Annotated in this window: 53 protein-coding genes and 2 pseudogenes (1 of these 55 cut by a window edge); 17 read left to right on the forward strand and 38 right to left on the reverse strand. The window is 65.7% G+C overall.

Going from position 1 to position 55,647, the window contains the following annotated elements:
- Positions 1-152: 152 nt before the first annotated feature.
- Positions 153-926: pseudogene (locus ACTIIH_RS00255) on the reverse strand (GMC oxidoreductase); the annotation flags it as partial.
- Between ACTIIH_RS00255 and ACTIIH_RS00260 the strand changes: the two are divergent.
- The 3 genes from ACTIIH_RS00260 to ACTIIH_RS00270 all read left to right on the forward strand — a co-directional run bounded on the left by ACTIIH_RS00260 (position 877) and on the right by ACTIIH_RS00270 (position 2,777).
- A complete protein-coding gene (locus tag ACTIIH_RS00260) occupies positions 877-1,419 on the forward strand; it encodes an IclR family transcriptional regulator (protein ID WP_101596940.1) in 543 nt (180 codons plus the stop codon). The pseudogene ACTIIH_RS00255 and the gene ACTIIH_RS00260 overlap by 50 nt on opposite strands.
- A 160-nt stretch (positions 1,420-1,579) precedes the next feature.
- Complete coding sequence (locus ACTIIH_RS00265) at positions 1,580-2,365, forward strand: SDR family oxidoreductase (RefSeq protein WP_101596936.1); 786 nt, start codon at positions 1,580-1,582, stop codon at positions 2,363-2,365.
- 82 nt (positions 2,366-2,447) lie between these two features.
- Complete coding sequence (locus tag ACTIIH_RS00270; RefSeq protein WP_025777470.1) at positions 2,448-2,777, forward strand: putative quinol monooxygenase; 330 nt, start codon at positions 2,448-2,450, stop codon at positions 2,775-2,777.
- Positions 2,778-2,959: 182 nt separating this feature from the next.
- Here ACTIIH_RS00270 and ACTIIH_RS00275 read toward each other — a convergent pair whose 3' ends face one another.
- From ACTIIH_RS00275 to ACTIIH_RS00320, 10 genes are all read right to left on the reverse strand, one after another.
- On the reverse strand, positions 2,960-3,460 hold the full coding sequence (locus ACTIIH_RS00275) for an NADPH-dependent FMN reductase (protein ID WP_101596937.1): 501 nt from the start codon (positions 3,458-3,460) through the stop codon (positions 2,960-2,962).
- A 228-nt stretch (positions 3,461-3,688) separates the two neighbouring features.
- Complete coding sequence (locus tag ACTIIH_RS00280) at positions 3,689-4,630, reverse strand: hypothetical protein (RefSeq protein ID WP_145997963.1); 942 nt, start codon at positions 4,628-4,630, stop codon at positions 3,689-3,691.
- Between the two features lie 329 nt (positions 4,631-4,959).
- Positions 4,960-5,658, reverse strand: a complete 699-nt coding sequence (locus tag ACTIIH_RS00285; RefSeq protein ID WP_257944168.1) for a helix-turn-helix domain-containing protein — start codon at positions 5,656-5,658, stop codon at positions 4,960-4,962.
- 9 nt (positions 5,659-5,667) lie between these two features.
- Positions 5,668-7,182 (reverse strand): tripartite tricarboxylate transporter permease, encoded by a 1,515-nt coding sequence (locus ACTIIH_RS00290; protein ID WP_101555516.1) that lies wholly within the window; start codon positions 7,180-7,182, stop codon positions 5,668-5,670.
- A gap of 9 nt (positions 7,183-7,191) precedes the next feature.
- Positions 7,192-7,824 (reverse strand): tripartite tricarboxylate transporter TctB family protein, encoded by a 633-nt coding sequence (locus ACTIIH_RS00295; protein WP_441449968.1) that lies wholly within the window; start codon positions 7,822-7,824, stop codon positions 7,192-7,194.
- The gene (locus ACTIIH_RS00300) at positions 7,821-8,885 is read right to left on the reverse strand and encodes a Bug family tripartite tricarboxylate transporter substrate binding protein (protein WP_441449969.1); all 1,065 of its coding nucleotides are present in this window, start codon (positions 8,883-8,885) and stop codon (positions 7,821-7,823) included. Before ACTIIH_RS00300 ends, ACTIIH_RS00295 begins: the two co-directional genes overlap by 4 nt.
- Positions 8,886-8,954: 69 nt before the next feature.
- Complete coding sequence (locus tag ACTIIH_RS00305; protein ID WP_101555513.1) at positions 8,955-10,139, reverse strand: CaiB/BaiF CoA transferase family protein; 1,185 nt, start codon at positions 10,137-10,139, stop codon at positions 8,955-8,957.
- A 1-nt stretch (position 10,140) separates the two neighbouring features.
- Positions 10,141-11,088: a hydroxymethylglutaryl-CoA lyase gene (locus ACTIIH_RS00310; protein ID WP_101596276.1), complete on the reverse strand. Its 948-nt coding sequence runs from the start codon at positions 11,086-11,088 to the stop codon at positions 10,141-10,143.
- A gap of 156 nt (positions 11,089-11,244) precedes the next feature.
- Positions 11,245-11,499 (reverse strand): hypothetical protein, encoded by a 255-nt coding sequence (locus ACTIIH_RS00315; protein ID WP_101596277.1) that lies wholly within the window; start codon positions 11,497-11,499, stop codon positions 11,245-11,247.
- Positions 11,500-11,571: 72 nt separating this feature from the next.
- Entirely contained in the window at positions 11,572-12,852 is a 1,281-nt protein-coding gene (locus ACTIIH_RS00320; RefSeq protein ID WP_441449970.1) for a CaiB/BaiF CoA transferase family protein, read from the reverse strand.
- Between the two features lie 206 nt (positions 12,853-13,058).
- Between ACTIIH_RS00320 and ACTIIH_RS00325 the strand changes: the two genes are divergently transcribed.
- Together ACTIIH_RS00325 and ACTIIH_RS00330 are read left to right on the forward strand one after the other, a co-directional pair.
- Complete coding sequence (locus tag ACTIIH_RS00325; RefSeq protein WP_101555509.1) at positions 13,059-14,858, forward strand: hypothetical protein; 1,800 nt, start codon at positions 13,059-13,061, stop codon at positions 14,856-14,858.
- A 209-nt stretch (positions 14,859-15,067) separates the two neighbouring features.
- A complete protein-coding gene (locus ACTIIH_RS00330) occupies positions 15,068-15,265 on the forward strand; it encodes a hypothetical protein (protein WP_441449971.1) in 198 nt (65 codons plus the stop codon).
- 74 nt (positions 15,266-15,339) lie between these two features.
- Here the strand turns inward: ACTIIH_RS00330 and ACTIIH_RS00335 are convergent, their stop codons facing one another.
- From ACTIIH_RS00335 to ACTIIH_RS00345, 3 genes are all read right to left on the reverse strand, one after another.
- Positions 15,340-16,191 carry a fumarylacetoacetate hydrolase family protein gene (locus ACTIIH_RS00335; RefSeq protein ID WP_441449972.1) on the reverse strand — a complete coding sequence of 284 codons (852 nt, stop codon included), beginning with the start codon at positions 16,189-16,191 and terminating at the stop codon, positions 15,340-15,342.
- A gap of 133 nt (positions 16,192-16,324) precedes the next feature.
- Complete coding sequence (locus ACTIIH_RS00340; RefSeq protein WP_441449973.1) at positions 16,325-17,242, reverse strand: universal stress protein; 918 nt, start codon at positions 17,240-17,242, stop codon at positions 16,325-16,327.
- Complete coding sequence (locus ACTIIH_RS00345) at positions 17,239-18,699, reverse strand: APC family permease (RefSeq protein ID WP_441450040.1); 1,461 nt, start codon at positions 18,697-18,699, stop codon at positions 17,239-17,241. Before ACTIIH_RS00345 ends, ACTIIH_RS00340 begins: the two co-directional genes overlap by 4 nt.
- A gap of 320 nt (positions 18,700-19,019) precedes the next feature.
- On the opposite strand from ACTIIH_RS00345, the gene ACTIIH_RS00350 reads away from it, so the two are divergent.
- The gene (locus ACTIIH_RS00350; protein ID WP_441449974.1) at positions 19,020-19,475 is read left to right on the forward strand and encodes an ArsR/SmtB family transcription factor; all 456 of its coding nucleotides are present in this window, start codon (positions 19,020-19,022) and stop codon (positions 19,473-19,475) included.
- A gap of 1 nt (position 19,476) precedes the next feature.
- Positions 19,477-19,974, forward strand: a complete 498-nt coding sequence (locus ACTIIH_RS00355; RefSeq protein WP_441449975.1) for an SRPBCC family protein — start codon at positions 19,477-19,479, stop codon at positions 19,972-19,974.
- A 51-nt stretch (positions 19,975-20,025) separates the two neighbouring features.
- Here ACTIIH_RS00355 and ACTIIH_RS00360 read toward each other — a convergent pair whose 3' ends face one another.
- The 3 genes from ACTIIH_RS00360 to ACTIIH_RS00370 form a co-directional block, all read right to left on the reverse strand.
- A complete protein-coding gene (locus ACTIIH_RS00360) occupies positions 20,026-20,232 on the reverse strand; it encodes a hypothetical protein (RefSeq protein ID WP_441449976.1) in 207 nt (68 codons plus the stop codon).
- A 205-nt stretch (positions 20,233-20,437) separates the two neighbouring features.
- Entirely contained in the window at positions 20,438-21,118 is a 681-nt protein-coding gene (locus tag ACTIIH_RS00365) for a GntR family transcriptional regulator (RefSeq protein ID WP_441449977.1), read from the reverse strand.
- A 2-nt stretch (positions 21,119-21,120) separates the two neighbouring features.
- Complete coding sequence (locus ACTIIH_RS00370; RefSeq protein WP_441449978.1) at positions 21,121-22,926, reverse strand: gamma-glutamyltransferase family protein; 1,806 nt, start codon at positions 22,924-22,926, stop codon at positions 21,121-21,123.
- Between the two features lie 204 nt (positions 22,927-23,130).
- On the opposite strand from ACTIIH_RS00370, the gene ACTIIH_RS00375 reads away from it, so the two are divergent.
- Complete coding sequence (locus tag ACTIIH_RS00375; RefSeq protein ID WP_441449979.1) at positions 23,131-23,832, forward strand: YoaK family protein; 702 nt, start codon at positions 23,131-23,133, stop codon at positions 23,830-23,832.
- A gap of 63 nt (positions 23,833-23,895) precedes the next feature.
- A complete protein-coding gene (locus ACTIIH_RS00380; RefSeq protein WP_441449980.1) occupies positions 23,896-24,852 on the forward strand; it encodes a PCC domain-containing protein in 957 nt (318 codons plus the stop codon).
- Positions 24,853-24,956: 104 nt separating this feature from the next.
- Here ACTIIH_RS00380 and ACTIIH_RS00385 read toward each other — a convergent pair whose 3' ends face one another.
- From ACTIIH_RS00385 to ACTIIH_RS00430, 10 genes are all read right to left on the reverse strand, one after another.
- Positions 24,957-25,724 (reverse strand): SDR family NAD(P)-dependent oxidoreductase, encoded by a 768-nt coding sequence (locus tag ACTIIH_RS00385; protein ID WP_441449981.1) that lies wholly within the window; start codon positions 25,722-25,724, stop codon positions 24,957-24,959.
- Positions 25,725-25,817: 93 nt separating this feature from the next.
- Positions 25,818-27,326, reverse strand: coding sequence for a TRAP transporter large permease (locus tag ACTIIH_RS00390; RefSeq protein WP_441449982.1), 1,509 nt, complete (start codon positions 27,324-27,326; stop codon positions 25,818-25,820).
- A complete protein-coding gene (locus tag ACTIIH_RS00395) occupies positions 27,323-27,877 on the reverse strand; it encodes a TRAP transporter small permease (RefSeq protein WP_441449983.1) in 555 nt (184 codons plus the stop codon). Before ACTIIH_RS00395 ends, ACTIIH_RS00390 begins: the two co-directional genes overlap by 4 nt.
- A 1-nt stretch (position 27,878) precedes the next feature.
- On the reverse strand, positions 27,879-28,919 hold the full coding sequence (locus tag ACTIIH_RS00400) for a DctP family TRAP transporter solute-binding subunit (RefSeq protein ID WP_441449984.1): 1,041 nt from the start codon (positions 28,917-28,919) through the stop codon (positions 27,879-27,881).
- A 171-nt stretch (positions 28,920-29,090) separates the two neighbouring features.
- Positions 29,091-30,014 carry an SDR family NAD(P)-dependent oxidoreductase gene (locus tag ACTIIH_RS00405; protein WP_441449985.1) on the reverse strand — a complete coding sequence of 308 codons (924 nt, stop codon included), beginning with the start codon at positions 30,012-30,014 and terminating at the stop codon, positions 29,091-29,093.
- The gene (locus ACTIIH_RS00410; RefSeq protein ID WP_441449986.1) at positions 30,011-31,678 is read right to left on the reverse strand and encodes an AMP-binding protein; all 1,668 of its coding nucleotides are present in this window, start codon (positions 31,676-31,678) and stop codon (positions 30,011-30,013) included. The genes ACTIIH_RS00405 and ACTIIH_RS00410 overlap by 4 nt, the downstream gene beginning before the upstream one ends.
- Positions 31,678-32,841, reverse strand: coding sequence for a thiolase domain-containing protein (locus ACTIIH_RS00415; protein ID WP_441449987.1), 1,164 nt, complete (start codon positions 32,839-32,841; stop codon positions 31,678-31,680). The genes ACTIIH_RS00410 and ACTIIH_RS00415 overlap by 1 nt, the downstream gene beginning before the upstream one ends.
- A gap of 215 nt (positions 32,842-33,056) precedes the next feature.
- Positions 33,057-35,621, reverse strand: coding sequence for a GcvT family protein (locus ACTIIH_RS00420; protein WP_441449988.1), 2,565 nt, complete (start codon positions 35,619-35,621; stop codon positions 33,057-33,059).
- Between the two features lie 70 nt (positions 35,622-35,691).
- On the reverse strand, positions 35,692-37,206 hold the full coding sequence (locus ACTIIH_RS00425) for a 2Fe-2S iron-sulfur cluster-binding protein (protein WP_441449989.1): 1,515 nt from the start codon (positions 37,204-37,206) through the stop codon (positions 35,692-35,694).
- Entirely contained in the window at positions 37,203-38,501 is a 1,299-nt protein-coding gene (locus tag ACTIIH_RS00430; protein ID WP_441449990.1) for an aromatic ring-hydroxylating oxygenase subunit alpha, read from the reverse strand. The genes ACTIIH_RS00425 and ACTIIH_RS00430 overlap by 4 nt, the downstream gene beginning before the upstream one ends.
- Positions 38,502-38,684: 183 nt before the next feature.
- Between ACTIIH_RS00430 and ACTIIH_RS00435 the strand changes: the two genes are divergently transcribed.
- Entirely contained in the window at positions 38,685-39,617 is a 933-nt protein-coding gene (locus tag ACTIIH_RS00435; protein ID WP_441449991.1) for a LysR family transcriptional regulator, read from the forward strand.
- Positions 39,618-39,694: 77 nt separating this feature from the next.
- Here the strand turns inward: ACTIIH_RS00435 and ACTIIH_RS00440 are convergent, their stop codons facing one another.
- The gene (locus ACTIIH_RS00440) at positions 39,695-40,894 is read right to left on the reverse strand and encodes a M20 metallopeptidase family protein (protein ID WP_441449992.1); all 1,200 of its coding nucleotides are present in this window, start codon (positions 40,892-40,894) and stop codon (positions 39,695-39,697) included.
- A 159-nt stretch (positions 40,895-41,053) separates the two neighbouring features.
- Between ACTIIH_RS00440 and ACTIIH_RS00445 the strand changes: the two genes are divergently transcribed.
- A complete protein-coding gene (locus ACTIIH_RS00445; protein ID WP_441449993.1) occupies positions 41,054-41,611 on the forward strand; it encodes a dihydrofolate reductase family protein in 558 nt (185 codons plus the stop codon).
- Between the two features lie 44 nt (positions 41,612-41,655).
- On the opposite strand, the gene ACTIIH_RS00450 is transcribed toward ACTIIH_RS00445, so the two are convergent.
- Positions 41,656-42,012 carry a VOC family protein gene (locus tag ACTIIH_RS00450; RefSeq protein WP_441449994.1) on the reverse strand — a complete coding sequence of 119 codons (357 nt, stop codon included), beginning with the start codon at positions 42,010-42,012 and terminating at the stop codon, positions 41,656-41,658.
- A gap of 248 nt (positions 42,013-42,260) precedes the next feature.
- On the opposite strand from ACTIIH_RS00450, the gene ACTIIH_RS00455 reads away from it, so the two are divergent.
- From ACTIIH_RS00455 to ACTIIH_RS00475, 5 genes are all read left to right on the forward strand, one after another.
- Positions 42,261-43,037 (forward strand): SurA N-terminal domain-containing protein, encoded by a 777-nt coding sequence (locus ACTIIH_RS00455; RefSeq protein ID WP_441449995.1) that lies wholly within the window; start codon positions 42,261-42,263, stop codon positions 43,035-43,037.
- Between the two features lie 204 nt (positions 43,038-43,241).
- Positions 43,242-44,612 (forward strand): L-lactate MFS transporter, encoded by a 1,371-nt coding sequence (locus ACTIIH_RS00460; protein WP_441449996.1) that lies wholly within the window; start codon positions 43,242-43,244, stop codon positions 44,610-44,612.
- Between the two features lie 15 nt (positions 44,613-44,627).
- A complete protein-coding gene (locus ACTIIH_RS00465; protein ID WP_441449997.1) occupies positions 44,628-44,798 on the forward strand; it encodes a hypothetical protein in 171 nt (56 codons plus the stop codon).
- Between the two features lie 279 nt (positions 44,799-45,077).
- Positions 45,078-46,334, forward strand: a complete 1,257-nt coding sequence (locus tag ACTIIH_RS00470) for a S1C family serine protease (RefSeq protein ID WP_441449998.1) — start codon at positions 45,078-45,080, stop codon at positions 46,332-46,334.
- A gap of 45 nt (positions 46,335-46,379) precedes the next feature.
- A complete protein-coding gene (locus ACTIIH_RS00475) occupies positions 46,380-47,129 on the forward strand; it encodes a TVP38/TMEM64 family protein (RefSeq protein WP_441449999.1) in 750 nt (249 codons plus the stop codon).
- Here ACTIIH_RS00475 and ACTIIH_RS00480 read toward each other — a convergent pair.
- The 9 genes and pseudogenes from ACTIIH_RS00480 to paaA all read right to left on the reverse strand — a co-directional run bounded on the left by ACTIIH_RS00480 (position 47,126) and on the right by paaA (position 54,889).
- Positions 47,126-47,902, reverse strand: coding sequence for an enoyl-CoA hydratase/isomerase family protein (locus ACTIIH_RS00480; protein WP_441450000.1), 777 nt, complete (start codon positions 47,900-47,902; stop codon positions 47,126-47,128). The genes ACTIIH_RS00475 and ACTIIH_RS00480 overlap by 4 nt on opposite strands.
- Before the next feature lie 34 nt (positions 47,903-47,936).
- Positions 47,937-48,809: a 3-hydroxyacyl-CoA dehydrogenase family protein gene (locus ACTIIH_RS00485; protein WP_441450001.1), complete on the reverse strand. Its 873-nt coding sequence runs from the start codon at positions 48,807-48,809 to the stop codon at positions 47,937-47,939.
- Positions 48,806-49,611: pseudogene (locus tag ACTIIH_RS00490) on the reverse strand (enoyl-CoA hydratase/isomerase family protein). The gene ACTIIH_RS00485 and the pseudogene ACTIIH_RS00490 overlap by 4 nt, the downstream one beginning before the upstream one ends.
- Positions 49,608-50,771, reverse strand: coding sequence for a thiolase family protein (locus ACTIIH_RS00495; protein ID WP_441450002.1), 1,164 nt, complete (start codon positions 50,769-50,771; stop codon positions 49,608-49,610). The pseudogene ACTIIH_RS00490 and the gene ACTIIH_RS00495 overlap by 4 nt, the downstream one beginning before the upstream one ends.
- A gap of 91 nt (positions 50,772-50,862) precedes the next feature.
- Positions 50,863-51,981, reverse strand: a complete 1,119-nt coding sequence (paaE, locus tag ACTIIH_RS00500) for a 1,2-phenylacetyl-CoA epoxidase subunit PaaE (RefSeq protein ID WP_441450003.1) — start codon at positions 51,979-51,981, stop codon at positions 50,863-50,865.
- Positions 51,981-52,532 carry a 1,2-phenylacetyl-CoA epoxidase subunit PaaD gene (gene paaD, locus ACTIIH_RS00505; RefSeq protein ID WP_441450041.1) on the reverse strand — a complete coding sequence of 184 codons (552 nt, stop codon included), beginning with the start codon at positions 52,530-52,532 and terminating at the stop codon, positions 51,981-51,983. The genes paaE and paaD overlap by 1 nt, the downstream gene beginning before the upstream one ends.
- Before the next feature lie 5 nt (positions 52,533-52,537).
- Positions 52,538-53,518, reverse strand: coding sequence for a 1,2-phenylacetyl-CoA epoxidase subunit PaaC (paaC, locus tag ACTIIH_RS00510; RefSeq protein ID WP_441450004.1), 981 nt, complete (start codon positions 53,516-53,518; stop codon positions 52,538-52,540).
- Between the two features lie 13 nt (positions 53,519-53,531).
- A complete protein-coding gene (gene paaB, locus ACTIIH_RS00515) occupies positions 53,532-53,873 on the reverse strand; it encodes a 1,2-phenylacetyl-CoA epoxidase subunit PaaB (RefSeq protein ID WP_169250907.1) in 342 nt (113 codons plus the stop codon).
- Positions 53,870-54,889, reverse strand: coding sequence for a 1,2-phenylacetyl-CoA epoxidase subunit PaaA (gene paaA / locus ACTIIH_RS00520; protein WP_441450005.1), 1,020 nt, complete (start codon positions 54,887-54,889; stop codon positions 53,870-53,872). Before paaA ends, paaB begins: the two co-directional genes overlap by 4 nt.
- 548 nt (positions 54,890-55,437) lie before the next feature.
- On the opposite strand from paaA, the gene paaI reads away from it, so the two are divergent.
- Positions 55,438-55,647, forward strand: partial view of a hydroxyphenylacetyl-CoA thioesterase PaaI gene (gene paaI, locus ACTIIH_RS00525; protein ID WP_441450006.1) — the 5' end (the start) only. Its footprint extends 294 nt past the window's final position; 210 of the gene's 504 nt are visible here — the first part of the coding sequence; the start codon lies at positions 55,438-55,440; the stop codon falls past the right edge of the window.

Below are 55,647 nucleotides of genomic sequence, written 5' to 3' on the forward strand. Positions count from 1 at the left end.
TACGTGTGCCCTGGCGGAGTAGAGAACCGTGAAACGATTCTCTACCGCCACCTATTCGGCAACAGACTCCCTGGGCCAATCTGCTGTAGTTTCACCAAGCCGAGGCCGGCCGCGGAGTGGCAACCACCCAGACGATCAGCCGAAACCTAGCCTCAAACCTCCCCGGTCCGCAGCGCCTCGGCGATGTACTCGGCCTGCCGGATCGCCAGTGCCGCGATCGTCAGTGTCGGGTTCGCCGCGGCGCCGGTGGTGAACACCGATCCGTCGGAGATGAAGAGGTTCTTCACGTCGTGGGTCCGGCCCCACTTGTCGACGACCCCGTCTTCGGGACGTTCGCTCATCCGCGCCGTGCCGAGGTTGTGCGTCGACGGGTACGGCGGAGTGTGGTGGGACGTCTGCGCCCCGACCGCCTCGTAGACTCTCTGCCCTGCTGCGTAGGCATGTTCGCGCATCGCCAGATCATTGGTGTGATCGTCGTAGTGGACGTTGGGCACGGGCAGTCCGTTCGTGTCCTTGACCGTCGTATTCAGCGTCACCCGGTTGTTCTCCTGCGGCATGTCCTCACCGACGATCCACATTCCCGCGGTGTTGAGGTACCGGTCGAGCAGCGCCGCGAAGTCCGGTCCCCACCCGCCGGGTTCGACGAAGGAGGCCATGAATGCCGGGCCCAGCGAGATCGTCTCCATGTAGTAACCACCGGAGAATCCGCGGTCGGGATCATGGATCGACTCGTCGGCGATGACCCCGGCCATCGTCTCCCCGCGGTACATCCGAACGGGCTTGGCGAAGTGACCCCACACGGTGCCGGTCAGGTGGCGCATATAGTTCCGTCCCACATGGCCGGAGGAATTCGCCAACCCGTCGGGGAAGGACGGTGTGCCGGACAGCAGAAGCAACCTCGGCGTCTCGATCGAGTTGCCAGCAACTGCCGCCTATTTCGCGATCTATCGCGGTTCGGACATCATCCTCACCTACTGCTCCGACTGCGAGAAGCACCCGCGACTGCGGCCTCTGCGCTTCGGCTTCCACGAGGCGGCGCACGCCACCGCCTTCGGCAAGATCCTCCTGGCCGGAATGCCCGAACCTCAGCGCACCGACTACCTCGAGGCGCGGGGAATGCAGGTGCTGACTCCGCAGACGATGATCAGTCGGGAGGCTCTCGATCCCCATCTCGCCGAGGTGGCCACCCGCGGAATCGCCTGGGAGCACGAGAAGTTCCTGCCACGTCAGACCTGCGCGGCCGTGCCGGTGCGCAATGGCACGGGGATGCAGGTCGGGGCGATGGCGGTCAGCACTCCCTCATCGAAGATGACGGGACGGGCGAAGTTGGTCGAGTCGACCCTGCGAGAGCATGCGGGCCTGGCGTCGAGCTACCTGCGCGGCGGTTCGGTCACCGTCCCCGTCGCCGAATACCCGTGAGTCGAGCACGTTGGAGCCGCGCATTCCCCGCCGCCGAACACGCGTGAACACATGGGTGAACTGTCACTTTATCGCCATATGAGAAGAACCGTGTCTTACTGACTGCGATTGAGCTGAGAATGATCGTGCGCGCTCACAGTTGAGAACTCAAGGAGGAGAAATGGGCACGACCAACAGCGTCGCAGTGGTGACGGGGTCCGCACGGGGAATCGGACAGGGCATTGCGCAGAGGCTCGGAGCCGATGGCCATCATGTCATCGTCGCGGACCTGCCGAGCATGCAGGATGGGGTCAACGAGACCGTCACAATGATCGAAAGCGCAGGCGGGAAGGCCACCGGCGCCGAAGTGGACGTCACGGACGAGGATTCGCTGAGCCGCCTCGTCGAGGTGGCAGTCGACGCGGGAGGGAAACTCGACGTCTTCGTCGCAAACGCCGGAATCGCCCAGGTCGAACCCCTCATCGACTATTCGAAGGCGGATTTCGAGAAGATCGTCGACGTCAACCTCACCGGCGTCTTCCTGTCGTATCAGGCTGCGGCGAAGCAGATGATCGAGCAGGGCAACGGCGGCAAGATCATCGGCGCCGCCTCGATCGTCGCGTTCCGTCCCTTCGCGCTGTTCTCGCCGTATTCGGCGACGAAATGGGCGGTGCGCGGACTGACCCAGGGAGCTGCGATGGAGTGGGCCAAGCACGGCGTCACTGTCAACGCCTACGGTCCCGGCATCGTCGGCACCGCGATGTGGGATCTCATCGATGAGAAGCTCGCCGCCGAGGAAGGGCTGGCCAAGGGTGAGGCGATCAAGAAATATGCTGGTGACATCCTCATGGGCCGGGTGTCCGTGCCTGAGGACGTCGCGAACCTCGTGTCGTTCCTCGCCAGCGAGGACTCCGATTACATCACCGGACAGACCATGCTCGTCGACGGCGGAATGCAGTTCTCGTAACGTTGTCGCTGAGAGCAGAAACCGACACCGCCACACCCACATCTCCACCCGAGAGAACAACCACAGAGAGAAGGAAGAAGACATGATCTTCATCGTCGTAAAGTTCCCCGTCAAGCCCGAACTGGCCGACCAGTGGCCCGAGCTGACCCGCGAGTTCACTGAGGCGACCCGTGCCGAACCGGGCAACAAATGGTTCGAGTGGTCGCGCAGCCTCGATGACCCGAACGAGTACGTCCTCGTCGAAGCCTTCGACGACGATGCCGCGGAAGCGCATGTGAAGTCCGATCACTTCCAGGCCGCGACCGCCACGGGCGGGCCGATGCACTCCGCACTGACAGCGACCCCGAAGATCATCTCCCGTCAGATCGACGGCGACGATTGGGATGCGATGGGCGAGCTGCAGGTCGACTGATCCTCCACCGAGGCGGCCGTCCCGATCGGGACGACCTCATCCGCCGAGACAGCCGCGCGGGTCCGCTGATGCGTTCAGCGGACCCGCGCCAGGTTCTGGGCACCGGCAAACTTAACAGCTTGGTGAAACTGCAGCAGCTCGATGCAGGGACCAAGCTGGTGCAGCTTCACCAAGCTGAACGATCACTTCTGCGGCAGGTACACTTTCTGGCTCTCGACCCAGTCGTCGAGCACGGCCTCGCGATCCTCGAACTTCTCGGTCGGGAAAGCAAGCCCCTTCGTCGGCACACTGGCGCCGAGTTCGACGAGCAGCGGTCGCAGGGTCGTCTCCACCGCCAGGGTGTGCGCGGGGGAGCCGATCGTGAAGACCGGGATCGCGGTCAGCCCATGCAGACCGCCAGCGTCGTACCGGTCGAGAAAGGCTTTGAGCAGTCCGGTGTAGCTGGCCTTATAGGTCGGCGTGGCGATGACGGCGTAGTCGGCGGTGGCCAGACGCTCGGTGAGTGTGTTGAGGCGGTCGGACTTCCAGGAGAAGATCTGGTCGGTCACCTCGGCGAGTTCGATCGTTTCGTCGATCTCGGATCCGGTCACCTCGGCGATCTTGGCGGTGAGGTCTTCGGCAACTTGGCGGGTTCGCGAATTTGGGCTCGGGTTGCCGACGACGACGGCGATGCGTGTGGTCATATGGGGTCCTCTCCTCGAGTGTTCACCGGGTCATTGCGCCCAGACACCCACACTAGAAGCGGTCAGCCATTGCGAAAGCACTGCCGTTCATCTGGCGTCATCGCAGTGATGCTCGGGGTCGCACACGTGGTTCCCCGAATCAGCGGGAACAGATTGTCGTTTCGCGACTCGAAAATCTACATTCTGCTCCCGCAGAATCGGACCGATCCGGCTCCGACCGACCACCTGCTATCTGCCGCCACCGCCAGCTTTCTGCTCGAGGTGATACCGAATCTTCCGCTCAAGCTCCGCCCTGCTCATCTGGCTCGTCACCCTCAGCACCTCCCACCCCTCGTGCCGCAGAGCCTCGTCTCTGGCGATGTCACTTGTCCATTGTGATTTGGACAGCAGGTGGTGTTCACCTTCGTATTCGAGCGCCAACTTCACGTGGGGATAGCCCAAGTCCGGCTCGACTGTGCGGTTGAGCAGACGACAGTAGACCCGTGGATGGACCACAGGTTCCGGCAGTCCACGGCTCAGTGCCCACAGTCGAAGGTTCGTCTCCTGCGGCGAATCTACGTCTTCCCTGATCAGTGACAGTACTGAGTCGACCTGCGCTCGCTGCCTCAGGTAATTCCGCTGTGTGATCTTCGTCCTCAGGAACTCGAGGCTGCACAACGGCGGTCCGTGCCATCCGCCGACGATCGCATCACCGAGGGCAACGAGCTCGTCACGGGTCAGCTCGGCGCTGAGATCGAGGAAGACCCCGACCGGCGAATGCATCGGCAGCTCAAGCCAGTACCCGGCTTCCTCACGCGCGTGTCGGCGCACGGTCGTCCCCTTCCGCGCCACCTTTCTGCCCGGGTCGAAAGTGACCAGGTGCAGATGCTCATCGATGAGTCTGTGCGGCAGTGGCAAACCGAACAGTCGCGCGGCCGTGGCACCCCCTGCGACGATCCCGGGAACGACCATGGTCATCGCCCTGAGCCGAAGGCTCTCCTCCATCCACTTCTCATCGGCCCAGCTCGGAGTCGGGTGCTCGACACATCGCACCTCATCCCGGCGGATGCCCGCCGTGACGGCACTGAAACGCGGGTCATACCGCAGATGATGCCGGCTGATCCCCCGTTCCTCGGCCTCACTGGTTCTGAAGAGTGACGGATAGCTGCGTTGCTCGATGAGGAGGTCCATGACCAGTAGGAGAGTCGGATACGCTCCCGACCGCAAGGCACCCACTTCCACCCTGTGGACGCCGCTGACGTCTCCACAGGGCGCCGACACGCGAGTCCGGAGCCGTCCACAGCTCTTAGACGCACGAGTGACGCCACCTTCCCTTCCCGCCAGAACCGGGCCTTCAGGCAGATTCTTCAGGATTTCCCGGGAGAAGAATGCAGAGATTCCGAGCTGAAACCGACATTCTTCTCCCGCCGAAGCCCAGGCCCCCGCCGGAAATGCTTGCTCTACCCACAGGCATCAGCGCTTGAGTGGGCACTCGCACCCTCCGGCAGGAAGGAACAGCCCTACTCCCCCGCCTGCTTCCGCGCGCCGAGTGCCAGTCGGGCGATGTCGCGCAGCACTTCGAGCTCCTCACTGCCGTCGAGCACCGCCCGCAGCTCGACGGCGGCCCGGCTGAGCAGGGTGCGATAGGCGCCGGCGACGTTGTCCGGCTCCCGGGTCAGCGGGTAGGACACGCAGAGGGCGAACACGATCGCACCGACGGTGAAAGCCACACTCGCCGAGGCGGTCCCGGCCACCCGTGCCTGCTTCGTCGCGTAGAACTCCGCCGGATTCCCCGGACCGCACAGCGCCAGGGCCGCCGAGCCGCCGTCGACGAGCGGCAGCACCGCCCCGACTCCGCGCGAGACGCGCAGCTCGTGGTCGGCTTCGACATTGCGCACGCACACCCGATCCTCACCGACGCGGACCCACAGCTGCACGGACTCTCCGGTCATCGTCCGCAGATGGTCGAGCACCGAGTTCGTCGTGGCGATATTGCGCCGACCCGGGAACGGCCCCAACCGAAGCAGCCCGGACGAATCACGGACGATGAAATTGTGCTCCCGCAGGTCGTTCAGCAGCCGGTACGTCGTCGACTTCGAATAGCCGAGACGGCGACACACCTTTGCAGCAGTCATCGGCGAGTCCTGGAGGACGGCGAGGATGGCCGCACTGCGGTCGATGACACCGATCTCCGCCGGCGCCTGCTGAGAGCTCTTCATCCCCATTCCTCACGACACCGTCACATCGGCGAGCAGCTTCCGCCGGGACACCCACCACCGGAAGACGATCGGCCCCACGATGCCGAGCACCATGAGGATGATGATCGACAGCGACACCGGCCTGGTGACCAAGGGCGCGAACGTTCCGCCGGAGATCTGCAGCATGCGCCGGAAGTTGTCCTCGAGCAGCGGCACGAGCACAAGTGCGAGGATCGCCGGGGCCAAGGGGATCCCGCCCTTCTCCATGAGGTAACCGATGACTCCGAAGATGCCGAGCATCATCAGGCCGAACAGGCTGAATTCGATGGCGTAGGCACCGATGACCACGAGCACGAGGATCGCAGAGAAGAGGATCTCCTTCGGCATCTTCAACAGCTTCACGAAGACTCCGACCAGCGGCAGGTTGAGGATGATGAGCGCGATGTTGCCGATGTACATGCTGGCAATGATCGTCCAGATCAGACCGGTGTCGTCCCGGAAGATCAGCGGCCCGGGCTGCAGACCGTACATCGTGAACACGAAGAGCAGCAGCGCCGTCGTCGCCGAACCCGGGATGCCCAGGCTGAACAGCGGAATCATCGCACCGCCCACACCGGCGTTGTTGGCCGCCTCGGGACCGGCCACGCCTTCGATGGCGCCGTGACCGAATTCGTCCTTCCGCTTCGAGATCCGCTTCTCCATGATGTAGGACATGAACGAGGCCAGCGAGGGACCGACGCCGGGCAGGATGCCGATGATGAAACCGAGCACCGAACCGCGGGCCCACGGCCCGGTCGACCGCTGCCAGTCCTGCTTCGTCATCCACTTGTCTTCGCCGAAGCCCTGGATCTCGTCCTTGGCCCCGCGCCCGAGCGCGAGGTTCCGGATCGCCTCGGGGATGGCGAAGAGCGCCATCGCGAAGATCGTGAAGTCGATCCCGTCGGAGAGCAGATCGACGCCGAAGGTCTGCCGGGGCAGTCCGGTCTGGAAATCCAGCCCGATGAGGCCGACAGCCAGGCCGATGAAGATCGAGATGAGCGCCTTGGCCCGCGAACCCGCCGACATCGTCGACGCGAGCAGCAGGGCCGTGGCCATGAGCAGGAAGTATTCGGTGGCGCCGAAGACGTTCGCGAGTTTGACGAGCACGGGCGAGAGGAACGTCAGCCCGATGATCGCCAGGGTCCCGGCGAGGAACGACCCGATCGCCGCGGTCGCCAGCGCCGCCTTGCCGCGACCTCGGCGAGCCATCTCGTAGCCTTCGATCGCGGTCACCGCACTGGCGACCTCACCAGGGGTTTTGATGAGGGTCGCGGTGATCGAGCCGCCGTACATCGACCCGTAGTAGATTCCGCACAGCAGAATGAGACCGTGGACCGGTTCCATGCCGAAGGAGACCGGAATGAGGATCGCGATTGCGGAGATCGGTCCGATTCCCGGCAGCACTCCGACGACGGTGCCCAACAGCACGCCGAGGAGGGCGAAGGCGAGGCTGGCCGGCTCCACCGCCGAGGCGAAGCCGCCTCCCAGATCGATGAGAGTATCCATGTCCGCCCCCTAACCCAGAATCCCGACAGGCAGGTACACGGCGACTCCGTAGACGAACGCCGCGTAGACCAGGCCCGCGAAGACGACGGAGAAGATGAGATTGCGGATCCACTTCTCCGGCGAGTAGATGCTCGTCAGCCCCATGAGGAACGCCGCCGTGGACAGCAGGAAGCCGACGGGGATGAGAACGCCCAAATAGACGAAGAAGAGCGCGAACTGGAACACGACCTTGCGTACCTGCGGCTCCGGCGGAGCATCGAGGACGACCCCGCCGACCGCTTCGTCCGTACCGGCCGTCTCCAGGGACGACTCCCCCGCCGAGGCGGCGCTGCGGTCCGCGTCTCCGCTCACCGAGGCGGTCCCGCCGCCCGCGCCGGAGCCGGGCACGGACCCCGTACCCGCCCCAGCGGATCCCGCAGACCCGGGCCCCGCCTCGGCGAGGGTGTCCTTCCGGTGCCGGACGATGGCCTGCCCGGCGAGGAAGAGGCCGAGCACGACGAGCCCGATGCCGACGATGGCGGGGAAGGTGCGCGGGGTGACGATGTTCGCGGTCTCCTGGATGGAGAACGTCGCGATGTAGTAGACCGCGCCGATGACGGCGATGGCGCCGCCGGTGACGAGGTCGGTGCGGAAAGCGGTCATTTGCTGTTACCCAGGTCGGTTTCCTTCACGCCTTCTTCCACCGTCTTCGCAGCGTCGTCGACGTAGGCCTGAGCCTCGTCTCCGGTGTGGAATTCGGTGGCCCACTGGTTGTTCTTCACCGTCTCCTGCCAGGCGTCGGACTTGCTCACGTCTTCGAGTGCTGTGGCCCAGAAGTCCACGGCTTCCTGCGGCATTTCGGCGGGTCCGTAGACTCCGCGCCAGTTGCCCAAGGTCACGTCGTAGCCGGAGTCCTTCGCGGTGGGCACCTTGTCGAACGGGGCGGCGAGCGGCTTCTGCGCGAAGGTGACGAGCGGTTCGATGTCGCCGGATTCGATGACGGAGCGGAATTCGCTCATTCCGGCGATCGCGACCTTCGCGTCTCCGTTGAGCATGGCCGTGGTCTGTTCGCCGCCGCCGTCGTAGTTGACGAAGTTGATGTCGGCCGGGTCGATGCCGGCTTCCTTCGCGAACAGCGCGAACGGCAGAGTGTCGTCGCCGGCGGCCGCGACGGTGACCTTCTGCGGGTCGTCCTTGAGAGCCTTGACCAGGGCGTCGAGGTCCTTGAAGTCCCCGTCCTTCGGGGTCACGACCATGAAGTCCTCGACGTAGAGGGTGGCGATGAGGGTTGCGTCCTCGGGGCCGAACTTGCACAGCTTGCGCGCCTTCATCGTCTGGCTGGCCAGGGAGGTGATCGCGATCTGGTCGTCCTTGCCCTTCTCCTGCTGCATCATCGACGTCAGCCAGGAGCAGCCGGTGCCGCCGGGCTTGTTCTGCACGGGCAGCGGAGTGGAGACGATGTCCTCCTTCTGCAGCGCCTCGACGAGAGCGCGGGCCGTGGTGTCCCAGCCGGATCCGGGTTCGGCCGGAGCGGTGACCGAGACCGGCCCCGTCGGATAGTCCCCGCCTTCGCCCGGAGGCTGCGCCTTGTTCCCGCAGGCGGTGGCGACGAGGGCGACCGTGGCGAGCACGGCCCCGATCTTCGCCGCGCGCTTGCGCGTCTTCGCCTGTCCTGTCTTCGCCGAGGCGGCTGTCCGTGTCCGTGTGATCGTCGTTGATCGCATGAGCTGTTCCCCTTGTGTGTTCGGTTCTCGATATTTGGTGGTGTGCTGGTGGTGACTCTGACTGAGCTGTCAGTCCAGACGGTGCGTCTCGGGCTGGGGTCCGTCGACCGGTGGACCCGTCGGCACCGCCGGGCCGTCCCGATAGTGGCTGTTGTGGCGCCCCGGTTCCGGCACATCGCTGCGCAGTCCGAGCCGGTTCCCGTCGAAAGTCAGCGGCAGCAGCGGCACATCGACGCTCGCCCCCGTCGGCAGCCCTGTGTGGGCGAGCGCTCCGGAGGCGACGAGGTGCGGATCGTCGGTGAGGTCGGCGGGCGTGTTGACCGGGGCGACAGGGAGTCCGCGGCGCGTGCATTTCTCTTCGATCTCGGCCAGGCTCAGCTGGGACAGTGCCTGTTGGAGTTCTGAATGGATGCGGTCGCGTTGGTCGACTCGGCCCTGGTTGGTCAGCATGTCCGGGTCGGCGGCGAGTCCGGTCAGTCCGAATTCGTCGCAGAGGTCGCGCCATTGCCCATCGGAGACGGCGGCGACGAAGACCTGGTTGTCGTCGGCGTCGCGGAAGATGTCGTAGACGGCCCAGGTGGCCTGTCGGGTCGGCATCGGGCGGGGTGGTTCGCCGCTGATCTGGGACTGTGCCATGTGGGTGCCGACGAGGAACGCGTTGTTCTCGAACAGTGCGGAGTTGATGAGTTTTCCGCGGCCGGTGGTCTCGCGCACCCGCAGTGCCGACTGGATGCCGATGACGCCGAACATTCCGCCCATGATGTCGTTGACGCTGGCGCCGGCGCGCAGCGGCTGCCCCGGCGGGCCGGTCATATAGGCCAGTCCGCCGAGCATCTGCACGACCTCGTCGAGGGCGGCCCGGTTTCCGTAGGGGCCGGAGAGGAATCCCTTGAGGGAGCAGTAGATGAGTCCGGGGTTGCGGGCGGACAGCTCCTCGTATCCGAATCCGATCGATTCCATCTTTCCGACGCGGAAGTTCTCGAGCAGGACATCGGCGGAGTCGATGAGGTCGAGGACGCGGTCACGGTCGGCCGCCTCGGCGATATCGAGTTGGACGCTGTGTTTGTTGCGGTTGAACGCGGGGAACAGCCCGGATCCGGACCCGGGCAGGTAGCGGGTCTTGTCGCCGGCTCCGCGGGGTTCGACCTTGATGACCTCGGCGCCGAGGTCGGCCAGGATCATCCCGCAGCTCGGCCCCATGACCATATGGGAGAACTCGATGACGCGGATGCCTTCGAGCGGCAGCGGTTCCATCTCAACCCCTCGCCGAGGCGGCCGCGAACCGGTCGTCGAAGACCGCGGGGGTGGCGGGGATGTCCGACAGGCTCGAGGTCAGGTCGTGGCCGACGGCGGCGATGAGGGGGTCGCGCACCTCGGTGAGCGCTTCGACGTCGACGCCGGTGGCCACGCCTTCGCGGTGGAGGAGGTGGACGAGGTCGTCGGTGCCGATGTTGCCGGCAGCGCCCGGGGCGAAGGGGCAGCCGCCGAGTCCGCCCATGGCCGCGTCGAAGTTCGAAATCCCCAGGTCGAGGGCGGCGGCGACGTTGGCCATGCCGAAGTTGTAGGTGTCGTGGAGGTGGAGGTTGACGGATTTGCCCGGGAAGGCGGCGAGGACCGCCGAGGTGTTGCGGCGGACCAGCGATGGGCTGGCGTTGCCGATGGTGTCGGCCACCCCGATTCCGTGTGCTCCGGCGTCGACGAAGGGGCGGAGGACCTCGACGAGGTGGCCCGCCTCGGTGATGCCGTCGAAGGGGCAGATGAAGCTCACGGCGGTCGTGATGTCGAAGCGAAGTCCCTGGTCACGGGCGAAGACGGCGGCATCCATGAGGCGGTTGGACGCCTCGGCGATGGAGGCGTCGGAGTTCGCTTTCGAGTGTCCTTCGGAGGCCGAGAGCACGAGTTTGATGTTCTTGGCGCCTGCGTCGACGGCACGCTGGGCGCCCTTGAGGTTGAAGACGAGGGTATAGAACTCGACCCCGTCGGCCTCGTGCGGTGCCAGACGGCGCAGCAGTTCGTCGGTATCGGCCATCTGCGGGACCTTCTTCGGATTGACGAAGGAGCCGACCTCGATGTGCTTGAGTCCCGAGCCGATGAGCTTCTCGGCCAGGGCGACCTTGACGTCGGTGGGCACGATCGCCTTTTCGATCTGCAGCCCGTCGCGCAGAGTGGTGTCGAGGATGTCAACGGTTGTGGGCCGGATCATGGGACTCCTCTACGCATGTTCCCGAATAACGGGAAACGAATCGTCGCCGCGCTCCAGTGTGCGGCGTCATATTCGTTATACATGGCCCTCTGTGCGCGAAACAGAGTTTGTTCGGCATATGAGAGGGCAGTGGGAATTGCCTGTATTGAGTCCCGTTTATCGGGAAGCCTTAGTCTTCGGCCGGTATGTCTGGATCGCGTGACCTGCGTCGAGTTCACTGCGATCGACGAGTTCGAGGTCGACGACGTTGCTCAGTCCGGCGAAGAGGTAGGTGATGCGGCCGAAGATCAGTCCGTCGGCACGCTTGAGATTGTTCGCAAGGTGGCGGTGGAAGTCGCCGCTGATGACTCCCACGCGATGATCGCAGCATCCGTCGACGGTGACGTTGATCGAGTACCTCAGCTCGCCCATGGCATAAGAATAGACCTGGGGTGTCGCCGCGGGAAGAGGTCGTCGGAGACAGCCGTGGCACGGTCGTGGCGTTCAGTCCTCAGCGCCGTCCTGGTCTGGCTCCGGGGCTGCATTCTGCTCCGGTGCCAGCCCCAACCACGACAGCACTTCGTCGGTGTGCTCGCCGAGGTCAGGCCCGAGGTGATCGATGGGGACCGATTCTCCTCCGATGACCGGAGTGATTCCCGGGAACGCGACGTCCTCCAGGACCTCCTCGCCGGTGGACACGTCGAGGTTCTGGATCATGCCGCGGGCGGCGAGCTGCTCATCGGCGACGAGGTCTTCGGCCGTGTAGATGGGCCCAGCCGGAACGCCCACTTCCTCCAGAGACTTGACGACGTCCTCGACCGAGCGCTGCGCGCACCATGCGCCGATGGCTTCGTCGAGTTCGTCGCGCCGCTGCCAACGGCCGGCATTCGTCTGCAGGTCGGCATCCTCGGCGAGGTCGGGACGCTCGATGGCCGTCATCAGTCGGCCGAAGATTCCGTCCCCGTTTCCTGCGATGACCACGGATTTCCCACCGGCGCAGAGGTAGCCGTTCGAGGGCGCGATGCCTTCCATCCGTCCGCCGGTGCGGGTGCGGACCTCGCCGAATGCGGAGTAGTCGGGGACGAGGGATTCCATCACGGAGAACATCGCCTCATTCAGCGCGACGTCGACGGTCCGCTCCGACAGCGGACCCTTGCCTTCGAAGCCGTGCGCGGATCCGACGACCGCCTCGGCGGCTCCGGCGATCTTCTGTCGCTGTCGGTCGAAGAGCATCATCACGGCGCCGAACGCCGCCTGCATTCCGGCGATCGAATCCCCGATCGAGATGCCCACGCGCACCGGTGGGCGGTCCGGGTCGCCGACGAGTTCGCGGAAGCCGGAATATCCTTCGGCGACGGCGGCGAATCCGGGCCGGGACGACATCGGGCCGGTCTGGCCGAACGCGGAGATCCGCACGAATACGAGGTCGGGGTTGGCGGCTTCGAGCACATCGGGCCCGAGCCCCCACTTCTCGAGGGTGCCGGGGCGGAAGTTCTCGAGCAGGATGTCGCTGCGGCGGACGAGTTCGAGCACGGCCTCGCGGCCCTCGTCGCTGCGCAGGTCGAGCACGACGGACTTCTTATTCCGGTTGATCGTGCGGTAGAGCATCGAGGTGGTCCCGGCCTTGAGCCGCCAGTTGCGCAGTTCGTCGCCGGTGTCGGGGCGTTCGACCTTGATCACCTCGGCGCCGAAGTCCGCGAGCATCCGCCCGGCGGTGGGTGCGGCGATGTAATTGCCGAGTTCGAGGACTCGCACACCGGAAAGGGGAAGTCGGTGCGTGCTCATGACGATGCTCCTAGTTGTGCGTGGGTCGGTTCTCCCATGGTGCCAGGTACAGGGGCCACATTCCCGGATATCCGCATCCGGGAATCTCGAATGAGTGGCATCGCAGGCCGCTCAATGATCCCGTCGCTGTCGGCCAGGTCAGTACATAGTTGGCAGCCGGGCCAGGCCGCTGTCGACCAGAGCCGGTCCCCGGTAGCGTAGAGCCCATGACTCCGCCTCCCGGTCCATTCGATCCCTCGCACGCTGACGAGCCCGAGCTTCTCGACCTGCTCGACAATGCCACCCGCAGCGAGAGCCCGCTGATGCTGCTCGACATTGCGAGCAGCATGGTGGCCTCCTTCGACGACTCCGATCTCGATGACACCGACGCAGACGGCGCGGACCCGACGGAAATTCCACCGATTCGCGAACTCGCTCTGCAGATGCTCGAGGCCACACCGAAGGAGACCGAGCCGCTGGTGAGGATCTGGGCCCAGATGCTTGACGATGAGCTTTTCGGCCGTCGCATCGCGAAGATGCTTCCCACCCCGAGCACCAAGCGCCTGCCGGAATGGATCCGTCGCGCCGAGGAGATCAAACCCTTCCGTGCGGCCGCACTCATCTCGCCGGTGAAGATCGAGGAGACGATCCTGCTCGAGATCTCCACAGCCGGCCGATCGGTGACTCTGGCAGTGGGAGTGGACCGCAGCGGCTCACCGTATCTCGAAGATGCTTACCTCGCCGACGGCCCCCTGTCGAATATCGTCGAGTTCAGCCGAACAGAGCTCGAACTGCCCGTCGACGAGGTCACGCTCAGCCTCGCCGATGCCGGTGCCAGGCTGAGTGAGGCGTTCGAGATGAGCACGCACATGTTCCCGCCGATCGAGACCGAAAGCTGGCCGGGCACCCGGCCGCTGCTCGAATGGATGCTGCGGAAGCTTCCCGAAGGCGGCACCGGCTACGAGATCAGAACGTGGGAGCCGGAAGAGATCGAGGAACTCGTCGCGGACTTCCGCGCCTCGCCCTTCGCCGAAAGCCTGACCGAGGAGGAGATCGGTCATGCCCATCTGCTCTTCGAGTTCCAGTGCAACTACGGCAACAACGATCCGCTGAGATGGTCGGGCACTTTCGTCGAACGCCTCATGTGCGACCTCTACCCGCGCAAGGTGATGTCACCCGCAGACGATCTGCTCCTCATGCCCACCGCCCTGGCAGCGCTCGTCCGCTATGCCAACGATCGCAGCGGAGTCGATCCTGTCTTCACGGAGAACGCTCTTAACGCGATCGATGACAACCGGGAGGAATACACGGCTCAAGTACGCGGCGACCGGCCCGAAAGCACGAGTGCCCTCTTCGCGCGCCTGCTCACCGGAGTCGATGACGACACTCTGCCTCTGTCGGAGCCTGTGTCAGATCTCGGTGATGAGTTTGGTGGGGGATCGTTCTTCGGCGATCAGGCTTCGATGCTGGCCGAGATCTTCATCGGCAGCGGAGCCGAAGCGGTCGGCGGCATCGAGGCTCTGCAAGCACTGACCGATGAGCCGCTGCCCGGCGAAGGCCTCGACACTGCGGGCGTGGCCGACGACGTTGTCGACCGCCTCAACTCGTTTGTCCCGGAGATCCGTCGAATCGCGGACGAGGTGTTCGGAGAGCCGGAGCTCGCGACATCCGCGCTGCGATTCTTGGCGGAGATCGGACGAGGCGATCCCACAGTCTTCCGCCGCCGCCTCGCCGACCGCACTCTGCTCGCGGCACTGTTCTGGATCGTCGGAAAAACCAATAATCTCTTCTCCGCCCAGTGGAGCAGCGAAGGCGACGTGACAATCGGAAAACTCCAGCGCCACCTCGGCGTCTCGAGTTCACCGAAGCCGACTGCCGAGAAGATGCTGCATGCCGCCGGCCACGAGCTCTCCGACGTCGAGGTTATCCTCGGCGATCCGCGCTATCTCATCTCGCGCAGGCGGCGGCGCATCATCGCAAACCGGGACACGTACTGGGACGATCTTCCGGAGGACTGGGAGTACTGAGGGTCCCGGCACAAACGACCTCTTCATCCCGCGTCGCGAAGACATCAGAGCACTGGCCCTCGTGTGCTCGGTCCGGCTGAACAGCAATTGTGACTTGAGCGAACTTTTTGCAACTTTTCTCCAATTCCGTCGTCAGTCGAACTGCGGGTGCCGAAGACTGGCAGACGAGTCGCAGACAGCGATGATCGTCACCGAATGAGCAGTTGAACATGGAATCGAACGATTTCGCAGGCAACGACGACAGCGGTCAGAACGACTTCGGCAATCAGCAGCAGGGCGGCACCGAAGGCCAGCAGGGCGGTTTCGGCGACCAGGGCGGCCAGCAGGGTCAGCCAGGTCAGCAGGCTGACTTCGGCGTCGAGCAGGGGCGGATTCGACGAGAACCGCTGATCTCAGCCCTCACCTGATCCGGCGTCATCGTTGAGGCGCCGATCCGCAAACACAAGCGGCGCACCAAGCATCGGTGCGTCGCTTCGTGCATTCACTCCGTGACGGTCACGACCTGGCGGTGCCGGCCCAACCCCTCGAGCTCGAGTTCGACGACGTCCCCGTCGGCCAGATACGGGTATTTGCCCGACAGCGCGACTCCCTGCGGGGTGCCGGTGAGAATTACGTCTCCCGGCTCGAAGGCCATCGCCTGACTGAGCTGGAAGATGATCTCGCCGACGGAGAAGATGAGGTCACTCGTCGACGAATCCTGGCGAGCTTCGCCGTTCACCCAGCTGCGCAGCCGCAGGTCACCGGGGTCCACCTCGGCGGCGGGGCGGATCCACGGGCCGAGCGGTGTGAACCCGGGCAGATTCTTCCCCTTCGACCACTGACCCCCGGACTCCTCGAGCTGCAGCCGGCGTTCGGACAGATCGTTGCCGAGCACGTACCCGGCGACGTGATTGAGTCCTTCCTCCACCGAGGCGACCCTGAAGGCCCGTGATCCGATGACCACCCCGAGTTCGACCTCCCAATCGGCTTTCGTCGCATCCGGCGGCAGTTCGAGCGGGTCGTTGGGCCCGGCGGTGGTCGAGGGCATCTTGAAGAAGATGACGGGCCGCTCGGGAGGTTCGGCTCCGGCTTCACGAGCATGCGCGGCATAGTTCATGCCCACGCACACGATGGCAGAAGGTCTGGTCAGCGGAGCGCCGATGCGCATCTCTTCAGCACCATCGAGCGGATTGAGTTCCCCAGCGTCGAGCGCGCTTCGGACGCGTCCGATGCCGTCGGCGGCGAAGAAGTTCGGGTCGATGTCATCGAACAGTGGACGCAGCTCGAAGCAGACTCCCTCGTGACGGACTGCCGGAATCTCGTGCCCGATCGGTCCCAGTCGCAGCAGTTCCATACGGATCCTCTCTACTAGCTCCAGGCCACAACGTTGTGAGCTGCCGACAGGCTAGCGAGACTGCCAGCGTTGATTTGGAATTGCTCAAGCATTGGACACCCGCGGGCGTCGAAGCGCCCACCGAGTTCGACCGTCACACGGCCTGCTGGCGGATGTAATCGGCCTTCGCACGGCGGGGCACGACGACGATCGGCACCGGAGAGTTCTGCAGAATCCGCATCGCGTGGCTGCCCAGAGACACTCGCTTGAGCGCACCCAGCCCGGAGGATCCGAGCATCATCACTTCCGGATGCTTCCACTCGACAGCCCCGAGAGCCGCGGCCCAATCGGCGCCCGTTCCCACGACGACGTCCGTCTCACCAGGTTTGATGTGCAGCTGCTCGATCAAACACAGGATCTTGTCCGTGTCGCGCTGGACGGTCTTCGTCCACTCGTCGATGACGCGCGACTCCATATCGAAGGGCACGTTCGCCGAGGCGACCACGCGCGAACGCGGTGCGAACGAGGCAATGCGGAAGGCCACGTCCGACTCCGCCGAGACCATCGCCGCACCGAGAATGAGATCCGCCGAGGTGGACGACCCCGAATACGCGGCCGTGATCCGTTCCAGCCGCGCCCCCGCGGGCGCCTGGAATCCAGCCGGAGCCAGGGCCACCGGCAGCCGTGCACTGTGCAGCAGACCGTTCGACACCGACCCGAGCGCGATCTTGCCCGACTTCCCCTCTGCCGACGGGCCGACGACAAGTCGATAGGCATCGGTCCTCTCACACATCTCGAGCAGACCGCGCCGCGACGACCGAGCAGAGTGGAGGACGCATTCGGACTCGATATCGCTGGGAATGAGCGCACGCGCTTCGTCGAGGGCCGCCTCGGCGACGGTGCGGAATCTCTTCTCATACTGGCTCTCGAAGTGCACCGGTGCTATCGGGAACGCGGCGGAATCGACAGCGGTCGCGACGATCCGGCGCCGATAGGTCCGGGCGAGAACGATCCCGAGCTCGATGGCAGCGCTGTTGTCCTGACCTGGGGCAAGACCGACGACAATGCTCATTTGGATCCTCCTGTGGAGTCCGTTCCAGCGGAATCAGGATTGGTGAGCCCCGCCTCGGCGAGCTGTCTGCCGAGGACGGAGGACTTACGGCCGAAGATGAAGTACAAGCCCAGGATAAAGGCGGTCCAGATGACGAAGACGACGATCGTGATGACCTGCAGGCTCGAGATGATCCAGAAGCAGCCGATGATCGAGAGCACCGGCAGGATGGGATAGAACGGGACCTTGAAGCCGCGTTCGAGGTTGGGTTCGCGCACGCGGAGGATGATCACGGCCAGGGACACGACGACGAAGGCGACGAGGGTGCCGATCGAAGTCATCTCGGCGAGGAAGTTGAGCGGGATGAAGCCGGCGAGGACTGCGATGACGACGGTGACGACGATCGTGCCCTTGACCGGGGTGAGCGTGCGGGGATTGACGTCGCGGAAGAGCTTGGGCATCATGCCGTCGCCGGCCATCGTGAACAGGATTCGGGACTGGCCGTAGATGGAGACCAGGGTGACGGAGAAGATCGAGATCACCGCACCGGCGGCGACGATCGTGCCGGGCCACTGCGAGCCGACGATGTTCTCGAGAATGGCCGACAGGCCGGCGGTCTGACCGTCGAATTCCTCCCACGGCTGGGCGGACAGGGCGGCGACGGCGACGAGGACGTAGACGGAGGTGACGATGATGAGTGCGGCGATGAGGGCTCTGGGCATCGTCTTCTTCGGGTTCTTCGTCTCATCGCCGGCGGTGGCGACGGCGTCCATGCCGACGTAGCTGAAGAAGATCAGGCCCGATCCGGCGACGACTCCGGAGATGCCGAAGGGCGCGAAGTCAGCGAAGTTGTTCGAGTCCCAGCCGGTGACGCCGATGCAGACGAAGAAGATGAGGACGCCGACCTTGAGGCAGACCATGATCGCGTTGACGACGATGGACTCGCCGGTGCCGCGGACCAGCAGGAAGCAGCACATCGCGAGCAGCAGGATCGCCGGGAGGTTGACGATGCCGCCTTCCTCGGGCGCGTAGGCCAGGGCGTGCGGGATCTCGAATCCGAAGAGATTGAACAGCAGCTGGTTGACGTACTGCGACCAGCCGACCGCGACGGCAGCTCCCGCGACGCCGTATTCGAGGAGGAGGCAGGCGGCCACACCCATCGCCGGCAGCTCCCCGAGGGTCGCATACGCATAGGAATAGGAGGACCCGGACACAGGGACGGAGCCGGCGAGCTCGGCGTAGCAGATGACCGCGAGCCCGGCGACGACACCGGCGATGACGAATGACCAGATCACTGCCGGTCCAGCCACCGGAACGGACTCGGAGAGGATGAAGAAGATGCCGGTGCCGATGGTCGAGCCGACGCCGACCATCGTCAGCGAGAACAGCCCGATGGTGCGCTTGAGGTCGGTCTCGACGTCTTCCTTCTGCCGCGGAACCGGTTTGATCCGGAACAGCTGCTGCCGCAGTGTGGGCATGGTCAACTCGTGACATCATTGTCGGTACAGCCGCCGGCGCCAGCGGAGCCGCATCCACTCGATGCGATTCCGGTGCGCCACTACCCAGACGATACGACAGTCTTCGTCGTCAGGTTCATCTTCCACCGAAAATCTTCGGAACGAAATCCGTCGCTCCTCGCCGAGCCGGGACCAGCTTGTCGAGCATCAGTGCAGGTGCGGCCGGAGATAGTCCACAAATGAAATCTTATTCAACGAATTGGTTGACTACGCTGACAAGGTGGGAGTAGGCTTTCATCAACCACTTGGTTGAATGTGTGTTTCGAGAGGCAGGGGGCTTCATGGCCGATCAGCTGTCCAAGGTCTTTGCAGCACTTGCCGATCCGACCAGACGGGACATGGTGGCTCGCCTCAGCGTCGCCGATTCGACGGTGAACGAGCTCGCCGAACCCTACGACGTCAGCCTGCAGGCCGTATCGAAACATCTCAAGGTGCTCGAGGACTCCGGACTGGTCTCCCGCACCCGTGACGCCCAGCGCAGACCGGTCCACCTCGAAGACAATGTGTTCGATCTGATGACGAAATGGATCGAGAGATACAAACAGCAGGCAGAGGAACGCTACCGACGACTCGACGCCGTCCTCGCACAGATGGACCAGCACTCTCAGATGAGTCAGGACTCTGCCGCGGACGCGGCGACAGGCACCACGGACTCGAGCGCCGCCTCGGCGAGCGAATCCGGCACCGCCTCATCGCAGGAAAGCTCAACCCGACCACATTCACGCAAGGGAGCATGACATGACCACCACCGACACCGCCGCCGATTATTCGACGCTCAAGCTCGACGTCCCCGAGGGGGTCCAGTCCGTCTCGATCACTCGCGACTTCGCGGCCTCCCCGGACAAGGTGTTCCGGGCCCACATCGACCCCGAACTCTTCGTCAAGTGGTGCGGGCCGGACTCGATCACGAACACGATTCGCGAATGGAATCCGAGAACGGGCGGGAACTGGAGCTACGTCTCGACCGATGATCGCGGCGAGTACGCGTTCTTCGGCTCTTTCCACGAGGTGCGTGAGAACGAGCGCATCGTCCAGACCTTCACCTTCGAAGGCTTCCCCGACGCAGTCAACCTTGAGATCCTCACACTCACCGACTTAGGCGACGGACGGACTCGCCTGACCTCGACCTCGATCTTCGACTCGCTCGAGTCCCGCGACGGCATGGTCGCCTCGGGCATGGAGCACGGCATCGTCGAGGGCTACAACAAGCTCGACCGCCTCCTCGCCGAAGCCTAATTGCTATCTGACGGCGGCTCAGCAACCTGGCGCCAGGTTGCTGGGACGCCGTCAGGTAGTTCGGGAGGTGGCGGACGACCTGGCAATGTACAGGCACAGCTCGTTGATGCCGATGAGGAAGACGCCGGAGCCCAGCAGGGCTGCACCCGGGGCCTCGATCGCCAGGACCAACAGGAAGATTCCCGCAACGACGAGCGGATAGCTCAATGCGGTCAGCAGCAGGGAGCGACGAACGGGTTCCTGCAAGTTTCTGATCACCGTTCCAGTTGGTGGCCTGGGCTGACTGGACCGTCATCACGTCCGACGAACCTTCAACGGGCGTCGTAACGGTGACGGGACCACTCAACAGTAGCGGGTCACCGAGTCGATGTATCTCCCACAAAGGATGAAATTAGCTCTCCGAAGCACCTGACGGGGGCTGAGCAACCTGGCGCCAGGTTGCTCAGCCGCCGTCAGGTAGTAATTAGGGGCGTTCGGACATGGTGGCGAAGTAGGAATCGCGGCTGCGGCGCACATGCTGAGCCATCACCTCGGCGGCCAGCTCGGCCTGGCCAGCATCGATGGCAGCGATGATCTCGCGATGTTCCGGCCACGCCTGCGGCCCTCGGCGCATGAGGTTGAGCGAGTACAGCCACTCGATCTTGCCGGAGATCTGACGCAGCAGGCTGATGAATGACAGGCTCCCGCTGAGCTCGGCGACCGCGAAATGGAAGCGCATGTTCAGCACCGCCAGATCCTCAAAGCGTTCTTCAGCGATGACGGCATCGCCGACCTCGAGGATCTCGTTGATCTCTGCGCGGATCTCCGACCACTTCGCATCGTGCTCGCCGTCGGCACTGAGCTCGGTGGCCCGGCGGGCGGCGCGCTTCGCGGTCGCCGATTCGAGCACGATCCGGATCTCGAACAGGTCCTCGGCATCCTCGGCCGGGGAGGGCGCGACCACCGAACCGCTGAACTTCCGGGACTCGACGAGCCCGTCGGCTTCGAGCGCGCGCAGTGCTTCCCGGATCGGGATCCGCGACACCTCGTATCGTTCGGCCAACACGACTTCGCGCAGCTTGCTCCCGGGCTCGAGCTTGCCCTTGATGATGTCGGTGCGGATCTGCGCGGCGACATCCAGCTGCGCCTCGTGCGAATCAGCCATGGTCATCTCCCCGCCGCATAACCCTGCGCCCCACGCGGATTCGCTCCGGCGCTCAACCGCCCCGTCGCCGGATCCCGGGTCACGCACGACAGCCGCCCGAGCTCCCACTCCCCCGCTTTGGTCACGTCATGACCGCGGTTGATGAGCCCGTTGATGACATCCTCGCCGAGGCGGTCCTCGACGACCGCCCCACCCGGAACCCAGGTACGTGGCCAGAAGGAGCCCGCCAACGACGTCGTGTGCAGTGCCGGTGCATCGACGGCCTCCTGCGCGCGGTAGCCGCCGAGGAGCATGCGCAGGATCAGCAGCAGTTGCCACTGTTCCTGCTGGTCACCGCCGGGTGAGCCGAGAGCGATGATCGGCTGCCCGTCTCGGGAGATCAAGGTCGGGGTCAATGTCGTGCGCGGACGCTTGCCCGGGCGCAGTGCCGAGGGGGCCGCCTCGTCGAGCCACATCATCTGCAGCCGGGTGCCGAGGCAGAATCCGAGCCCGGGGACGGTCGGCGAGGATTGCAGCCACCCTCCGGACGGGGTCGCCGAGATCATATTGCCCCACCGATCGACGACGTCGAGGTGACAGGTGTCGCCGTTGCTCACGCCGTTCTTCTGTACGGTCGGCTCCCCGATGCCAGCTTTGATCAGCGCTTCTTTGTCATCACCTTCGGGAATGAGCGGGGTGGTGAAGACGGGCGCCGCACCGTCCCGGCCTACACCGGGCCGGAATTCCGTCGATGCCTGCTCGGTGATGAGTTCTCGTCGGGAGGCCGCATAGGAGTCGCTGAGCAGCCAGTCGAGGTCGACGTCGGCATCGCCGTAGTAGGTGTCACGGTCGGCCATGGCCAGCTTCAGCGCTTCGAGGATCGTGTGCGCTCCGATCTCGGTCGACGGGTCGAGGCGGTCATCGTCGAAGCCCTCGAGGATCTTCAGAGTCTGCAGCAGCACCGGACCTTGACCCCAGGCGCCGATCTTCGCGATCTGATAACCGCGGAAGTCGATCGTGACGGGATCTTCGAAACCAGCGTCGAAGCCGGAGATGTCCTCCAACGTCATGACTCCGGCGTGGTCGCCTCCCGTCGAGTGTCTGTGCGCGGTGGTGATGAAGTCGGCGATCGCCTGTGCAACGAATCCGGACTTCCACTCCTGTCGGGCTGCCCGGATCCGCTCTTCTCTTGTGGCAGTGCCGTCACCGGCGGCGATGAGCCTGCGCAGCACATCGGCGTAGGTGTGGTTGAACACCAGCTCGCCGGCTTCGGGAACTCGACCTTCGGGCATCCACTGTGCGACCGAGGTCGGCCAGTGCTCAGTGAAGAGTTCGCTGACCTTCGCGATCGTCCCGGCTGCTCGGGCAAGGATCGGATGCCCGTTGTCGGCGTAGTCGATGGCGAAGTCGAGGACGTCGGCAAGCTCCCACGTCCCGTGGTGTTCGAGCAGGTTGAGCCACGAGTCGACGGCTCCGGGAACGGCGGCGGCGAGAGCCCCGGAACCCGGGACCATGTCGAGGCCTTCGCTGCGGAACTGCTCGATCGTTGCTGCGGCAGGGGCCGGCCCCTGACCCATCATCACCTGCGGCCGGGAGGGCTCGGCGGCAGTGGCGAAGAGCCCGGTCATATCACCGCCGGGTCCGTTGAGGTGGGGTTCGACGACGTGGAGGACGAAGGCTCCGGCGACGGCAGCATCGAAGGCGTTCCCGCCGCGTTCGAGCACCGCCTGCGACGTCCCTGTGGCCAACCAGTGCGTCGATGCCGCCATCCCGAAGTGCCCCTCGAGGGTGGGGCGCGTGGTGAAAGCTGGCGGCGGGGTAAAGGTCATGAGCGAAGTCCTTCGGCAGTGGTCAGCAGAGCGAGTTTCGGCGTGCAAGCCTTGGTCAGCTGTCGATAACGACGATACCCGGACAATTCCGGTTGCCCCTCGATTGCATGCCAACCGTCACCTGGTTACAGTTTTGTATACAAATTACACCTCATGGCGACATTCCGGCACTGCCGCCGGCTGCCTTCGCCCGGAAAGGACACCATGACTCGTCGCCTCGACCTGGCCATGCTCCTGCTGCTGACCTTCTCGACCGGCATGGTCGACGCCATCGGCTACCTCGGCTTCGACAAGGTCTTCACCGGCAACATGACCGGCAACGTCGTCATCCTCGGCATGGGTCTGGCCGGCGCCGAGGGCGTCCCCGTCCTCCGTCCCGCCCTCGCACTCGTGTTCTTCATGATCGGCGCGGCCCTGTCCGGGCGCATCCTCGGCGACATCGGCGAGAATTGGCACCATCGGACGACCGTAATCTTCTCAGCCGTCGCCGTCGGCTGTGCCGCATTGTCCGTCTACGTCGCGGTCGTTCCCGACCCCGAGATCGGGCTGGCCGGCACGATCTTCACCTCCGCCCTGTCCGCGCTCATGGGTGCGCAGGCCGCGGCCGCGCGGAAGATGAAGATCACCGACGTCACCACCGTGGTCGTGACCTCGACGATCGTCGGCCTCGCCGCCGATTCGAGCCTGGCCGGCGGTGACAACGTCCGCTGGATCCGCCGAGCACTGGCCGTCGCCCTCATCCTCATCGGCGCGCTGGCCGGAGCCGCCACGCTCATGCTCAATCAGTGGATCGGCATCGCCCTCGTCGCCGTCATGATCGCCGCCGCAGCCGTGATCGGCCACGTCGGCGAGAAGAAGAGACGAACCCGCGCCGAGGCGACCGCCGCCGTTGCCTCGAACGCCTAAGTTCACGTTCCACCACTTGGATTCTCGGCGACATTGACGCTGGCCGCCGACGATAATCGAGACATGAGCAATGGAGCCGAGACGACAGCACTGCAGCAGCCGACCTTCCCGCTGAAGGCACCCGGAACTGCGGTCGTCCACGCGGGTCCACAACAAAGCCCCCGCATCGTCTCCGCCCCGACCCGCTGCACCGAGCATGTCCTCGAACTGCCGGAGGGCGCGGACCTGTTCAGCGCACTCGAAGCATCCCTGACCGACTTCGCCGTTCCCGGCATCATGGCCGAGTTTGTCTCCGGACAGTTCGGCCACATCGACTATGTCCATCCGGCCTACGGCCCCGACGCCGAGCACCCGATGTCCTTCACCGAAGCATTCAGCGTCGACAACCCCACGGAACTTCGGCACTCATCTGCGACGATCGGCTTTCGTGAGGGCAAACCTTTCTGCCACGTCCACGCCTCATGGACCGGTGCGGACGGCCAAACCAAAGGCGGACACCTTTTGCCGGGCACCCTGGCAGGACCGTCCGGGCTGACGATCCGGCTCTTCGCCCTGCCCGATGCCCACCTGATCAGCGACGTTGATCCCGAGACAGGGTTCTCCGCCTTCGCACCGCACCCGGTCACACCGGCACACACCACCGCGTCCTCTTCAACCGCGCCCGATCTCGCCGCGGCGGCCCGACCGGCTGAAGCCGTCGTCACCCGGATCCGTCCCGGTGAGATCCTCGACGAGGCGGTCCTCGCCGTCTGCCGAACCGCTGGCTTCGACTCCGCCGAGGTGGTCGCGAGTCTCGGCAGCACGACCGGAGCCGTGTTCACCGATGGCACCGCTCCGTGGCCCGCCGTCGAATTCACACATCTGAGCGGCACCGTGACCGGCGCGCAGAGCGAAGACCCGCAAGTGTCCCTCGCCGGAGAAGTGATCGACGTCGCCGGAGAGGTCAGCCCAGGCACTCTCGAACCTCAAGCCAACCCCGTGGCCGTGACCTTCGAACTCTTCGTCCGCCGCACCGACTGACCGAACACGTCGCCCATCCAGACAGGCCCGCAGAGACAACGATCCCCGCATCATCCTGAAAATGATGCGGGGATCGTCTGCTCGCGCCCAAAAGCGTCAAACGCTCACGACATCACGGCCCCTCCATCAACCCGCAGGATCTGCCCCGTCGTGAACGCGGCGCCGTCGGTGGCGAGGTAGGCGACCGCCTCGGCGATCTCATCCGGCTGCCCCATACGGTCGAGCGCCTGTCCGGAGGTGTCGTAGGTCTGGCCGACTGTGAGCGCAGATTCGACCGGGCCGGGTGCCACCGAGTTGCAGCGGATGCCGCGGCGTCCGTACTCCTTGGCGACCCATTTCGTCAGGGCGATGATCCCGCCCTTGCTCGCCGCGTAGGCCGGCCCCGAGCGGGCACCGGCCTCCCCCTCGGAGACGGCTCCGCCGTTGATGCCCGAGATCGACGAGATGTTGATGATCGACCCGCTCCCGGCCTCCCACATGTGCGGGTGGACGGCGGCCTTGATGAAGTTGAACGTCCCACCGAGGTTGGTCTCGATGTCACGCTGCCACTGTTCGGCGGTGATCTCATCGATGCCGATGCGTGCGGCCGTGCCCGCATTGTTGACGAGGATGTCGAGCTGCCCAAAAGTCGACACGAACGATCCCACCGCCGCCGTCACCTCGTCGGCGTCGCGGACGTCGAGGGAGAACGCCGCGAACCGCTGGTCCGGGTACTCCGAGGCCAAGGACGCCGCAGCCTCTTCGGCGCCTTTGAGATCGACGATGCCGGCCGAGGCGCCCCGCCTGGCCAGCGCGGTGGCGATGGCCAGGCCGATGCCCTGCGCGGCACCGGTGACCAGGGCCGTCTTGTTTGTGAGCAGATACGGTTCCATGGTTCTCCTTGAGATGATGTGAAAACGGCAGCCCGGGCCCGCCGGCCGAGGCCGACGCCCGCAGGCGCCGACCCCGACAGCTGGCAGACCGAACTATCCGACCCCGAGCAGGTCGGGCAGCCAGTTCGAGATCGCCGGGATGTAGGTGATGAGCAGCAGAGCGATGATCGCGCAGATGAGGAACGGCATGATTCCGCGCGCGACCTCCTCGAGTTTGATCTTCCCGATGCCCGCGCCCACATACAGGTTGAGCCCGACCGGCGGGGTGAACAGACCGATGGCGAGGTTGACGGTCATGAACACGCCGATCGTCGTCATGTCCACGCCCACGCCGATGAGGATCGGCACGAGGATCGGGACGAACAGGTAGAAGGCGCTGATCGCGTCGACGAAGGCCCCGACGATGAGCAGGATGATCGTGATCACCGCGAGGATGAGGTACTTGTTGTCCGTCACGTCCAGCACCGCCGTCGAGATCCGGCCGGCCACCCCCTCGACGGTGATGACATAGGAGAAGAGGCTGGCCACGCCGACGATGACCATGATGACCGCGGTCGAGACCCCGGACTCGAGGAATACCTTCGGCATGTCTTTCCAGGTCAGCTCCCGGTAGACGAACACCCCGACGACGAGCGCGTAGACGGATGCGACGGCTCCCGCCTCGGTGGGCGTGAAGATTCCCCCGTAGATCCCGCCGAGGATGATCACCGGAATGAGCAGTCCGGGAATGGCCTTGATCAGCGCGGACATGAACTCGCCGAACCCGCCGTCGTGATGGTCCGTGACCGTCGGATCGACAGTTCCGACGTCCGATCCGGACGATCCGGAACTCGCCGAGGCGGCCTTCCCGTTCGTCGTCAGCAGCTGAGTCTTCCCCGCTGCCGCACCGTCGCCTGCCGCACCGTCTCCCGAACCGCCGTTGCCGGCGGAATCAGAACCCGCCGCAGTCGACGTCGCCTCGGCGCCGGTCTTGGCCCTCACCGGCAGACCGGCGAGCTCACGCACCCGAGGGACGAACAGGGCGGCGATGAAGAATGCGAGCGCCATGATGATGCCGGGCGCGATGCCGGCGATGAACAGCCGGGAGATCGAGATCTTGCCGAACTCGGCGGCGACGACGGCGAAGATGATGAACGCGATCGACGGCGGCACGACGATGCCCATCGAACCGGAGGCCGCGACGAGGGAGACCGCATGCTTCTTCTGGTACCCGTTGCGCACGAGCGCGGGGATGAGGATCGCACCGATCGCGGCCACGGTGGCCGGCCCTGATCCGGCGATCGCGGAGAAGAAGAACGCGGAGATGATCGTCACCGCGGCCAGGCCGTGGCGCAGGCGTCCGAAGATGAGGAACGCGAGGTCGACGAGCCGCTGCGAGATGCCGGTGTACTGCATGACGATGCCGGCGAGGATGAAGAAAGGGATCGCCAGCAGCGTGCCCGAACTCATCGACGGGAACATCACCGAGGGCACGACGTCGAGGACCTGGAAGCCGTCGGTGGTCACAAGCGTGACGACGGCGGACAGGCCGAGGGCGAAGGCGACGGGGATCCCGAGGCCGAGGAAGAGGAAGAAGCTGCCGAAGAGCAGAAGCGCGATCATTTCCGGCCTCCTTCGGCATCGGCTGAGAATTCGGACGAATCGACGGTCGGGGTCGCCTCACCGGCGAGCCTGTCGACGACCGCCTCGGCGGAGGTGTCCTCGTGCAGTGCCGTCCGCAGGGCCTGAATGCTGCGGATGATTCCGAGCAGGCCGGCCAACGGGATGGACAGGGTGAACAGCCACTGCGGGATGCCCAGCGATGGGGTCGCCCGGCCGCGCAGCCCCTGCGCGATCGTCATCTCCCCGCCCCAGATGAGGAGGACGGCGAGGAAGACGACGATGAGTACGGTGCCGGTGAAGAGCAGTCCGCGGCGGGTCCCTGCCTTCGCGTTCTCGACGAGGTAGGTGAACCCGAGATGCGCGCCGAGGCGGATCCCGACGACAGCTCCCATCATTGTGAGAACGACGAGGAGGTTGATGGTGATCTCCTCCGAGAAGGCCAGCGAGGCCTTGAAGATGTAGCGGGAGAGGACGTTGACGAAGGTGACGATCACGATCACCACGAACGAGGCGATGACGACCCAGTCCTCGAAGAATCTGATGACTCTCATCTCACAGTCCTTTCGGGATGAACGCCTGGGCCATGTCCGGTCCCCAGACCTTGCGGTATTCGCTGTAGATCGGACCCAGCTTCGCGCGGAAGGCGTCCTTCTCCTCGTCGCTGAGTTCGTTGACCTCCATACCGGATTCCTTGAGTTTGTCGATGAGCTCGGACTCACCGTCCCGGTTCTTCTTGATCTGGAACGCGTTCGCATCACCGGCCAGCCGGGTCACGAGCTTCTGATCCTCGGGCGCCAGGGAGTCGAAGAGATCCTTGTTGACGCCGAGGATGAGCGGGTCGTAGGAGTAGTTCCACAACGTCAGGTACGGCTGGACCTCCTGCAGGTTCGCCGAGTAGATGACGTCGATCGGGTTCTCCTGCCCATCGATGGCACCCTGTTGCAGCGCGGTGAAGACCTCGCTGAAGGGCATCGTCGTCGGGTTCGCGCCGATTTGCCGGTAGAGGTCGGTGTACATGCCGAAGCCGGGGATGCGGAACTTCATGCCCCGCATGTCCTCGGGGGTATGGATGGGCCGGTGCGTGTTCGTCAGCTGCCGCATCCCGGATTCGCCGAAACCGAGCAGGTGGACTCCGCGCTCGGCGAGGTAGTCCTTGTACACCTGCCCGCCGGCACCGGCGAGCGCCTTCTGTCCGTCCTCGACGGAGTCGAAGACGAAGGGCGCGGTGACGGCGCCGAAGCGGGGGTCGACGCCCGCGTAGATGATCGGCGAGTTGTAGGAGAAGTCCTTCGCACCGTCCATGAGCTGTTCGACCCCGGCGGTGGGTTCGCCGGCGGAGAGCCGTTCGCTCGTGAAGATCTTCATCGTGATCCGACCGTCGGTCTCATCCTCGAGGTCCTTCGCCAGCTTCTGTGCCGCGAGGTACCACGTGCTCGTCGAGCCCGTCGTCACCGTCATCTTCCAGCGGTAGCGCTGCTTGCCGTCGTCGGTGGTGCCGAAGTTCGTTCCGCACCCCGCCAGCAGCAGGGCGCACACCATCAGTACGGCGGACCAGACGAGCATCGTCCTCGTCGTCCGTGTTCTCGGCACCATTGCCTCCTTGATTTCCGTGATTTCACTGTCGTTGAGTTCGGCGGGGTCAGGCCCCGACCGCGGCGCAGTCCCTCGCCGAGGCGGCCGTTCCATTCACACTCGAGTTCCCCGCCATGTTCGCCGGGTTCTCCGCCACCGAGTCGCCCCGAACCGTGCACACGTCCGTGCGCGTCATCGTTTCGGCATCCCCGCAAAATGGGTCAGTCCCCCGTCGACGGGGATGAGCGTGGAGTTGATGTAGGTCGATTCGGGTGATGCGAGGAACACCGCGAGGTCGGCGACGTCCTCGGGTCGGCCCATCGTCCCGGTCGGGGATAGGGCGTGCCGGGCGGCGAGCATCTCCTCGACCGAGTCATAGTGACCGCTGATCGAGCGGTGGATGAGCGGGGTCTCGATGAGGCCCGGGGCGATCGAGTTCGCGCGGATGCCTTCGGAGGCGTACTGCGCGCCGACGGCCTTCGTCAGTTCGATGAGCCCGGCCTTCGACGCCGCATACGCCGGGTAGTCATAGCCCATATACCGCATCCCGCCGACCGAGGACACCGTGATGATCGACCCGTGCCCGGCCGCGCGCAAATGCGGCAGAGCATGCTTGATCGCCGAGAACGCCCCGGTGAGGTTGATGTCGAGGGCTCGGCGGAAGCCGTCGGTGGCGAGGTCGTCGACTCCTCCGTTGACGACGATGCCGACGTTGTAATGGAGCACGGTGGGCCCGCCGAGGCGGTCGGTGCAATGGGCGAACGCCGCCGCCAGGGAGTCCTCGTCGCCGACGTCGGCGACGACCGTGGTCAGCTGCGCAGCGAGATCGACCTGGGCGGCGAAAGCGGCCCCACCGAGGTGGCACCGCCCGGTGGTGTCCGCCCCGTTCGAGTCGGCCCGGGCGGCCGCCTCGGCGAGGGCCCGTGTCGCTTCGTCAAGCGCACCTGGGTCACGGTCGACGATGCAGACCTTCGCCCCCTCGCGAAGGAATCCGATGGCCGCGGCGAAGCCGTTGTTCACCTCCCCGTCCGGAGTGCCGCAGCCGATGGCCATGATCGTCGTGCCGACTAACCTCCCTGCCGGCCCTGACACGGCTGCCGTGTCTGTCGTGGTCATCGTGCGCTGCCTCGTCCCTGTGAGTATTCGGCCTTGAGTTCCTTGCGCGCGAGTTTGCCGTAGGCGGTGACCGGCATCTGCTCGACGACGTGGATCTCCTTGGGCACCTTGTACTTGGCCAAGCCGGACCTGCACAGCGCGGTCAGCCGCTCGGCCAAGTCGGCGATGTTGCTTGTATTCGCGGCACCGGCCCGATCGCCGCCACCGACACCACCTTCGGCACCGGCCGGCGCCTTCGCGCGTTCGATGACGGCCACGCCGATCTCGCCCCACTGCGGGTCGGGCACGCCGACGACTACGGCCTGGGCCACCTCGGTGTCGGTGAGGAGGAGCTCCTCGATCTCGCGGGGGTAGACGTTCGATCCGCCGGAGATGTACATATCGGATTTGCGGCCGGTGAGGAACAGGTATCCGCGGTCGTCGAGGTAGCCGACGTCGCCGGTGTGGAAGAGTCCGCCGGCGAAGGATTCGGCGTTGGCATCGGGGCGACCGAGGTAGCCGGCGCACACGGTCGGTCCGGCCACGCAGACCTCGCCCTGGACACCAGCGGGCAGCTGCGTGCCGGTCTCGTCGACGATGGCGATCTCGACTCCGGTGCGGGCGCGGCCGCAGGTGCCGATGCCGGCGTCGTCGACGGGGATGGCTCCGTGGTCCTCGGGGCGGAGGATCGTGATCGCTCCGGTCACCTCGGCGAGTCCGAAGTACTGGACGAGGCAGGGTCCGAGCCTCTCGAGCGCCCGGGCTTGGTCGGTTCCGAGCATCGGGGCTCCGGCGTAGATGACGCGCTCAAGGGTGTGATCCTCGGGTCCGCGGCCTTCTGGGTAGCCGGCGGCGATGCGGTTGAGGATGGTCGGGACGGTGAAGGCGTTCGTGATCCCGTAGGCATCGATGGCCGGCCACAGGGACTCCACGCTGGGCTTGCCGCCGGGGTGGATGATCGACGGAGTGCCGCCGAAGACCTGCCCGAGCATGTGGATGCCCGCTCCGTGCGACAGCGGTGCGAGCACAAGGGACGCTCCGGTCTCATCCTCGTTGGGGAAGAGATCGCACCGATGGTTGATGAGCACCGCGCCGAGGTGGCGGTGCGTGAACGTCGCGGCCTTGGGTCGCCCGGTCGACCCGGAGGTGAAGAAGTACCAGCAGGGGTCGTCCTCGTCGACTGCCGAGTCGATGGCCTCTGCCGGTGCGGCTGCCGCCTGAGCCGTGGGCAGGTCGCCGATCCAGAAGACGGGACCGGTGAAGCCGGTGTCTTTGAGGGCTGTGACGAAGTCCGCATGGGCGCGGTCGGCGATGACGGCGGCGGGGGCCACCTCGACGCTGATGCCGAGCAGCTCTTCGGTCGACAGGGCTGCGTTCGGTGGGGCGATCACGCCGCCGGAGCGCAGAATCCCCCAGAACGACTGGATCATCTCGGCGTGGTTGCCCGAGACGAGGAGGACGGTGTCGCGGCGGTCCACTCCACCGGACTGGAGGGCGGCGGCGAGCGCTTCGGCGCGGGCGTCGAGTTCGGCCCAGGTCCAGCGCTGCCCGTGGTCGTCGTCGACGACGGCGAGGCGGTCGGGGATCCGGCGGGCCGTCTGCGTGAGGAAGTGGGAGACGTTGACCCCGCGCCGAGGTGTGGGGATGAAGTCCTTGGCCGGGGACGTCTGGGAGATGGCGCGCATCAGCGGACGCGTTCGAGGACGGAGGCGAAGTTCGACACGGCGGCGCCGCCCATATTGAAGACACCGGCGAGATCCGGGGCCTCGATCTGGATGCCGGGCGAGCGCCCGGTCAGCTGAGCGGCGGCAAGCGCGTGCATGGACACACCGGTGGCGCCGATGGGGTGGCCTTTGGCCTTGAGTCCGCCGGAGGGGTTGACGGGCAGGCGACCGCCGACCTCGGTGGCACCGTCGTCGAGCAGGGTGTGGCCCTGCCCGGGGGCGGCGAGTCCGAAGGCTTCGTATTCGAGGAGTTCGGCGATGGTGAAGCAGTCGTGGGTTTCGAGGAAATCGAGGTCGTCGATAGCGACGCCGGCGGCCGTGAGCGCCTGGTTCATGGCCGCGCGGGCTCCGGCCATCTCGAGCGGGTCGCGTTGGGACAGCGGCAGGACATCGTTGGCGTTGCCCATGCCTCTCCACGTCACGGCCTGCGGCGCGGAGGCGGCGACATCCTCGGCGGCCAGCACCAGCGCCGCGGCCCCGTCGGAGACCATCGAGCAGTCGGTGCGGCGGAGGGGTTCGGCGACGAAGGGGTTCTTCTCGCTCACAGTGTTGCAGAAATCGAAGCCGAGGTCCTTCTGCATGTGCGCCAGCGGATTCTGCGATCCGTTGGCGTGGTTCTTCGCGGCGATCTTCGCCAGTGTCTCCGAGTGGTCGCCGTAGCGGTCGAAGTACTGGCGGGCGATCTCGCCGAAGACTCCGGCGAAGGACTTATAGTGCTCTTCCTCTTCCCGGAAGCTGGCGCTGAGCAGCACTTCGTTGACGTCGTGGCCGGATGCCTGGGTCATGCGTTCGGCGCCGATGACCAGGGCGGTCTTGTGGCGGCCGGCGGCGATGGAGTCGTGGGCTGCGAAGATCGCGGCGGAACCGGTAGCGCAGGCGTTCTCGTGGCGGTGTGCGGGTTTGCGCGCGAGTTCGGGGAACACGGTGCCCGGCAATGCGGCTTCGAAGCCTTGGCGGGAGAGTCCGTTGTTGAATACGCCGACGTGGATGACGTCGATGTCGGCCGGTTCCAATCCCGCCTCGGCGATGGCGTCGCGGGCGACGTCGGCCATCATCTGGGGCAGCGGTGATTCGGACCGGCCGAACTTGCCGTGGGACCAGCCGATGATCGCAGGTGAGGACATGGACGCTCCTTCGGGTACCGGGCTCTGCGGAACGAGCACTGTCCTCTCATACTTTCCCGGTCCCACCAGCTGGTCAAAGAAAATCCACCATATGGAACATTGGTGTGATCCACGTCCCGGCTCTCGCCTCAGAAGCGCAGCGTGTCTCCTGCGGGTGGATCCACCTCGATATCGCCGCGAATATCGTGGCGGATCCGCCCACAGGAGACATCAAGTCACCCCTTGAGGCGAGTCATCTCCGGGTCGAAGAGCGGCTCGGCGGTGACTGTGGCCGGCAGGCGGCGCCCGAGGTATTCGATCTCCACGGCGTCACCGACCGACAGAGTGTTCGGCAGCCAGGCGTAGGCGATCGACTTCCCGATGGAGTATCCATACGCCGCCGAGGTGACGTAGCCGTCCGCGACACCCGATCCGTCCGACCCGTCCGACTTCGCCGAGGCGCCCCCGCCGTCCGCATCGCCCGAGCGTTCCCCACCGACCACGTACACCGGCTCCTTGCCGAGCACGACGTCAGACGGCACATCGAGGGTGAGGCAGGTCAGCTTCGTCGTCGCGGCTGCGGCTCTCGACTCCAGCGCGGCCTTGCCGGTGAAGTCGTCGGTCTTCGAGGCTTTGACTGCGAATCCGAGTCCGGCCTGCACCGGTTCGTGTTCGCTGGTCATGTCGGTGCCGAAGGATCGGAACCCCTTCTCAAGGCGCATCGAGTTGAAGGCCTCACGACCTCCCGCGATGATTCCGAACTCCTCACCGGCCTCCCACAGCACGTCCCACAGTCGCGATCCCAGATCCGCGGAGGTGTAGATTTCCCAGCCGAGTTCGCCGACATAGGACAGGCGCATCGCCGTCACCGGCACTCCCCCGAGGACCGCGGGCTTGGTACGGAAGTACTTCAGCCCGGCATCACTGAAGTCCTCGTCCGTGAGCTTCGCAATGACGTCCCGGGCCAGCGGACCCCACAGGCCGATACAGCAGGTGCCCGGCGTCGTCTCCCGCACTGACACCCACTTCGAGGGGTCGGCCGCCGACTGGTGCCGGGCCGCCCGCGAAACATAAGCGAGGTCGATGTTCGAGTTCGCTCCCACCTGGTAGGTCTCCTCGTCGAGGATCGCGACCGTGATGTCGCTCGTGATGCCTCCGGCCTCATCGAGCAGCAGCGTATAGCTGACCGCTCCCGGTTTGCGCAGCATCGACGAGGTGGTCATCCCGTGCAGCAGTTCGCCGGCACCGGGACCGGTGACCTCGAAGCGTTTGAGCTGGGTCATGTCGAACATCGCCACCGAGGTGCGGGTCTTCCACGCTTCGGCTGCGGCGACGGGCGAGTGGAACTGATCCGCCCAGGAGTCGCGTTCTGGTGCCGCCCACTCGGACGGCATCTCCGACAGCAGTGCGGCGTTCGCGTCGAACCAGTGCGGCCGCTCCCAGCCGGAGGTCTCTAAGAAGAACGCACCGAGTTCCTCCTGCTGCCTCCGGAACGGGCTCGAGCGCAGGTCACGCGGGGAGACCCGTGGTTGCAGAGGATGGATGATGTCGTAGATCTCGACGAAGTTCTGCTGAGAGGTCTCGCTGACGTAGTCCGGAGTCGTCTGCACATCCTCGAAACGGTTGAGATCGATGCCGGACAGGTCGGTCTTCGACCGTCCTTCGGCGATGAGCTCAGCCACGGCGCGGGCGATACCGGCGCCATGGGTCACCCACACCGCCTCGGCGACGAAGAATCCGTCGACCTGACGGGACTGTCCGACCAGCGAACCGCCGTCCGGGGTGAATGAGAAGATGCCGTTGAAGCCGCGCTGGATCTGCGTCTGTGCGAGCTCGGGCAGCAGAGTCTTCGTCGCCTCCCATTCGGGGGCGAAGTCGTCCGGAGTGAACTCGAGACTCGAGGGCATCTTTTCAGAGGTGATCTCGTCCGGCGAGTAGACCTGCAGGGTGTCGAGGTCAACGGGCATCGGGCGGTGGGCGTAGGAGCCGATGCCGATCCGCTCGCCCCATTCGCGGTAGTACAGGTCCTTGTCCTGGTAGCGCAGGATGGGTCGCTTCGCTCCGGCCGGCAGTTCGTTCGCCCCCACCAATGACGGCACCTCGGTGGTCCAGGCGAATTGGTGGCCCAGCGGCAGCAGCGGAATCGGGGTGCCCACCATCTCACCGATCTTCGGTCCCCAGAATCCGGCGCAGGAGACGACGATATCGGCGGGAATCCGGTCATCGCCGCAGATCACGGCGCTGACGCGACCGCTTGTGGTCTCGATGTCGGTCACCGTGGTCCGATCACGGAATTCGACACCTGCGGCACGAGCACGGTCGATGACGAGCTGCGTGCCCTTCGCCGCCAATGCGAGACCGTCACCCGGAGTGAGCAGTCCGCCGTGGACCATGTCCCGGTTGAGCATGGGGAAGAGCTTCGCGCATTCGTCGGCGTCGATGACGTCGGCGTCGACCCCATAGGACCGGTTCCATCCGGCCCTACGGTGCAGATCCTGCAGCCGGTCCTCGGTGGTGGCGATCTCGAGTCCGCCGACGGGCAGGAACGAGCCGCGGCCGTCGGCGTCCTTGAGCGAGGTGAGTTTCTCGATCGTGTACTGCGCGAACTCGGTCATCGACTTCGACCCGTTCGAGGAGAAGACGAGTCCCGGTGCGTGCGAGGTTGAGCCGCCCGGGATGGTCAGCGGGCCCTGTTCGATGACGAGGGTGTTGGTCCAGCCCAGCTGCGCGAGTTCGTCGGCGAGGTTGGCGCCGACGATGCCGGCTCCGATGATGATGACTCGTGGTGATGAGATCGGCACTGAGTACTCCTTGCGTGGTGGTGTTGAAATCCGTGGGTGGTGTGGTCGCACGGGCTGTCGGCCCGCCGACTCAGGCGTCGATGACGAGGTCGGTCTTCGCCGTCGAGCAGCACGGCAGGAACTTCCCCGCATCGATCTCTCTGGCGCGGATTCCGCCCAGATGGTTCATCTCGACATCGCCGTCGAGCTTGACGACCTTGCAGGATCCGCACATGCCCTCCTGACAGTTCGCGGGGATTGTCACTCCCGCCTTCCTCGCGGCCTGGAGGACAGTTTCGTCCTCCCCGACGCAGACGTTGAGGCCGGTGCGCACGAACGACATCGTGTGCTCACCCTGCCCCACAGTAGGCAGTGCTGCCGGGTCGACGACCTCCGTTTCGTCATCGTCGCCCGATTCCCCCGCCGAGGCGGCCGACCCATCCCCAGCCGAGACCGCGGACCCAGCGTCGGACGCGGGTCCGAGCCCTGCCTCGGCGAGGTTCTCATCGGTGACGCCGATGACCTCGATTTCGACATCGTCGTCGACGGGCACGACCGCCTCGGCGTCGACCGCTTCGGTCGGTGCGCCGACGGCCTCTAACGGTCCGTCGGCGTCGTATTCGGGTTCGTACAGATCCAGCGCGGCGGGCTGGGACTCGAAGTACTCCTCGGTCGTCGCCGCGATCTCCTCTGCGATCTCGCCGGCGATGGCGACTTCCTCGGCGTATTCGGCACGGATCTCACGGTCGCCGGAGAAGAACTCCATGAACACCGAGGTGTCGTCGACGCCGACTTCGCGCAGCAGTTCGGTCGCGGAGTTGAGGTAGCCCTCCGGGCCGCAGGCGAAGAACTGCCGACCGTTGGCGTCGGGCACGAGCTCCTCGAGCAGTGCAGTCGAGAGCCGTCCCGTGCGTCCCTCCCATTCGTCGCCGCATTCCCGATCGCCGAGGCAGTAGATGACCTTGATCCGGAAATCCACGTTCGCGAGGAAGTCGAGTTCCTCGGAGAAGGCGAAGGAGTCGGGTGCGGCTCCGTGGTAGAGGAGGACGACATCGGCCTGGCCGGGCAGCGAATGGACGGTCCGGACCATCGACATCAGCGGAGTGATTCCGGCTCCGGCCGCGAGCAGCAGGAACCGTGCTCGCCGGTCGTAATCGGCGAGGTGGAAGGCGCCGACCGGGCCGAGCATGTCGAGGACGGCGCCGGGGCGGAGGTGGTCATGCGCCCAGGGCGACACCTTTCCCTTGGGGTCGCGTTTGATCGTGATCGAGAACGTCCACGGCTCGGTCGGGGCCGAGGAGATCGAATAGCTGCGCGACACCGGCTCGGCATTCGGTCCGTCCATGGGGAAGTCGATATTGATGTATTGCCCCGACCGGAACGCCAGGGGCGCCCCATCCATGCGACGGAAGACGAATACCATCATCCCTCCCGCCTCGGGAATGGTCTCCACACATTCGGCGGCGAATTCCTGCGGGTGCCACGGTCCCAGCGCGGTGGCGGCTCCGGCCGCCTCCGAAGCGGAAGAGAGCACACGGTTCCAGGGCATCTCCAGTCCGCGCACCCGCTGGGCCAGCGGCAGCGCGGGCACAGCGGACGATCTCATCCGACGTGCTCCCGCGTCCGCTGCACGTACCAGTTGATGAAGGCTTCGACCTGGTATTCGCTCTTCATGTACGGACCCTGCTCATAGAACGGACTCGCCGCTCCCTGCTGGCAGAGTTCGACGAAGGCCTTGTCCTGCAGGTTGGTCTGCTTCCAGGTGTGAGTGAGGGCCGCAAGGTTATAGTCGACGCCTTCGACGGCGTCGTCGGCGACGAGCCAAGTGGTGCGCACGAGGGTCTTCGAGGCACTGATCGGGAATGCCGCAAAGGTGATGACGTGATCGCCGAGGAGGTGGAACCACGAGTTCGGCTGCAGATGCAACGAGCAGCGACCGAGGCGGAAGTCCGGCAGATCGCCGAGCAGCTTCTTCGACAGCCGGCGCCCGTCGGCAGAGAAGGACTCCCCCGCTCCGTCGAGCGATTCGCGGGAGATGCGGATGCCGCCGACGCGGGTGTCGAGTTCTTCGACGACCTCATAGGGCAGGCCGTAGCGGCGGCAGCGGTATTCGAGGGAGGCCTGCGCCTGCTGGTTGCGGTCCCAGGCGTCTTCGAGGTGCGGCGGGATCGTCTCGTCGGTCAGCCCCCAGGTCGGGAACAGCGAGCACGCGAGCTCCGGATGGCCGTCGCAGTGGTAGCACTCGCGGTTGTTCTCCATCACGAGCTTCCAGTTGCCCTCTTCGACGATGTTCTGCTGATAGGCGACTTTCGTCTTCGCCAGCTCATGAGGGGCGATATAGGGTTCGAAGATTGTCGCTGTCTCGTGGAAGTCCGTCGGCGGCTCTTCGGCCAGACAGATGAACACGAGTCCGGCGGCGATCTTTCCGTGCGCGCGTTTGAGCGCGTAGCAGGACTTGTCGAAGGTCATCTCCCCCGGCGCCGAGGCGTGGATGAGGTCGCCCTCGGGAGAGTACGTCCACGAGTGGTAGCCGCAGACGAGGTTGCCCGTCGTTCCCTGCGCATCGGTGAGGACTCGTGCCCCGCGGTGGCGGCAGACGTTGTGGAGGACGTTGACGCCGCCATCGTCGCCTCGCAGGACGATGAGGGAGTACGGACCGTAGTCGAGCGTGACATAGTCACCCGGCTCGGGGATCTCGGCGACGCTGCAGGCGAAGACCCAATGCTGACCGAAGATGCCCTGCATGTCGAGGTTGAAGAGGTTGTCATCGGTGTAGAACGGTGCCTCGAGCGAGAAACCGACCCGACGGGTGTCGAGTCGGACGCGGATCTCGTCGAGCTTCTCTTCGCTGAAGCCCGCAGGGAAGCCCTTCTTCGTCGGTGCCAGATTGGTAGCGGTCAATTCTCATCTCCCTGGATGTCTGCCGATTGCGGCCGGACGACGGGCGACACACCTCAGCGTCGTACACCGCAGTGACCGAGCCATGTGAGCGCGATCACGTAGCCAACGATAGCGATCTCGACTTTGCAGGAAAAGCGAGAGATTTTGTCCAATATCATGCGGAATAACTGCATAATGTGAACCATGCTCGATCCTCGACTCACGACCCTGCGAACCTTCGCCGCCTGTGGCACCGTCGCCGCCACCGCGGAGCTCACCGGATACTCGCCGTCTGCCGTATCCGGCCAGCTGCGTGAGCTGCAGCAGAGCCTGGGAATGACGCTGCTGGTCAAGGACGGACGCGGGCTGCGGCTGACCGCGACAGGACGCTACCTCGTGCGCCGCTCTGATGCCCTGTCGGCCGAGTGGGAGGACATCAGGGCCGGCGCGCTCGGGGCCGGCGAACAGGCCCCGAATCACTTCGGCATCGGCGGTTTCTCGACCGCCTCGTCGAACCTCCTCGCGCCCTTAGCAGCGAAGCTGCGCACGACGCGCCCTGAGGTCCACGTCCACGTCATCGAGGCGACCCCGACCCGTTGCTTCGAACTCCTCATCGCCGAACGCATCGACCTCGCGGTCATCGTTTCCATGCAGGGCAATGTGCAGGTCGAAGACGACGATCGCTTCGAGAGCATCAACCTCCTCGACGATCCGCTCGACGTCATGGTGCCTGCCGACCACCCTGTGGCCGAACGCGAATCGGTGACCTTGGCCGAGCTCGCCGGAGAGGAGTGGATCACCGCCGGGCCCGGGTCGCCGTACCACTCGCTGTTCGTCGCCGCGTTCACCGCGGCTGGCGTGACGCCGACGGTGGCCCATGAAGCCGTCGAGTGGGAGACCTCGGCGGCCTTGGTCGGTGCGGGGGTCGGAGTCAGCCTCTTACCGAGACTGGCCAGCCTCGCAGGAGAGGCCAATGTTCGCCGAATCCGACTCAGCGGCACGGGGCGGCCGAGCCGGAAGATCATCGCCGCCGTGAGAACGGGCAGCCGCAGGTCTCCCCTGGTCAGGGAATCGCTCCAGCACCTGCGCACGACTTCCCAGTACATCCTCTCGACGCGCCTGCGCGAAGATTCCTGAGGCACAGCGACGAAACTCCCTCGTGGCCGGAAGCTTCCAGGACCTCCTTGGTATCCGTTTGCGACCACCGATTTGTGTCAGCGCATCTCCTCATCTTCCAGCCGCGCGAACGCCAGGTGGGCGAGCGCCGCGGCCTGATCGCCGAGCAGTCCGTCGTCGAAGACCACCCTGGGCGAGTGGTTCGTCTCCGCGTCCGGGTCGATGCCCTCCGGCGTCGCCCCGAGGAACACAAATGTGCCCGGAACCTTCTGCAGAACGTAGGAGAAGTCCTCGGACCCCATCCGCGGATGCTCCATCTCGACGACCCGTTCGGCCCCGAAGACCGAACCCAAGCGCTCGAGCACGACCGCCGACTCGTCCGGGTTGTTCACGGTCACGGGGAATCCCACCTGGAAGTCCACCTCGGCGGTGCAGCGGTGAGCCCGGGCGATGTTCTCGGCGATCTCCGTCACCCGCTCCTGCAGCAGTGCAGCGGATTCGGCGGAGAGGAAGCGGATGGAAGCGGTGAGCTTCGCCGAGTCCGGGATGACGTTGCTGGCCTGTGCGGCTTCGAGCTGGGTGACCGAGACGACGACGGGATCGAAGATGTCGAAGGACCGGCCGGTCATCGTATTCAGGGCCAGCACCACCTCGGCGAGTGCCGGCACGGGGTCGCGGGTCGCCTGCGGTTGGCTGCTGTGTCCGCCGGCTCCGTGGATGGTCAGGTTGAGGTCGGCGAACCCGGCCATGAGCGGCCCGCCCTTCGTCGTGAAGCGACCTCGAACGTCCGCTTCGACGTGGATGCCGAAGGCCGCGACGACCGGGACGCCGGCTGCCTCGAGCACGCCCTCGGCGATCATCGGCTCGGCCCCGCCCTCGACCTCCTCAGCCGGTTGGAACATGAAGATGATCGACCCGGGGATCTCCTCCCGGTGAGCGGCGAGCAGGCGTGCAGCGCCGACGAGGCCGGCCGTGTGCAGATCGTGACCGCACGCATGCATGTTCCCATTCGTCGATGCGAAGTCCAGACCGGTGTCCTCGACGACCGGCAGCGCGTCCATGTCGCCGCGCAGCAGCACCGCGGGACCGGGCCTCCCGCCCTTGAGGACGGCCACCACAGAGGTGAGCGACTCCCCCGTGGAGATCTCAAGTCCCAGCCCGGCGAGCTCATCGAGCACCGTGCGCTGCGTGAAGGGGAGGTCGAACCCGAGTTCGGGATTCGCATGCAGCTTACGTCGCAGGGAAATGAGATCGCCAAGGTGGCCCTGAGCTTCGGTGCGGAAATCTGGGATGGTCATGGGGCTCCTCATCGTGTGGGTGTCGTGCGGTTCGGTTCGACCGGTTTCGGTCGGCTGCTGTTACCAATCTATGCCCTCCGCTGGTCGGCGCACCCTTGTTGCCGGTCTACGCGGGCAAGTAGGGTTGATTACCCACGTCACTCAACGAGGAGACCGAGCGTGCGCATCATCATCACTCAGAACATCACCCTCGACGGTCGTGTCGAGATGCTCGACGACTGGTTCGATCCGCAGGCCCAGGACGAAGAGCTCTCGGCCGAACTCATGCGGCAGTCCGCGAACGAGGACGTGCTGCTGCTCGGTCGGCAGACCTTCGTGGACTTCCGCGGCTATTGGCCGAACGCCACCGATGACACCACCGGAGTCGCGGACCACCTCAATCAGGTCGACAAACGCGTCGTGTCATCGACGTTGACCGAACCGGGTTGGCAGAACACGCAGATCATCAGCTCCGATCCGCTGCGCGCGGTCGCTGACCTGCGCGAGGCACCGGGACGCGATGTCATCGTCACCGGCAGCATCACCCTGGCCCACGAACTCATCGCGGAGGGACTCGTCGATGAGTATCGGATGTTCACCTATCCGGTGTGGCAGGGCCGCGGACGCGGTTACTTCCACGACGGAGCGCACTCGGCCAGGCCGCCGCGCCTCAAGCTCATCGATGCGAAGTCCTTCCCGAGCGGCATCACCTACTCGGCCTACGAGCCGAGCGCCTGACCGGCGGCGAACTCACCTCGTGCGGGGCAATGCGCCGCCCCACCTCACGCCGTGCCGAACATGACCTTCCGGCCATCGGGGTCCTCGACTGTGACGACGACATCGTCGACCGCCACGAGCGGAGTGCCCGCGTGTCTGATCCGCGTCAGGAACTCCGCCTGATCCGGAATCCGGAAGTACAGGTGCGTGAGATTCGACTCGGCTGCAGGCGGGAACGCGTAGTCGGCGAACGCCTCGGCCGAATGCAGAGCCACCTGCACTCCCCCTGCCTCGACAGTGAAATACGTGTACTCCTCATCGCCCTCGGTCGTCAGCGGCAGCCCCGCGATCTCGCGATAGAAGGCGGCGGTCGCCTCGGCATCGGTGCAGGTGAGGAACACCCCGCGAAACGTCGATTCCATGCTTGGCTCCCTTCGCTGCGGATGGCACGGACCGTGCTCCGCGCGATTCCGGTAGCCGCAGTGTACCCGCCGAGGCGGCCGACCGTCAGTGCCCTAACGACGAATCCGAGACGAACAGAAGACGCCCGGGACCTCCCCGAACCTGCCGACCGCAATCGTTCTTGCCAAGTGACGCACATACTCCACACATTCGTCGGGGAGTCGCCCCTGTTAGCCTGGCAGGCTGAAACCGATGAGCAGGAGTGAATGTGCGAACGAACCGGTGGCTGCTGGGCCTGGCCATGTCCGTCTCCGTGGTGGCGTTGGCCGCCTGCGGAAGTCAGGGCGACGAAGCAAAGCCGAAGGAGTCCTCGGCCGCGGCCGAACAGTCCCCCGGCGCCGACTCCGCTCAGGACCAACAGGGCAAACCGAACACGAAGGACATTCCGAAGGTCGTCGCCGAAGTCAACGACGAGACAATCACGAAGGACGACTTCGTTCCCCTCTTCGAAACCCAGTATCAGCAGATGCAGATGCAGGCCCAGCAGTCCGGCCAGCCGGTCGATGAGAAGGGCCTGAAGAAGCAGACCGCTGAGAACCTCGTGAGCACCGAGGTGCTCGTCCAGGAAGCCGACAAGCGCGACATCTCAGTCACGGACAAGGACATCGACAAGGGGCTCAAGGAGTCCGCGAAATCGGGGCAGATGACCGAGAAGGACTTCCTCAAGGCCATGAAGGACCAGGGCATGGATGAGAAGAAGGTCCGCTCGGAGCTGAAGAACCAGCTGAAGATCGAAGGGCTCATCGAGGACGAATACGGTGAGTTCGAAGTCACCGGCGAAGAGATCGGACAGGCCTACGAACAGGCGAAGTCCCAGCAGGAGCAGATGGCTCAGCAGGGCGGCCAGGGCCAGCAGGAGATGCCGCCGATCGACGAGATGCGCCCTCAGCTCAAGGAGCAGGTGAAGAACCAGAAGTCCACCGAGGCGACTCAGAAGTACGCGAAGAAGCTGCGCAAGCAGGCCGACGTCACGATCCACCTCTGAGGCCCGAACGCCACGGATTCCATCCCATTTGGCAAGAAACTGACGCCTTTTCTCAAGAAAACGCTGAGTGTTCCTCGCATTTTCCGTGTGGGGAACTAACTCTGAGGTGGACTCTCCGGTCGGTCAATCGACCGTCGGCCGCACGTGCCGTCCGCTGACCGGTGTCGACGGTGACACGAGTTCAACTTACGAAAAGGACTTCCCGTGGCTTCCATTCTCACACGCTCGGCAATCGTTGCGCCGAAGAACTTCAACCGGTGGCTGATCCCACCGGCCGCTCTGGCCATCCACCTGTGCATCGGCCAGGTCTACGCATTCAGCGTTTTCAAGATCCCGTTCATGTCCCACTTCGACACCGGTGAGGTCTCGATCGGCTGGATCTTCTCGATCGCGATCCTCATGCTCGGCATCTCCTCGGCAGTCTTCGGCCCGTGGGTGGAGAAGAACGGCCCACGCGCTTCGATGGTCGCCGCCGGCGCCTGCTGGGTCGTCGGCTTCTTCGTCGCCTCGCTCGGCATCGTGGCCGGTCAGCTGTGGCTGGTCTACCTCGGCTACGGCGTCATCGGCGGAATCGGGCTGGGCATCGGCTACATCTCGCCGGTCTCGACCCTGATGAAATGGTTCCCGGACCGCCCCGGCCTGGCCACGGGCCTGGCCATCATGGGCTTCGGCGGCGGAGCGCTCATCGCCAGCCCGATGTCGAACCAGCTCATGGCCCTCTACGGAGGCGGCGTTGATCCCGAACACCTCGTCGCGGGTCTGACACCGACCTTCGTCACCCTCGGCATCGTCTACGCCGTGGTCATCGCCGCCGGTGCCTTCGTCATCCGCGTTCCCCACCCCGAATGGACCCCGAAGGGCTTCGACCCGTCACAGGTGAAGGCGAAGCCGATGCAGACGAAGGGCAACGTCTCCGTCCGCAACGCCATCCGCACACCGCAGTTCTGGCTGCTGTGGGCCGTCCTCTTCCTCAACGTGACCGCAGGCATCGGCATCCTCGAGAACGCCGCCCCGATGATCCAGTCCTACTTCGGCATCACCGCCGCCGCGGCCGCCGGCTTCGTCGGCCTGCTCTCCATCGGCAACATGGGCGGACGATTCATTTGGTCGACGACGTCGGATTACCTCGGCCGGAAGAACAACTACATGCTCTACCTCGGCGTCGGAGCGATCCTCTACCTCCTCGTGGCACTCTTCGGCGGCGATTCGCTCATCCTCTTCGTGCTGGCCACACTGGTCATCATCTCCTTCTACGGCGGCGGGTTCGCCACCGTGCCCGCCTACCTCAAGGACCTCTTCGGCGTCTACCAGGTCGGAGCCATCCACGGCGCCCTGCTCACCGCCTGGTCGGCCGCCGGTGTGGCCGGTCCGCTCATCGTCAACTCCGTCGTCGAGGCGGGAGAAGCGGCAGGGAAGGAAGGCCCCGCCCTCTACACTCCGGGAATGTTCATCATGGTCGGCGCGCTGGTCATCGGCTTCATCGCCAATGCCCTCATCCGCCCGGTCAGCGAGAAGCACTTCGAACCCGAAGAGGATGTCAAGGCCAAGCAGGCCGCCGCCCTCGAAGAGAACTGAAGGAAGGATCAGATCATGAACGATTCCACCTCCGTCGCCCACGTCCCCGACTCCGGCTCACCGCAGTCGCCGGTCGGCGGCGCCTACAAGTCCGTCGGCTCAGTCCTCACCGTCGTCGTGGTCGGCGGCCTCCTCTGGGGCCTGTCCCTGACCGTGATCAAGGCCGTCGCGATCTTCACCGGCTGACCACCTCGCCGAGGCGGCCCCGACGCAGCCGCGAACCCGCCGTTGTCATTGCGGGCCCACAGAATCGAAGCCTCGCCTCAGCCCCGCCACAGCGCAGCCACAGCGTGCGGGTGCTGAATAGGAGCTATCAGGAACTCCTCCTCAGCACAGAAGGGCACGACCATGAACGAGTCGAGGCGCACGAAGTCAGCACATACGGCCACTGGCGCTGGACACGCATTCGGCACAGGGACGGCTGCAGCCTCATCCCGAACCCATCCGCACCGACGTCGACTCGCCATGGCCGTCACCGGAGCCGCTGCGGCCCTGGTGCTGAGCATCGGATCGGCCGCCGGCCTGTCGGCAGCTTCTGCCGGCCACGCCCGCACGGTCGCGGCCGGGACCACCCAGTCGGCCATCCCCTTCACCGGGCAGCCGACCGACCCCAGCCAGGGAGGCAGCAGCGGCCAGGGAGGATACTCCGGAGGCACCGCTCCCGGCGGCGGCTCACAGTCGCCGGACACCGGGCAGGGCTCCAACGGCTCGACACAGCAGGAAGCATCCACGGCCAGCACCGAGGAGTCGACGGGAGTCGTCCTCATCGACACCCAGCTCGGCTATGAGAACGCCGAGGCGGCCGGCACCGGCATGGTGCTGAGCAAGGACGGTCTGGTGCTGACGAACAACCACGTCATCGCCGATTCGACGAAGATCTCCGTCACCGTCGCCACGACCGGCAAGACCTACGAGGCTTCCGTCGTCGGTTCGGATTCGACGCAGGACGTGGCCGTTCTCCAGCTCAAGGACGCCGCGGACCTGCAGACGGCGACGATCGACGACGACTCCGTCTCGGTCGGCGACGACGTCACCGCCGTCGGCAACTCCGAGGGCGGCGGAGTGCTCCAGGCCGCCGACGGTTCGGTCACCGACCTCGGCGCTTCGGTCACCACCACCGCGCAGGGCACCGAGGATTCGGAGACGCTCGATGACATGATCCAGGTCCAGGCCGATATCGTCTCCGGGGATTCCGGCGGTGCGCTGCTCGATGACGAAGGCGAGGTCGTCGGCATGAACACCGCGGCTTCCTCCGGCAGTGCCGTGGTCACCGGCTTTGCCATTCCCATCGAGTCGGCGCTGACGACCGCCGAATCGATCATCAACGGACAGCAGACAGCCACGAACACGCTCGGATATCCGGCGTTCCTCGGCATCGGGGTCCAGCAGGATTCGCAGAGCGGCCAGTCGGGCCGGTCTGGTCAGGGCAGCCAGTCGATCCAGCCGGGAGACGGCAGTCCGAACGGCCAGTCGGGCGCATCGTCGCAGACCGCAGGTGCCGTCGTCGCGGGAGTCTATGAGGACACTCCGGCCGCCGAGGCGGGACTGACCGCCGGCGACACGATCACGAAGATCGGCTCGACCCAGGTCACCGACGGCAACTCGTTGTCCGAGGCCATCGCCGAGCACAAGCCCGGTGACACCGTGTCCGTGACGTGGACAGGCACCGACGGTAAGACCCACACCGCCGAGGTGACCCTGGCCGAGGGGCCCGCGGCCTGAGGCGGAGATTGCCCAACCACCCCGGGCGAGACGTAAGATCGGGCCATGCCCGGACACGAAGACGCCTCGCCCGCGGAGTGGTCGCCCCGCACCCGGCTGGGCCGGGGGCGCCTCGACTGGCCGACGATCCTGCGCAATATCGCCCTCGCTCTCGCCCTGCTGGCAGGAGTGTGGGCGGTCTTCAACGTCCGCCTGCCTTCGGTCGATGTGCTGCAGAACGACATCGCGGCAGCCGGATTCTGGGGCTTCGCCGTCTTCATCCTCATCTACATGGGCGTCGCCGCCACACCGATTCCCGTGACGATCATGGCCACTGCCGGCGGCCTGATCTTCGGGGTCGGCTTCGGCACCCTGCTGTCGATGATCGGCGTCGTCGCGGGCTGTTGGATCGGGTACTGGATCGCTCGGGCGCTCGGCCGGGACACCGTGCTGCGGCTGCTCGGCTCCCATGCCGAGACGATCGAATCCAAGCTCACCGGCGGCGGCTTCTACGCAGTGTGCGCCCTGCGCCTCATGCCAGGGCTCCCGTATTGGCCGGTCAACTACGGCAGCGGGGCACTGGGCATCGACAACCGCACGTTCCTCAGCGCCACCGTCATCTCGTCCCTGCCGGGCCAGCTCTCACTTGTGGCCGTCGGTGCCTTCATCGGGGAGCCGAATGCCCTCAACGGCATCGCAGTGGGCATCTCCTGGGCACTGGTCATCGCGTTGACGATCATCACGATGCGCCGATGGAAGCGCACCCGAGACGCCGAACACGCACAGGCAGAGACGCCTGAACTCCCTGAGTCTTAGTCGAAGTTCGGCTTTCGACGCTCCTGGAACGCCGTGAATCCCTCGGCGTAGTCCGGGGTCTGCCGCGCCGATTCCTGCAGGGCCGCCTCGTGGGCCAGCACCTCGGCGAGGTTCGGGCGTTCGTCGGCGAGCTTCTGGACGAAGCCCTTCTCCATGGCGAAGGCCTCGGCCGGTCCGGTGACGATCTTCTCCAGCTTCGATTCGACGAAGTCGCTCAGTTCCGCTGCTGGGACCGCACGGGAGACGATCCCGGTGGCGGCCGCCTCGGCGCCGGTCATGAGGTCTCCGGTGATGATGAGGTCCATCGTCCGGTGGTAGCCGACCCGGTCGAGGAACACATGGTGGGCACCGGAATCGAGCATCGCACCGATCGCGGCGAACGGGGACCCGAACTTCGCGTCATCGGCGGCGACGATGATGTCGGCGGCCGCGGCCACTCCGTACCCGAGCCCGAGTGCCGCGCCCTGGACCTGCGCGATCACGGGGATCGGCAGCGCCCGGATCGCCTGGAAGACGGGGGCGAAGATCTCGGCGAGGAAGGCGTGGGCATCGTCGGTCTCGACGTCGACGTTCGCGATGTCACGACCGGAGCAGAAGACCTTGCCCTCCCCGCGGATGACGAGCGCGCGGACGTTCGGGACCGCCTCGGCGACCTTGGCCACGGCGGCGGCGATATCGCGGAGGTTGTCCGCGTCGAGAGCGTTGCGGGACTCGGGTCCGTCGAGGACGATCTCGGCGATCGGGCCGCGGTTCTTCAACTGGATCTCGGTCATGGATGCTCCTTTGCGTGTCCGTGTTGCGGGGATGTCACCAGGTGTAGAAACCCTGCCCGGACTTGCGGCCGAGTTCGCCGGCGGCGACCTTGTCCGTCAGTATCTGCGGGGGTGTGAAACGCTCGCCGATCTCTTCGGCGAGGTGCTCGGCGATGCCGAGGCGCACATCGAGCCCGACGATGTCCGTCGTCCTCAGCGGCCCGGCCGGATGCCGGTAGCCCAGAGTCATGGCCCGGTCGATGTCCTCGGCACTGGCGACGCCGTCTTCGACCATCCGCATCGCTTCCAGAGCGAGAGCCACGCCGAGGCGGGAGGAGGCGAATCCGGGCGAGTCCTTCACCGTGATCGCCGTCTTCCCCAGCCCCGTCACCCAGTCCTTGGCGACGTCGACGAGTTTCGGTTCGGTGTGGGTGCCGACGACGACCTCGACGAGTCCGGACACGGGCACCGGGTTGAAGAAGTGCAGCCCGATGAGCGCCTGCGGGCGCGGCAGGGCCGCAGCGAGCTCGTCGATCGACAACGCCGAGGTGTTCGTCCCGATGCTCGCGGCGGGAGCGTGCTTCGCGATGGTCGCGAGCACCTCCTGCTTGAGTTCGACGATCTCGGGCACGGCTTCGACGACGAGGAGGGCCTCGTCGAGCAGGGTCGGGTCGCGGTCGACGATGACGGTTCCGGGCACCTCGATGCCTTTGGACGCCGACTTACTCGTAGATGCGTCGATGCGCTGCCTGGCGGCGGCCACGGTGTCGTCGGTGTTCTCGATGACGATGACGCGGGCGCCGGCGGTGGCGAAGGCATGCGCGATTCCCGCACCCATCCGTCCGCCGCCGAAGACGCCGACGACGTCGGGGACGCGGGCGGTGGTACCGGCTGCCTCGGTGGGGGTTTCTGCTGTGGGCTCGCTCATGTGTTGTCGCCCTCCTTCGCCGCCTGTTCGGCGGCCTTCTTCGCCTTCTTGGCCTCGCGTTTGGACAGGAACACGTCCATGCGGGCGAACTTCTCGTCTGTTTCGAACAGGACCGCCTGGGCCACATTGTCGATGAGCGGATGCGCCTCTCTCGGGGCGTGGAACGCCGACTTGCTCAGGCGCACGGCCAGGGGTGCGAAGCTCGCGATCCGATCGGCCAGCGCCTGACCGGCGAGTTCGAGGTCCTCGGGGTCGACGACGTCATTGAGCAATCCGATGGCTTTGGCTTCATCGGCCTGCAGGGTCCGTCCGGCGAGGAGGATCTCCTTGGCGGGGGTTCGCCGACGAGTTCGCGCAGACGCCACGCGGCTCCGGCGGCGGCGAGGATGCCCAGACCGGTCTCCGGGTTTCCGATCTTCGTCGACGGGGTGCCGATGCGGAAGTCCGCGGCGAAGGCGAGCTCGGCTCCGCCGCCGAGGGCGAATCCCTCGATCAGCGCGATGACCGGCATCGGCAGTTCCTGGATGCGGGAGAAGATCTTCGAGTTGATCCCGGCCAGGGCATCATCGCGACGCCGATTGCGCAGCTGCGAGATATCGGCACCGGCGGCGAAGACTCCGGAGGCGCCGGTGAGGATCGCAACCTTCGGTTCGGCCTCGAGTTCAGCGCACACGGCGTGGAGAGCATCGACCATCGATTGGTCGATGGCGTTGCGGACCTCGGGCCGGTTGAGGCGGATGATCGTGCGGTCGGAATGGCGTTCGATGAGCAGCGGGGAGGCGCTGTCTGCCCCGGCACTCACACGCGCTCCAACAGCAGCGCCGATCCCTGCCCGACGCCCACGCACATGGTCGCCAGGCCCTTCGTCGCCCCGGCCTGTTCCAGGCGGTTGAGCAGGGTCAGGGTGATGCGGGTACCGGAGCAGCCCAGCGGGTGGCCGAGAGCGATTGCTCCGCCGAATGCGTTGACGGTCTCCGGGTCGAGTCCGAGGTCGCCCATGCAGGCCAGCGACTGGGAGGCGAAGGCCTCATTGAGTTCGACGGCCTCGAGTTCGCCGACGCTCCAGCCGGTGCGTTCGAGCACCTTGCGGGTCGCCGGGACGGGTCCGATGCCCATGATCTCCGGGGACACGCCGGCATTGGCGCCGGCGACGACCCGGGCGCGCGGGCTGAGCCCGTGCTTGTTCGCATAGTCCTCGGACACGAGCACGACAACGGCGGCACCGTCATTGAGCGACGAGGAGTTCCCGGCGGTGATGACCCCGCCGGGTCCGTGGATGGGACGCAGCTTGCCGAGCTTCTCCAACGTCGAATCGCGTGGTCCCTCATCGGCGGTGACCTCGCCGACGGGCAGGATCTCACGCTCGAAGCTGCCGGCCTTCTGCGCGGCCAGCGCCTTTTGGTGCGACTGGAAAGCGAATTCGTCGAGGGCTTCGCGGGCGAGCTGCCACTTCTCGGCGACGCGTTCGGCCGTCTGCGGCATCGACAGGGTCACGTCCTCACCGAAGGCGGGGTTCGTGAACCGCCAGCCGATGGAGGTGTCCCAGGTCCGGCCCGGCTTCGACCACGCACGCGAGGGCTTCTCGCTCACCCACGGGGCGCGGGTCATCGATTCGACACCGCCGGCCACGACCACATCGGCGTCTCCGGCGGCGATCATCGCCCGGGCCGTCGTGATCGCGGTCATTCCCGAGGCGCACAGACGGTTGACAGTGAACCCGGGCACGGATTCGGGCAGTCCGGCCAGGAGCACGGCCATGCGGGCGATGTTCCGGTTGTCCTCACCGGCCTGGTTCGCCGAGCCGAGGATGACCTCGTCGATATCGGTCGGGTCGATGCCCGCCCGCTCGACGACGGTCTTCATCGTGGCAGCCACGAGGTCGTCGGGCCGCTGGTCGGCCAGTGCACCCCCGTAGCGTCCGATGGGGGTGCGCAGTCCGTCCAGAATGAATGCCTCGGGCATGGGTCTCCTCGCTGACGAGTTCGGGTAGGTGACATGGTACGGGCTGGCACCCGATGGTGTGCGGGCCCGCGCCCGCTGGGGTTCGGGACGCTCAGGAGTCGAAGTCGACGGTGACTTCGTCGCTGACGGGGAACGTCTGGCAGGTGAGGACGAAGTTCGCCTCGACCTCGGCGTCCTCGAGAGCGTAGTTGCGGACCATGTTGACCTCACCGCCGCAGATCTTCGCGCGGCAGGTTCCGCACACCCCGCCCTTGCAGGCGAACGGCAGATCGGACCGGGATTCCTGGGCGGAGTCGAGGATGGTTTTGCTCTGCGACATCGCCGAGGTGGACCGTTTGCCGTCGAGGATGACGGTGACGTCGCTGGTGGCTCCCTCGACGACCTTGTCCGCGTGGACGACCTCCGGTGGGGGTTCGTCGACGTAGAAGAGTTCGAAGTGGATCCTCTCCTTCGGCACGTCGAATTCGGCGAGCACCTTGCGGGCGTCTTCGAGCATGCCGAAGGGTCCGCACAGCCACACATGGTCCATGCTGCCGATCGGGACGATGGCGGTGAGCAGGTCCCGCAGCTTCTCCTCGTCGAGGCGGCCGGAGAAGAGTTCGACATCGCGGGGTTCGCGGGAGAGCACGTGCACGAGGTCGAGCTGCTGGTTGCGGGCGTCCTTGAGGTCGGCGAGCTCCTCGGCGAACATCACGGTGTTCGTGTGCCGGTTGCCGTAGAGCAGAGTCACCGAGGCTTCGGGGTTCGACAGGACGGTCGAGGCGATGGAGAGCATCGGCGTGATTCCCGAGCCTGCGGCGATGCACAGGTGCCGACCGCCGACGGAGGCATCGGCGCGGAAGCTGCCCGAGGGAGGCTGCACCTCGATGACGTCGCCGGGACGGACCTCGCCCACCAGCCACAGAGAGAAGAGTCCTTCGGGGACTTCGCGCACACCGATGCGCGGGGCGGTTCCGGCCGGGGCGCAGATCGAATAGGTACGGCGGTGCTCGGCGCCGTCGATGATGCGGCGCAGGGTCAGTGACTGTCCGGCAGCGAAGTCGAAGAGTTCGCTGTATTCGGCCGGCACGTCGAAGGTCACGGCGGCCGAATCCTCGGTGAGGTGGTCGACGGACTTCACGGTCAGCGGGTAGAAAGCCGACCGGGAGAATCCGTCGGCGGGCTCGGTGGCGGGGGCCGCCTCGGCGGTCTGATCGATCGTCTGAGTCATCAGATCTCCTTCACATGGTCGAACGGTTCGAGGCAGTCGTTGCACTGGTACATCGCCTTGCACGCGGTCGCGCCGAACTCGGAGGACAGGCGGACGTTGTCCGATCCGCACAGCACGCAGCTCACGGCGCGGCGGGTGGGCATGAGGGTCAGCGCCACCGGACCGGTGCGGACGGGGGCGGTTCCGGGTGGGGAGATTCCGGCGTCCTTGAGTGCCTGTCTGCCGCGTTCGGTGATCCAGTCGCTCGTCCACGCGGGTGTCAGGGACACGCGCACCTCGGCGTCGGGGAAACCGGCCTCGAGGAGTTCGCGCTGCAGGTCATCGCGCATCGTCGCCATCGCCGGGCAGCCCGAATAGGTGGGAGTGATGATGGTGACGACGTGGCCGTTCTCGATCGTGACGTCGCGCAGCACCCCGAGGTCGAGGAGGGTGAGCATCGGCATCTCGGGGTCGGTCACGCGTTCGGCGGCGGCCCAGGCACGGTCGATCGCCTCGGCGTCGGTGATGCCTTCCGGACGGGTGCCGGTGTCGGTCGGGTAGGTCTCGAGCATGGCGGTCACCACTGCCCCTCCGGGTGCTCGCGGGCGACGACCTGCATCTCGGCGAGCAGCTTCGACAGGGCCTCGGTGTGGAGTCCGTCGCGGCCCTTGCCGCCGTGGACGCCGACTCCGGCCAGTCCGCCGCGTTCGGGCCGGTCGATTCCGGCTGCGGCGAACACCTGGTCGAGGATGACGGATGCCTCGTCGGCCACCGTCGCGGGGTCGACGCCGATTCCGGCTTCGGCCACGGCAGTCTCGACCGGGTGGGTCTCGAAGAGTTCGGACCACAGCGGCCACAGGCCGTTCAGTGCGGCGACCAGGCGGGATCGCGATTCCTCGGTGCCGCGGGCCAGGGTCACGACCCAGCGTCCGGCGAAGTCGCGGTGATAGGACATCTCCTTCACACCCTTGGCAGCGATGGCTGCGAGTACGGTGTCGCGGCTGCTCGAGAGGCGTTCGAAGATCGACAGGCGCCAGGTGGAGTAGATGAGGATCTTCGCGACCGCCTCGGCGAAGTCGCCACCCGGCACCTCGGCCAGGCGGACGTTGCGGAAGCCCAGGTCGTTGCGGAAGAACGCGAGCCGGTCCTCATCGGGCACCGGGGAGCCGGCGGGCAGCTCGGGCACGAGCTCCGGATCGGCTGCCGCGGCGCGAGCGAGCAGGAGACGTGCCTGTCCGAGGAGGTCGAGGGCGATGTTCGCCAGTGCGATGTCCTCTTCGAGGTCAGGGGCGTTCGAGCACCATTCGGAGATCCGCTGGCTGAAGACGAGCGCATCGTCGCCGAGCATGAGGCAGTACGCCCCGAGGTCCTTGGCGTCGACGCCGTCGGGCACGGTCGTGTCGACGCCTGCCAGGGGGTCTTCGAAGTCGGTGCCGAAGGCCCAGTTCGCGTCGTTGACGAGCAGTCCGGAGTACGCGTTGTCGTGGTCGCCGTGATCGACGTTCGTGCCGGCCTCGTCGTGTTCGACGTGGATGGTCGGTTCGTTGTTCGCAGTCATCTCTCGCCCCTTCTCACATATGGGGGACATCGGCGGGGATGTCGTAGAAGGTGGGGTGGCGGTAGACCTTGTCGCCGCTGGGGGCGAACATCGGGTCCTTCTCGTCCGGGCTCGAGGCCGTGATGTCGGAGGCGCGGACGACCCAGATGCTCACGCCTTCGTTGCGTCGGGTGTAGACATCGCGGGCGTGATGGACGGCCATCTGATCGTCGGCGGCGTGCAGGGATCCGACGTGGACGTGGTTGAGTCCGCGCTTGCCGCGCACGAAGACCTCGTACAGCGGCCATTCTCCGCGGGTCGAGCCCGCAGTCGAATTGTCCTTCGCCGAGGTGGGGCCGGGGTTGGTCTCGGTCATTTCGCTGCCTCCTCAGGCGTGGTGGTGTCGACGCCGGCGGCGGGAGTCTCGTCGGCGGCCGCCTCGGCGGTCTGATTCTCCGCGAAGGCGAGCGCGGCTTCGCGCACCCACGCCCCTTCGTCCCAGGCGCGCTTACGGTGGGTCAGCCTCTGTTCGTTGCAGGGTCCGTCACCCTTGACGACGGCCCAGAACTCGTCCCAGTTCGGGGTGGAGAAGTCGTAGTGTCCGCGCTCTTCGTTCCACTTGAGATTCTCATCGGGGAATGTCACGCCGAGGGCTTCGGCCTGCGGAACGGACATGTCGACGAACTTCTGGCGCAGCTCGTCGTTGGTGTGGGTCTTGATGCCCCAGATCATCGACTGTTCGGTGTTCGGGGAGTTGTCATCGGGCGGGCCGAACATCATCAGCGCCGGCCACCAGAAGCGGTTGACCGATTCCTGGACCATCTCGCGCTGAGCCTCGGTGCCGCGCATCATCGTCATGAGCAACTCGTAGCCCTGACGCTGGTGGAAGGACTCTTCCTTGCAGATGCGGATCATCGCGCGGCCGTAGGGGCCGAAGGAGGTCCGGCACAGCGGCACCTGGTTGCAGATGGCCGCCCCGTCGACGAGCCAGCCGATCGTGCCGACATCGGTGTAGGACAGGGTCGGGTAGTTGAAGATCGAGGAGTACTTCTGTTTGCCGGCGACGAGCTTCTCGGTGAGCTCGTTGCGTGAGGCGCCCAGGGTTTCGGCGGCCGAGTAGAGGTAGAGGCCGTGTCCGGCTTCGTCCTGGACCTTCGCCAGCAGGATCGCCTTGCGCCGCAGCGAGGGCGCGCGGGAGATCCAGTTGCCTTCGGGCTGCATGCCGATGATCTCCGAGTGCGCGTGCTGCGCGACCTGTCGGATGAGCGTCTTGCGGTAGGCCTCGGGCATCCAGTCCCGGGGTTCGATCCGATCCTTGGCCTCGATCGTGGCGTCGAACTGCTCCTGCAGCTGCGTCTCGTCGAACCGGTTGTCGCTCACTTGAGTTGTCATGACCACTCCGCCCTTGGATGTGCCCTTGTCAGGACCTGCCTCGGTCAGCGGCTGCCGACCTCGAATCGGTCCGACCATCGTCAGACCGCTGGCCTGGGGCATTCATTTACTGACCATTTGTTCTGTATTGTTGCCACCAGTGTCGCACACCCCTCGCCCGGGCGCAATGCCACCCACGCGAAAGAGCCGCTCAGCCCCGCCGCCGCGCCGAGCCGCCCCCAGCGCGGCGCCTGCCGAATTCAGGTCAGCATCGGATACTTTCAGCGCCGGAAAATGTCCGATAGCGACCTATATTTCTCGGCAGCTGTCCGATAGTGACCCATTCCCGCCCGGGCTTGACGATGCGTGCGCAATTCGCAGGCCGAATCACCCCGGGGCTTGACACCGAAGACGATCGGCACGATATTTATCGACCAGATGGTCGTTTATTCTCCGACGGGCTGACCGTCCGGGATCACGGGGAACTCTCACCGTCGTCCACACACACAGCGGCGCAGGCGCTCCTCGTGCACCGGCGCCCGAACCCGCGACTCGAGGAGGAGCCGACCATGGGACAGCCCGCCCACGATACGACGACCGCGGAGTCGCAGACCCCGAACGACCCCGCCCCCACCGAGGCGGCCACCCCGGTCCCAGAGACCACGACGTCCTCACCCGAGCTCACCGGTGCGGCCGCGATGTTCGCCAATGACCGAGCTTCCCAGCACTTGGGCATCACCGTCGATGACCACGGACCCGGGTGGGCGCAGTGCTCGATG

It is taken from the genome of Brevibacterium sp. (genome assembly GCF_052105255.1).
GTDB classification, from domain to species: Bacteria; Actinomycetota; Actinomycetes; order Actinomycetales; family Brevibacteriaceae; genus Brevibacterium; species Brevibacterium linens_B.

What these genes read in the sequence shown, in the direction of transcription:
- ACTIIH_RS00330 (WP_441449971.1), top strand. Translation starts at nt 15,068, where the DNA reads ATGGAATCGAACGATTTCGCAGGCAACGACGACAGCGGTCAGAACGAC.
- ACTIIH_RS00305 (WP_101555513.1), bottom strand. Translation starts at nt 10,139, where the DNA reads ATGGAACCGCTGCCGCTCGAAGGCATCCGCGTCATCGAGTTCTCCCAT.
- ACTIIH_RS00295 (WP_441449968.1), bottom strand. Translation starts at nt 7,824, where the DNA reads ATGACCGCTTTCCGCACCGACCTCGTCACCGGCGGCGCCATCGCCGTC.
- ACTIIH_RS00355 (WP_441449975.1), top strand. Translation starts at nt 19,477, where the DNA reads ATGACCACCACCGACACCGCCGCCGATTATTCGACGCTCAAGCTCGAC.
- ACTIIH_RS00395 (WP_441449983.1), bottom strand. Translation starts at nt 27,877, where the DNA reads ATGAGAGTCATCAGATTCTTCGAGGACTGGGTCGTCATCGCCTCGTTC.
- ACTIIH_RS00315 (WP_101596277.1), bottom strand. Translation starts at nt 11,499, where the DNA reads ATGGGCGAGCTGAGGTACTCGATCAACGTCACCGTCGACGGATGCTGC.
- ACTIIH_RS00495 (WP_441450002.1), bottom strand. Translation starts at nt 50,771, where the DNA reads ATGCCCGAGGCATTCATTCTGGACGGACTGCGCACCCCCATCGGACGC.
- ACTIIH_RS00290 (WP_101555516.1), bottom strand. Translation starts at nt 7,182, where the DNA reads ATGGATACTCTCATCGATCTGGGAGGCGGCTTCGCCTCGGCGGTGGAG.
- ACTIIH_RS00265 (WP_101596936.1), top strand. Translation starts at nt 1,580, where the DNA reads ATGGGCACGACCAACAGCGTCGCAGTGGTGACGGGGTCCGCACGGGGA.
- paaC (WP_441450004.1), bottom strand. Translation starts at nt 53,518, where the DNA reads ATGACTGCGAACAACGAACCGACCATCCACGTCGAACACGACGAGGCC.
- ACTIIH_RS00375 (WP_441449979.1), top strand. Translation starts at nt 23,131, where the DNA reads ATGACTCGTCGCCTCGACCTGGCCATGCTCCTGCTGCTGACCTTCTCG.
- ACTIIH_RS00310 (WP_101596276.1), bottom strand. Translation starts at nt 11,088, where the DNA reads ATGATCCGGCCCACAACCGTTGACATCCTCGACACCACTCTGCGCGAC.
- ACTIIH_RS00345 (WP_441450040.1), bottom strand. Translation starts at nt 18,699, where the DNA reads ATGCCCACACTGCGGCAGCAGCTGTTCCGGATCAAACCGGTTCCGCGG.
- ACTIIH_RS00300 (WP_441449969.1), bottom strand. Translation starts at nt 8,885, where the DNA reads ATGCGATCAACGACGATCACACGGACACGGACAGCCGCCTCGGCGAAG.
- paaD (WP_441450041.1), bottom strand. Translation starts at nt 52,532, where the DNA reads ATGCTCGAGACCTACCCGACCGACACCGGCACCCGTCCGGAAGGCATC.
- ACTIIH_RS00450 (WP_441449994.1), bottom strand. Translation starts at nt 42,012, where the DNA reads ATGGAATCGACGTTTCGCGGGGTGTTCCTCACCTGCACCGATGCCGAG.
- ACTIIH_RS00415 (WP_441449987.1), bottom strand. Translation starts at nt 32,841, where the DNA reads ATGTCCTCACCTGCGATCATCGGCTGGTCCCACGGCAAGTTCGGCCGG.
- ACTIIH_RS00480 (WP_441450000.1), bottom strand. Translation starts at nt 47,902, where the DNA reads ATGACCGAGATCCAGTTGAAGAACCGCGGCCCGATCGCCGAGATCGTC.
- paaB (WP_169250907.1), bottom strand. Translation starts at nt 53,873, where the DNA reads ATGACCGAGACCAACCCCGGCCCCACCTCGGCGAAGGACAATTCGACT.
- ACTIIH_RS00410 (WP_441449986.1), bottom strand. Translation starts at nt 31,678, where the DNA reads ATGCGCGCCATCTCCCAGACGTCCCCGGCCAAGGACTTCATCCCCACA.
- ACTIIH_RS00340 (WP_441449973.1), bottom strand. Translation starts at nt 17,242, where the DNA reads ATGAGCATTGTCGTCGGTCTTGCCCCAGGTCAGGACAACAGCGCTGCC.
- ACTIIH_RS00270 (WP_025777470.1), top strand. Translation starts at nt 2,448, where the DNA reads ATGATCTTCATCGTCGTAAAGTTCCCCGTCAAGCCCGAACTGGCCGAC.
- ACTIIH_RS00475 (WP_441449999.1), top strand. Translation starts at nt 46,380, where the DNA reads ATGCCCGGACACGAAGACGCCTCGCCCGCGGAGTGGTCGCCCCGCACC.
- ACTIIH_RS00390 (WP_441449982.1), bottom strand. Translation starts at nt 27,326, where the DNA reads ATGATCGCGCTTCTGCTCTTCGGCAGCTTCTTCCTCTTCCTCGGCCTC.
- ACTIIH_RS00380 (WP_441449980.1), top strand. Translation starts at nt 23,896, where the DNA reads ATGAGCAATGGAGCCGAGACGACAGCACTGCAGCAGCCGACCTTCCCG.
- ACTIIH_RS00470 (WP_441449998.1), top strand. Translation starts at nt 45,078, where the DNA reads ATGGCCGTCACCGGAGCCGCTGCGGCCCTGGTGCTGAGCATCGGATCG.
- ACTIIH_RS00370 (WP_441449978.1), bottom strand. Translation starts at nt 22,926, where the DNA reads ATGACCTTTACCCCGCCGCCAGCTTTCACCACGCGCCCCACCCTCGAG.
- ACTIIH_RS00325 (WP_101555509.1), top strand. Translation starts at nt 13,059, where the DNA reads ATGACTCCGCCTCCCGGTCCATTCGATCCCTCGCACGCTGACGAGCCC.
- ACTIIH_RS00405 (WP_441449985.1), bottom strand. Translation starts at nt 30,014, where the DNA reads ATGACCACGACAGACACGGCAGCCGTGTCAGGGCCGGCAGGGAGGTTA.
- ACTIIH_RS00275 (WP_101596937.1), bottom strand. Translation starts at nt 3,460, where the DNA reads ATGACCACACGCATCGCCGTCGTCGTCGGCAACCCGAGCCCAAATTCG.
- ACTIIH_RS00280 (WP_145997963.1), bottom strand. Translation starts at nt 4,630, where the DNA reads ATGGACCTCCTCATCGAGCAACGCAGCTATCCGTCACTCTTCAGAACC.
- ACTIIH_RS00435 (WP_441449991.1), top strand. Translation starts at nt 38,685, where the DNA reads ATGCTCGATCCTCGACTCACGACCCTGCGAACCTTCGCCGCCTGTGGC.
- ACTIIH_RS00485 (WP_441450001.1), bottom strand. Translation starts at nt 48,809, where the DNA reads ATGAGCGAGCCCACAGCAGAAACCCCCACCGAGGCAGCCGGTACCACC.
- ACTIIH_RS00285 (WP_257944168.1), bottom strand. Translation starts at nt 5,658, where the DNA reads ATGAAGAGCTCTCAGCAGGCGCCGGCGGAGATCGGTGTCATCGACCGC.
- ACTIIH_RS00385 (WP_441449981.1), bottom strand. Translation starts at nt 25,724, where the DNA reads ATGGAACCGTATCTGCTCACAAACAAGACGGCCCTGGTCACCGGTGCC.
- paaA (WP_441450005.1), bottom strand. Translation starts at nt 54,889, where the DNA reads ATGACAACTCAAGTGAGCGACAACCGGTTCGACGAGACGCAGCTGCAG.
- ACTIIH_RS00465 (WP_441449997.1), top strand. Translation starts at nt 44,628, where the DNA reads ATGAACGATTCCACCTCCGTCGCCCACGTCCCCGACTCCGGCTCACCG.
- ACTIIH_RS00365 (WP_441449977.1), bottom strand. Translation starts at nt 21,118, where the DNA reads ATGGCTGATTCGCACGAGGCGCAGCTGGATGTCGCCGCGCAGATCCGC.
- ACTIIH_RS00400 (WP_441449984.1), bottom strand. Translation starts at nt 28,919, where the DNA reads ATGGTGCCGAGAACACGGACGACGAGGACGATGCTCGTCTGGTCCGCC.
- ACTIIH_RS00440 (WP_441449992.1), bottom strand. Translation starts at nt 40,894, where the DNA reads ATGACCATCCCAGATTTCCGCACCGAAGCTCAGGGCCACCTTGGCGAT.
- ACTIIH_RS00335 (WP_441449972.1), bottom strand. Translation starts at nt 16,191, where the DNA reads ATGGAACTGCTGCGACTGGGACCGATCGGGCACGAGATTCCGGCAGTC.
- ACTIIH_RS00350 (WP_441449974.1), top strand. Translation starts at nt 19,020, where the DNA reads ATGGCCGATCAGCTGTCCAAGGTCTTTGCAGCACTTGCCGATCCGACC.
- ACTIIH_RS00425 (WP_441449989.1), bottom strand. Translation starts at nt 37,206, where the DNA reads ATGAGATCGTCCGCTGTGCCCGCGCTGCCGCTGGCCCAGCGGGTGCGC.
- paaE (WP_441450003.1), bottom strand. Translation starts at nt 51,981, where the DNA reads ATGACTCAGACGATCGATCAGACCGCCGAGGCGGCCCCCGCCACCGAG.
- ACTIIH_RS00320 (WP_441449970.1), bottom strand. Translation starts at nt 12,852, where the DNA reads ATGAGCACGCACCGACTTCCCCTTTCCGGTGTGCGAGTCCTCGAACTC.